The sequence below is a fragment of the Acinetobacter sp. 1124_18A genome, assembly GCF_052824995.1.
This window is the reverse complement of the sequence record NZ_VTDF01000002.1, coordinates 519041-575917: the sequence shown is the minus strand read 5'-3', so window position 1 is coordinate 575917 and position 56877 is coordinate 519041. Positions and strand designations below refer to the sequence as shown.

Genomic DNA, 56877 nt, shown 5'->3' with positions numbered 1-56877 from the left:
TAGTGGTTTTACTTTTTTAGGTGCTTTTGCATCAAGTCCACTTGAGTTTGGGGTGCTTCGATTCTTGGCGGGCCTAGGTATTGGTGGGGTAATGCCAAATTTAGTTGCACTCACATCAGAATATGCACCTAAACGTATACGCAGCACCTTAGTGGGTACCATGTTTAGTGGATATGCGATTGGGGGGATTCTTTCAGCATTAATTGGTAGTTATTTGGTTGAAAGTCAGGGTTGGCAAATCATGTTCTTGATTGCAGGTATCCCTTTATTTTTGTTGCCTGTTATATGGAAGTTTTTACCTGAGTCTTTAACCTTTTTAGTTAAAACTGGTAAAACTGAACAAGCACAGCGCATTATTCAAAAAATTTCACCTGAACAATCCATGAGTATCAATACGCAGTTAGTGCTTAATGACGATAATGTTCCAACAGGCAGCTCTGTAAAAGGATTATTTCAACAAGGCCGCGCATTTAATACACTCATGTTCTGGTTAGTGTTCTTTATGTGCTTACTTATGGTGTATGCCTTAAGCAGCTGGTTACCAAAACTCATGCTTGCGGCAGGCTATTCACTCGGAAAGAGTATTTTATTCTTGTTTGCCCTAAATGTTGGCGCAATGATCGGTTCAATTGGTGGTGGTATTCTTTCTGATAAATTCCATTTAAAACCTGTAATTATGGCAATGCTGCTAGCGGGTGTTGTGGCATTAGTCGGTTTAGGTTTTAACTCACCAGCCTATGTTTTATATGGTTTGGTGACTGTTGCAGGAGCCGCAACCATTGGTACCTCAATTCTCCTTTATAGCTACGTTGCTCAATATTATCCATTAAGTGTGCGTTCTACTGGAATTGGCTGTGCCTCTGGAGTTGGTCGAATTGGGGCAATTGTGGGACCAATCTTAACGGGCATGTTATTAGGCCTACAGTTACCACATAAAATGAATTTTGTAATGATCGCAATTCCTGCAATTCTTGCTTTTTTAGCAGTCATGATGCTGAGACGACCTGCAGTTGAAAAACAGCCGATTGCACCGAAACTTGCCGCTGAATTAGAAGGTAGTTAATCGATATTGATACAGGTAGGGGGGAAATTCCTACCTGTACCCACATTTATTTTTTGAGTAACTGGTTTAAATGAACCAGATTTGCCATTTGTTGATTACCGCGATCATTAGGATGTAAATGATCACCTGAGTCATAAATCGGGTTTAATCGATCGGGGTGTTTTGAATCTTTTAAACCTTGATCAAGATCAAGAACTCCATCAAATGTTTGACTGGTTCTTATCCAATCATTAATTTTTTTCCGTAATTGATCTTTGTTCGGTTGGTAGTAGTTATCTAAAGGGGTATTGGGTAAAGCACCCGAAAATGGAGGTAAGGTTGCCCCAATCACTTGAATGCCTTGTTTATGTGCTTCATCTACGACACGTTTATAACCTTGAGTTAATGCTTCAAAAGACGGTATTTCTTGTTTAGGAGCAAAAGCAGTGCCCGGCCATGAAATATCATTAATACCCACCAGAACAATTAACGTTTTCACCCCAGAATATTGAAATACTTCTTTTTTCAAGCGCTCTAAAGCACTGTCGCCCATACCGTCGTTAAGTAATCGATTTCCTGAAATTCCGCTATTAATCACCGCTACTTGATGTGGCGATAAACGCTTAGCTAAAAAGTCGGTCCATCTCGTGTTTGCATCTAGAGTTGCAGTTGCTCCATCAGTAATTGAGTCTCCAATAACCGCAACAACATGGGCTTTATGCTTTGGTTTTACCTCTATCGCAGAGAGTAATAATCTTGCAGTGGTAGTTTTAGCATCGGTAGGAGTATTTAAATTTGCTGTCTGGTTACCCGTAATCAGCCAACTGGTTTGTTTAGCATCCCAATGAAAAGTTTTAAATGTCGTTGGTTTTTGAATAAAACTATTTACCATTAACTGTGCATGATTAGGAACAGAGAGATGAATTGGGTCACTAATCAATTGTTTACCCGGTAAAATTTGTGCTTTGAGCTTACCCGAGAAGTAAACTGGATAAGCACTCTTTGATTTAAGACTTTGTCCATTGACTAAACCAACAGTAGTTTTATCAATATAAAGCGGATGTTCGCCATATTGATTGGTGAAAACGAGTCTAAATGCTTCACCACCTAAACTAATTTGACTAACTTGTCTGATCGTTTGATTGGATATTTGCTCGGGAATATGGGTTGGGAAAACAAAATCCTTATTCCAAACCTTTTGTGGACTGGCAGACCAACTGGTAATCCATTGGCTCTTTTGTACTTCTGCTTGCGCTACGGTAGACAATAAAACTAAAGAGAAAAGGGTAGATTTATAAAGTTTCATCTCATGAATCCTTAAAACGAATTAGAGTCATCTTGAAACAAATTAGTGGCTTGTTATAGCGGTCTAAGCGGAATAAGATTTGTGAATTAGATTCATAAATAGATTTTGTTATGTCATATTTTGATATTAATCGATCTGGCGAGCTGGCAATTTTTATTCGCGTGGTCGAATTAGGAAGTTTTTCAGCAGTAGCGAGAGCATGCGACATGACGCCGTCTGCTGTCAGTAAATTAATTGCTCGGCTCGAAAACGACTAGGAGTCCGGTTACTAAATCGTTCAACACGCCAGTTTCAGCTCACAAGTGAAGGCTGTCAGTTCTATGAGCAAGGTCTTCAAATACTCAGTGAGCTAGATGAGCTGGAACAATCTGTTACTGCAAATCACACACCTAAAGGCCGAATCAGAATACATACCAGTCTTTCATATTGGACCCATTTTTTGTTGCCGTGTATTTCTTTATTTAATCAGCGCTATCCACAAATTGAATTAGAAGCTCATTTAAGTGATGAAGTCATTAATTTAGTTGAGCAAAGAATTGATGTCGCAATTCGGACAGGACCTTTAAAAAGCTCAAATTTGGTGGCTCGCTCACTGGGGAATACTCATAAACATTATGTATGTTCACCTACATATATTACACAGTGTGGTTGTCCACAGCATCCAGATGAACTATCTGAACATCAGCTTTTAGACGTCAGCTATCAGCGCCAGAATAAGACATGGTTATTTAAAAAAGAGAATCAAGAAATCACACTCGTACCTACTCAGGTTTTAAGAGTAAATCATGGAGAAGCGATTTTGCAGTTAGCACTTTCCGATGTGGGTATTGCACAGCTCAATGAATTTCAAGTCCGAAAAGCGCTAGAACAAAAGCAGTTAATTAAAATTCTTGAAGACTGGAATGTTAATGCTTCTGAAGAATTTCATGCTGTCTGGATCGGGCATGATAAATACGTTCCTAAACGTGTAAGGGTCTTTCTAGATTTCTTGGTAGAGCATGCAAATATCAGTTAATTGGGTCTTTTCTTGCACTTAACTGACATTGGTGAATTGTTTCATTCATTGTTTCCACAAAGTTCATGTCCGCATCAATATTTTGTAAGCTTACTTTTTCTAGATCTTCTACAAATTGTGGCGAATAATGTTCTTCTAAAGCGTTATAAATACAATTGCATTGTGAGAGCGCATGGCCTGACCACACACAATGTGTATTGAATTCGTTTTTACTGATAGGTCTGCACCCTAATAAACTTATAGAAATTATTAATAGAGTGCACACTAAAACAATACGATATGAAAAAAACATCATTATTGCTCTTCGTTGGTTGTTGTTATCGTTAAGTTATGCTTATAGATGTGCTCATCTTTAACTGGCGTTAAATATTGAGATCTTTTCCCTAAAAAGATAAAAGTAGGGATAGGTAAAAAGGTGGGAAGAATTCTTTAAACGTGTTTTAAGCTGAACAATAAAAATAAAATGATATAAAATAATAGTCATTAGAGACTCCTTGATAAAAGAAGTTGTGCCCAATCACTGCTATTAATTATGGTGGTGAAACGAAAGAGGGTTAGCAGACTGATACCTAAGAAACCAGCACACCCGAAGGTGTCCCACTCCCGTTCCTCCGTCAAAGGCACGAGGGGCTCCACACCAAAAAACTTGTTTTTAGTGCACTTAGGTAGACGATCTGCTAAAACCGACTGACAAAATAGGTCAGCCGGAGCATCATAAGCTGAGCATTAAAGCGGGTCAATTGCAAAAATAAAAGATTGGTTTATATAAACAAATATTAATATTTTTAAATTTTCATTAATAAAATAACAAGTTATTTAGAATTTAAACAATTGAATAATTATTAAAGCTAATTTCTAGAATTGAGTTTTAATGTTTATATATCAAAGATTTATTAATTGTTTATTTATATATTGTTTGCAATCATTGGCTTAATAAGACACAAACTCATAAAGAATGAGCAATTTTAGTTTTATGAATATGGCAATCCTAAATAATTAGCTAATGCCAAAATTTAATTAAAATATCAATTGCAAGAATGGTATTTTTTAATCATTTATTTAATTTAGATTTTTACAAAAGCTTGCATAATCTACAAAAGTTAAGAGAACCACAGTGGTAGGCCAACAGAAGATAATGTTATTCATAAGCCGATATCTTAAAATTAATAAGGGTGACTTCAATGTTAAGAATTTTTTGTGCAGTTAGCATGGTCGTTGCAATTGCAATGGGTATGAGCGCTTGCCAAGATAGAAATTCAAGAGATGACGGAACTCATGGCGTTAATGACCCCACGACCCCTCACAAAATGGATAAAAAATCATAACTATTTTTTCTAAGAAAACTCATTTTTAGGTGAGTTTTCTTATCGTTATTTTCTATAAAATATGTAACATAATAAAAAAGATAATTATATGAAAATATAAAATTAATCAATAAATTAGTAAGTTATTATCTTTCTAAGAATTTGTTGTTACTGAAGTGTTTCTATAATGAGTTATAGTTTCAAAAAATTAATAAAATAAACACAATAAATTACTTATATTCATCCTAAATTCATTGTAGTCATGACAGTTTTATAAAGGTAAGGATATGCCCCAGTACTTAAGAATAGCTGAGAAAATATATCAAAATGTTAAAGAAAAAAAAGGCTTTACAGATGATCATATGGAAGATCTTAACAATTTGATGATTGAACTCAGACATGAGCTTAAGGGGACAAAGCTTAAGCTTTTATATAATTATATTGATTTTGCTGAATTACTGATTAAACCTCTACAGGAATCTAAAATTAAATTGGATTTAAGTATTATTCCGCAGAGTAAGAATACTCAAGAATTTGTATTGTGGCTTGCGAGTTTTATTGAGCGGATTACAACGGGCGGACAAGAAAAATTACCGCCAATCCGAGCTAAGGTTACTTTATCTTCATATGATTACGAAGAAAATTATCGTTCAGTGCCACATCCGGTAAATAACGGGGAAGAAATTATTGAATATTTTAAGAAAAAAGATAATTAAATAAGATGCTATAAAAAGAGCTTATTTCCAAGGGCCAATAGGAAATAAGCTCATATTTTTAAATTAATAAATAGAAGATACTACATTACAAATACTATCTATCGTTCCATGCGTCTTTAATTGCCTGTTTAGCATGTTCCCATTTTAAGCGGGATTCAGCTTTCAGCTCTTCCCATTTTTGTTGAAGGCTACCTTCGACATCTTCAAATTGAGCACCTTCTTTAGATTCGGTACGGGCACGATGACCTAATTCATAGGCTGTCGAGAAATCTCGATCATAATCTAGATCTGGAGTAGTAAGTTGAGCTTCTTGATAATAAGGACGAGTAACGTAACTTTCGCGCCAATAGGTATCAGAATAGTTATGGTCGCCAGCTGGCAGTCGTGCGTGATCGCTATTTTGATCTGTCATCAGTTTTTCCTCATCTATTATTAAATTTTATGCTTATATTGAATTTAGGAAGGTGAAGACACCTTCCTAAATAAAATGAATGACCGCATCAAATGACAATTAAATCGGCAATGAATTAACGTTGCTGATTATTGTTATTTGAGTTTTGTTGACTTGGGTCTTTTTGATTAGAGCCTTGTTGTGGGCGGCGGTTGTCATTTTGCTGTTGTTGCTGATTGTTTTGTTGCTGTTGATCTTTTTGCTGTTGATTGCCATTTGGCTGTTGCTGGTTATTACGGTTGTCATTTTGCTGCTGTTGCTGCTGATTATTAGGTTGATTGCTTTGATTATTAGTAGTGCTCATCTTTAATTACCTCATATCATTTATGATGTGTGTTTTATCTGAGAGCTTCAGATAGGTTTATTTAAACATGAAAATTTTAAATGTGTAGCTTGAGGGTGTTACCCTATATTTAACTGTAACTTTAGAAAATAACTAAAACCTTGATTTTTATATAATGAAGTTTTTATCAATAAACATAATTAATATGAAGATGGATAAAATTACATTTAAGTACATTGGTGTTAAAGAAACACTATGATCATTTCTAAATATGTATTTGTTATTTTTTATTGGTAAGGTTCTATTTTTTATTATCTAATATTATGAATTCTATATCTTGAGTAATGTAATAAACAAGTTGTCTAAGTTTAAAATAAGGAAAACCCTTAAATATACGATGAAAATTATAAAAATTATTTTTATAAAAAATAGAATAAAAGAAGGTACCTATTGTTTTTTCTTTTGTTTCTGACCCGCCTTTTTTTAATAATCCCGTACAAGCAACATAAAGATCTGCCTTTATAAGGTTTTTCCCTTTTTTGATCATCTCTACAGTGACTTGCATGGATTCAGGTGTATATTTTTCAATAAGTTCCGAAGGAATATGAAGGGTATTTTCTTTAACCCGTAAGTCATAGCTGACTAAGCTTCCAATAAAAATATCGCCAGAATAGGGGCTTAAAGAAAAGCGGTAAGCTAAATAGCCCGCAGAAGCACTTTCAAAAAATGCAATTTTAATTTTTTCTTCTGCTAATAATTTGCAACATGAGTTAAACATTTTTCTATCCTTAGCTATGTTTTTAAGTTATTTATAGAATTATTTTTAATTGCTTTATGTTAATTTTTTAATCTTTATGATTTTAAAGGTAACTATAATGTAATAAAAATTTAAATTTTATATTTTTTTATAAAAATAGGCAGTTAAGTTATTCTAAAGATGAGAATGTAATTTTGTGTTAGGTGTTACACATTTGAATTTGAAAAGATTTATACAGAAACAATTGTTTTTAATAACGCAATATAACAAAGATAAGCTGGGATAATATGGTGAGTAAAGTATGGTATTTTATATCTCACAAAAGGAGAATAGAAATGCCTGTTGTAGTGAAAGAAAGATTATTAGACCTATTACAAGATAATCAACAGAACTATTACGAATTATTTATTTTTTTCCTTGATCCTGATATTTCTAGTTTTGAGAAAGAAAAAAAAGCAAGAGATTTTCTTGCACATGAAATAGAAAAGGTAGATCAAAAGGAAATTGATTTCCCTTCAAATATAAATATGGTTAAAGCATGGTGTGAGAACAATAATAAAGAAAATTGTGAGGTATTTCAGTCTTATTTAAACCGCAGACAAAGCGGAGGTGAGAGAGAGTATTTCAAGAATGTTAGTCAAGCATTTGAATTTTTAATTAAAGTCTCTCCTACAAAAAAAGTAGATGGTGCATGGCTATATAGTTGTGTTCACTATTGGAACGACCCAGTTTTCCACGATCTTATTATTACGTATTTGGAAGAGCTGGGGTTAGGTGAACCGAAAGCAAACCACGTATGTATTTATGATGATTTACTACGTAGTTTGGGAATCGATAGTTTTGATCTGCTTTTAGAAGATGAATATTATCATCATGCCGTGGTTCAGTTGGCTCTTGGTTATGCTCCAGCTGAGTTCATTCCCGAGATTATTGGGTTTAATCTGGGCTATGAACAGCTGCCTCTTCACCTATTGATTAGCAATTATGAACTAGCTGAACTGGGCATCGATTCTAAGTATTTCAATCTGCACATCACCATTGACAACATTGATAATGGACATGCAAATAAAGCGATTAAAGTTATAGAAAATATTTATGATAAATATAGAGATAAAGAACTTTTTCTTACTAAATTAAAACGTGGTTTTGCGCTAAACAATCATGGCGTGGGCTCTTCGAAAATTATAAAAAATTTAAATGTTGAAGATTTTGTTCTTAAAATTTTAAAGAGGAAGGCGCTCGTAGGGCAGTTAATTCATAACGAAACCAGAGAGTTTGGGTGCAAAACGATTAATCAATGGTTATCTAACCCAGACGATGTTGAGGGGCTGGTATCGCATTTAATTGACCATAAATGGATTAAATTTAATAGCAATCCTGAACAAAGTATTTTTTGGAGATTAATTAATGATGAGAATGGAAAAATGTTTGGAGTGTTTACTCCTGTAGAGCGGCAGATCATTCATGATTGGATTGCAGGAGATGACCATTCTTCTAATTTCTTGACTTACAGCAAAGCACTCAACAGCAGCCAGCGTATTCAAGACTATTTATTTAGCTATATCTCTGATGGCGAACTTGATGCTTTGCAAGAACGTATAGGTCAGTCGCATGATCTTGCTATAAAAATATGCAAATTAACCCCATTTTTAGCACCCGACTCACACCATAAGAGTATTGGACTTTGGAGCACGCGCAAATATGTCGAGCTTCTTTTTCCATATTTAAGTTCCTTTAACAAAAATTAGTTCTTTAATTTTTCTACTTCACCCAAGGTTTAACTTTAAAACATAGGTAATGAACATGACTGATAACGTTAAATTAACAAATAAAACAAGTGAAATGGCTGGCGCTGATGAGGCAAACAAAGCCAATACCACTCAAAAAACTGAACAATTAGACACAGTAAGAGATGATGCTACAAATCAGGCTTTAACCACAAATCAGGGGGTTAAAATTGCTGATAACCAAAATAGTTTAAAAGCAGGAACGCGCGGATCAACATTATTAGAAGATTTTATCTTACGAGAAAAGATTACCCATTTTGACCATGAACGAATTCCAGAGCGTATTGTGCATGCTCGTGGCGTAGGAGCTCACGGTTATTTTCAAGCTTATAAAGGCAATGAACGTCTAACGAAAGCGGGTTTTTTAACGGATTCATCTATTCAAACTCCAATTTTTGTACGTTTCTCGACTGTACAAGGGCCGCGTGGTTCAGCTGATACTGTTCGTGATATTCGTGGATTTGCTATTAAATTTTATACCCAAGAAGGCAACTTCGATTTGGTCGGCAATAATGCTCCAGTTTTCTTTGTACAAGATGGTATTAAGTTCCCTGACTTTGTACATGCGGTAAAACCTGAACCAGATACTGAAATGCCTACTGGAGGGAGCGCCCATGATACATTTTGGGACTTTGTGTCTTTAGTACCAGAGTCAGCGCATGCTGTGATTTGGGCGATGTCTGATCGTGCTATTCCTCGTAATTTACGTTCAATTCAAGGCTTTGGTGTGCACACCTTCCGTTTAATTAATGCTGAAGGTAAAGCTCATTTTGTTAAGTTTCATTGGACTCCAAAACAAGGTTTAAGCGCTCTGGTTTGGGATGAGGCACAAAAACTTGCAGGTAAAGATCCTGATTTCCATCGTCGAGATCTTTACGAAGCCATTGAGCAAGGCGTATATCCTGAATGGGAATTAGGGGTGCAAATTGTCGCAGAAGAAGATGAAATGAAGTTCGATTTCGACTTACTTGACCCAACAAAAATTATTCCTGAAGAATTAGTTCCTGTCACACCTATTGGCCGTTTTGTTTTAAATCGAAATGTTGATAATTTCTTTGCTGAAACAGAGCAGGTTGCTTTCTGTCCAGGGCATATTGTCCCAGGCATTGATTTTACGAATGATCCTCTCTTACAGGCACGACTATTTTCATATACCGATACACAGTTAAGTCGTTTAGGCGGACCGAATTTCCATCAAATTCCGATTAATAAGCCTGTATGCCCATTCCATAATAATCAACGCGATGGCATTCATCAGCATACCATTCATAAAGGGCAAGCTTCTTATCAACCAAATTCAATTGATGGGAACTGGCCAGTTGAAACACCTCCAGCGGCAGAAAATGGTGGATTTGAAAGTTACTATGAACGAGTGAGTGGTCAAAAGATTCGTGAAAGAAGTGAATCTTTTTCAGATCATTTTTCTCAGCCGCGTCTTTATTACAAGAGCCTTGCACCTCATGAGCAGAAACATGTGGTCGATGCGTATACCTTTGAACTCAGTAAGGTAAAAAGAAAATATATTCGTGAACGTCAGGTCCAACAAATTTTGGCGAATATCGACCTTGATTTAGCACGTCAAGTGGGAGCAAATCTAGGAATAGAAGTACCTGATCTTAGCCTCGATTTTAAACCTCAAACCGTTGAAAAATCGGCTAAGTTATCCATGCTCGCTTTCCCGCCAGCCGATATTAAAGGCCGAAAAATAGCCGTACTCATCCATAATCTGGTGAAGTCTGATGCATTAGAAACCATTAAAAACTGGGCAATTAAGGAAGGGGCTATTGTGCATTTATTAGCACCGAGCCTAGCGCCAGTTAAAGATCATCAAGACAAAGTTATTGCGGCTGATGGCATGCAAATGGCAGAACCATCAATTGCTTATGATGCGGTGATTATTCCCGATGGTGATAATTTAAATACGGTGATACAAGATGGTGTAACTCGTCATTACATATTAGAAGCCTATAAACATTTAAAACCAGTCGTTTTTTTAGGTAATAAATCTGACCTACTTGACCCACTTAATTTGGTTGCAGATGAAGGTACTCTAATAGAAGATGAATTTAAGCATATTTCAGAGAAGCTTAAAAACTTGCTTAAAACTCATCGAGTTTGGTCGCGAGAGAAAATAGCTCAGCACGTTCCAGCTTAAAGTAAAAGCCCTGAAGGTTAAAACTTTCGGGGCTTTTTTATATCGTGGTCGCAGTCGTGACGATGATTATGATGACCGTGGACAAAACTCTCGAAATCAGAAACGCGATGCCTCTGGACGGTTTGCGTCTTAAGCATCGCGCTTTAAAAACAAAGGAGGTTTAGCCTCCTTTGTTTTAATATTTTATTGGGGGAGAGGTTGTAGCCCTTTTACAATATCAAGATATTCAGAACCGTTTAACCAAAAAGATTTTTTTAGAAATAGGGTGGTCATAATACTTTCTGCTGCTTCACTTTCCGGATTTTCACAGAAAATTCCATAGCTTTCGCCTAATACCGCATCATTTTCAATGAGGCGGATATAGTAAGCATGTTGCTCATTTGCATAACCTAAAACTGCATCACGTTGATTTTTCATTTCGCATGTCTCCATACCAAAAAACTGAATTTAACCAGAATGTTAAATGTTCAGAATCTCATTTGATAAAAATCATAAAACAGTCAGTAATCAGGACTATCCCATAATAGGTTTTGATTTTCTTCAAATTGCCATTTTGATTTAAACATCCCTGTTAAAAGCAAAATGGATTAAAATCTGATCATGGGATTTATTGTTATGCAAAAAAAATATTTCGTCAACTTGAAAATGTAACTTTTTCAAGTTACATTGTCTGTGTAGGATTTGAACGGTGAAATGGTGGCGAGATGTCAAAGAAAAACGAGTTTGAGCATGGCGGTGCCCGTGAAAATGCTGGTCGTAAAGCACAGTTCAATGAACCCACAAAAGTGATTCGTGTTCCAGAATCTCAAGTGAACTTTATCAAAAATTGGTTACTGAATAATGTCAAAACCGACAACCGGACAGATTTTAGCTCAAAATTGAAGGTTCAACAGGTCCATGCAAACAACGATAAAATTTACCATATTCCTTTAGCTACTGAACGTGTTGCTGCGGGTTTTCCTTCGCCAGCGCAAGATGATATTGAGCAAGCACTCGATTTAAATGAATATTTAATTAGAAATGAAAATGCCACGTTTATTGTCAAAGCCAATTCTTTGTCAATGCTAGACGCTGGAATTGATATTGATGATCCACTTATTGTGGACCGTAGTCTTCCCGCTAAATCTGGGGATATCGTAATTGCGCTTATTGACAATGATTTCACTGTTAAGCGCTTAATGATTGATAATAATTACCACCCACCTAAAATTTGGCTAAAAGCTGAAAACTCCGATTATCAAAATATTTATATTGAAGAAGGGCAAGAACTGGTTATTTGGGGAGTCGTGACTTATAACCTCAAACGAATGAGATAAGGCGTTGCTTTCATATTTTATGATTTTAGTTACTGACCTGAAATGGAGGCCAGTAACTTTTTGCTAAATGTCTTTTTAAATTTGCCCAATCAATAAACATGTTGCGATAACAACCATCAAACCACCTGAAAAACGACCGACTAATTGTGCTGCTTGTGGTCTGGTTTTCAAAATAGCTTCTGAACCATAACCCACCATTAAGTAAATAATCGCGCAGCTAATCATGTGGACAACACCAAAGGCAAGAATTTGTGTTGTCACAGACCATGAAGCAGTAGTGTCAATAAATTGAGGTAGCAGCGCTAAAAAGAGTAAAAAAACTTTCGGGTTTAATCCACTCACATAAACGCCTTTGGTTGCCCAGCTCAACCATGACCGAGCCTTTTCAGAACCAGACTCATTCGGAGTAGGAGGGGTAAGTAATAAGTTTATTCCCATCCATAACAAATAAGCAGAACCTGCAATTGTTAGGATCATGAGAGCAGTTGGATTATTTGCTACAAGCAGACCAACACCAGCCGCTACCAATAAAATCGTAATAAAGTGCCCCAATAGCATACCTGCAACGGCAGGTACGACGACTTTGCCTTTAATTCCTGCCGAGATGGCATAGGCCCAGTCTGCCCCTGGAGTAATAATAAAAAGAATGGAGACACTCCAAAATGCAATAAAAATGTTAAAAGCCATATGCTTATCTCGGCAAACTATTTTCCAAAGGTTTCGTTCGTGGTTTAGAAAAAATTCCTATTCATTCGAACTTGTTGAAAATAATATGCTCATGTATTTAGAATGTGCTTTTAAATGTTTGCTCATATCACACTCATTTGGGGTAAATTTTTCTAAATGGATCGCACAGATAAAAAGATTCTTGCTGAATTGCAGTTAAATGGCCGATTATCTATTACTGAATTGGCAGAAAAAGTAGGCTTAAGCATTTCACCATGTCATCGACGAGTGAAGGCTTTAGAGGAGTCAGGAGCCATCAAAGGCTATCGGGCAGAACTCGACCCGAATCTAGTAGGTTTTGAGTTTTCAGCGATTGTTTTTATTACGCTTAAAGAAGGTGATAAGCAGGCAGTTGAGAAGTTTGAAAATGCGGTGATTGATATTCCGCAAATCATTCAGGCCCAGCGCTTATTTGGTGAGCCAGATTATTTGCTGCATGTGGTAGCAAAAGATTTACCCGCTTTTCAACGGCTATATGATGAAAAGTTATCGGCTATTCCGAGTGTGCAACGACTCATCTCAACCATTGTAATGAAAGATGTCGTGCCTGAACGTTTATTCCCGATTGGCTAAAATCTTTAGGGATAAAAAAAGAAGCTTTAAAAAGCTTCTTTTTTAGTCTTAAGGATATTTAGGTATCAAGTGTTTTACACAAAGAGCAGATCGTACCGTTATGTTTATGAGAGAACATAATATCTGGACGCTCGTAACCTTCTTCACATACACGGCAGTGGTAAACTGTTGCAACTGGTGTACCTTCAGCGTCAAAACGGGGTTCTTTAATGCCGTCATCATGTGACTTGATGTAGTATTTTCCTTTGGTTAATAAGCCCATGATTGGTGTTAATACAAAGGCAAGTACAAGCGCGATAAGCGGTGAGTAAGGAGCCAAGAAGCTGCCAAGTAATCCGAAGAATGCGGCAATCGATAGTCCTGCTGATACAAGGAACGCAACCATACCGACAGGGTTTACGTTGTAGAGCATGTCGCGACGATATTCTGGTTCTTTTGGTGAAAGCTTTAAAACATATTTGTTGATTGAAATGTCTGTTGCAACGACCACAACCCATGCAATCGCAAAGTTTGAATAGAACCCTAAGATTTTACCCAGTACTGCAAACATGTTGCCTTCCATTAAGGCAAGGGCAATTGCCAAGTTCACCATCACAAAGACAATACGACCCGGATAATGCTTGCTAATACGAGTGTAGGCACTTGTCCAAGCAAGAGAACCAGAGTAAGCATTGGTCACGTTAATTTTAATTTGAGAAATGACCACCAAAATAACCGCAAGTGTTAGAGCAGCCCAGCCCGGAAGCATGTCATGAAACGCTGCATTAAATTGTTGAACAGGTTCAGTACTGTTTACACCCGGTAATTTTGTTAATAAGTAGAAACCTAAAAATGCTCCAATAATTTGTTTGATTGCCCCTAAAATTACCCAACCTGGACCTGCTGAAATTACGGCTGCCCACCATGCTTTACTATTTTCTTTTGTTTTAGCGGGCATGAAGCGCAAGTAGTCAATTTGCTCACCGATTTGCATAATCAAAGATAGACATATACCAGCACCCAACATGATGGCTGCCATATCTACAGTTGCAAAACCTTCTTTACCTGTAAAAGTAGCAAACTGGCTGACTAAGGTTGGTTCTTGATAAATCAGGTAGGCCACAGGACCAATCATCAGAATGAGCCAAAGCGGAGTTGTCCATACTTGTAATTTACTTAAGGCTTTCATGCCGTAAATAACAAGCGGAATCACCATAACGGTCGAGATGAGGTAGCCTGCCCAAAGCGGAATACCTAAACCGAGTAATAAGCCTTGCGCCATGATTGAACCTTCAAGGGCAAAGAAAATAAATGTGAAACTGGCGAAAATGATACTAGTGAGGACTGAGCCGATATAACCGAAACCTGCGCCACGGGTAATCAAGTCGAGGTCGATATTATAACGTGCCGCGTAGTAGGCAAGAGGAATACCAGTTAAGAAGATAATAATTGCTGCAAATAAAATGGAGAAAACCGCATTGGTTGTTCCATAAGACATACCAATACTGGCGCCAATAGAAAAGTCAGCAAGATAGGCAATACCACCAAGTGCAGTAATAGCAACAACTTTGGGGCTCCAGCGCCGAAAGCTATGTGGAGCATAACGTAAAGTATAATCTTCTAAGGTTTCATTCACTGCTTTTTGTGAATCTGTACCTTGCACAGTGTCCAGATTTGGATGTTCAGATACACTCATAACATCAATCTCCCAATCATTTTCGGTCAATCAACACAAATATTGATCATTGTTTTTTGATGAATTTGAGTGTGTGATTTTTGATGAAAATTGGAAATACGTTATTTTGCGTATATGTGCGTATTCGAGAAAATCGCCATGATAAATGACTTTTGGCATAAGGATTGCTGGGTTTAATGCAGCCACATGCCAAACATGAGTGTTATGCCAGATTCTTCACGCCCCCAACAAGCACCACAACGTGTGATCAAAACGCGCCGTGAATATAATATTTGGGTGGCAGATGAAAGTATCGAAGATTATGCGCTCCGTTATGCGCCCACATCAGTACGTAAATGGTCGCCTTGGACCGTTACTAATACCGCAATTTCGACAGTTAGCTTCTTGGCTATGGAAGCCATTGGAGCGACCATGCTTTGGCAGTACGGCTTTAGCAACGCGCTGTGGGCGGCAATAGTCGTATGTACCATCATATTCTTAACCAGTTGGCCGATTAGTTACTACGCTGCAAAATATAATGTAGATGTCGATCTGCTCACCCGTGGTGCAGGTTTTGGCTATATTGGCTCGACCATTACTTCACTGATTTATGCCAGCTTTACCTTTATTTTGCTTGCGTTTGAAGCTGCAATTATGGCGATGGCACTTGAGCTTGCCCTTGGCATTCCACAAGTTGTTGGTTACTTGATTTCTGCATTGGTGATTTTACCTTTAGTGGTCAAAGGTATTGGTTTTATTAACAAAGTTCAGGCAATCACTCAGCCAATTTGGCTCTTATTGCTGTTATTACCATGGTTTTTTGTACTTTGGAAACAACCACAAATTTTAAGTAGTAGCCTGCATTTTGTTGGTGCGGTTTCAAACTCAACCGATTTTAATCTGTATTACTTTGGTGCGGCGTGCACTCTTATTTTTTCATTTGTGATCCAAATTGGTGAGCAAGCCGACTATTTACGTTTTTTGCCGCAACAAGAAAAGAATAGAACGGCATGGCGTTTTGCTGTTTTCTTAGGTGGCCCATCTTGGATTATTTTTGGATTTCTCAAAGTTTTGATGGGCATGTTGCTGATGGTTTTAGCCTTTCAGCTGTTGATTCCTGTCTCTGAACTAGACAATCCGACGTATCTGTATTGGGTTGCCTATCAACAATTTATTCCAAATCCCCAGCTTGCTTTAATTCTCACGTTGGCACTGGTTTGCTTGGCACAGATTAAAATTAATATGACCAATGCCTACGCTGGTTCATTGGCATGGTCAAACTTTTTTGCCCGTTTAACTCATAGTCATCCAGGGCGAATTGTCTGGCTTCTTTTTAACGTTTTCATTGCCATTGTTTTGATGGAAATGGGTATTAGCCATGCGGTCGAGCGCATTTTGGGGCTATATAGCAATGTCGCTTTGGCATGGATTGGTGCCGTTGTTGCCGATTTAATTATCTGTAAGCCTTTAGGTCTAAGCCCGAAAGGAATTGAATTTCGCCGTGCTTACTTATATGACATCAACCCCGTAGGTGTAGGCGCGTTACTCATCGCTTCAGTGTTATCGATGCTTAGCTATTTGGGCTTTTTCGGATTAATAGTGAAAGGCTTGGCGAGTTTTATTGCTTTGGGGAGTGCGGTGTTATGTGTTCCTATCATTGCTTACTTAACCAAAGGCAAATATTACATTGCACGCCAACCTGAAAAAATTCAGGCGACTTCGATTGCTAACTGTGTCGTGTGTGAACGGGACTATGAACTTGCCGATATGGCGGGTTGCCCAGCCTATAACGGTACGATTTGCTCTCTATGCTGTTCACTTGAAGCACGCTGTCACGATTTGTGTAAACCCGATGCACGTTGGTCAATACAGCTTAAAAAAGCTATCTGGCATTATTTACCAGAACGTTGGGCCAGTCGTTTAAACAGTCGGGTCAGTTTATATTTATTACTGACTTTAGGACTTTCTATTGTTTTGGCGGTGAGTTTAAGTCTGGTTTATATCCAAGAAAAAGCATATCTGGAAACGATTAATGCTGAAGGAGTTCCTCAGCTATTTACGCTATTTGTCAAAATTTACACCATCTTGTTTTTATTAATGAGCGTTGCGGCATGGTGGTTAGTGCTAAACGATGAAAGCCGCCGTAATGCTGAAATTGAAACACATCAACAAACAGCGTTATTGATTGATGAAATTGCTGCGCATGAAGTCACTTCAAAAGACCTGCAAGATGCTAGAATTTCAGCAGAACGGGCAAATGATGCAAAAAGCCGTTATGTCATTGGAATTAGTCACGAACTACGAACACCTCTAAATAGTATTTTGGGTTATAGCCAATTGCTTCAAAAACAAGAGCAGCTTTCGGAACAGGGGAAAATGGCGCTTGGGGTAATTAGCCGTAGTGGGCAGCATTTAACTTCGCTGATTGACGGTTTACTGGATTTAGCACGAATTGAAACAGGCAAAATTTCTTTAAATGTGGTGGATGTTCACTTCCCAAATTTTATAGAACAGATTATTCAAATGTTTCAGCCGCAGTTTGAACAGAAGAATTTACAGTTTATTTATGAAATTGGAGATAACCTGCCGCACTATGTCCGCACCGACAAAAAGCGCTTAGAACAGGTACTGATTAATTTATTGGGCAATGCTTTAAAGTTTACGACGAGCGGCACAATAACTTTAAAAGTCGATTACCGCTTTCAAACGGCTTATTTTGAAATTAGAGATACAGGTTGTGGCATTGCAGAAGCGGATTTAGAGCGGATATTTAATCCGTTTGAACGAGGCAGTAATGTGGTTCAGGGTGGATTTACCGGCACAGGGCTCGGACTACCGATTGTAAAATTATTGGTCGATTTACTTGGTGGGCAGCTATCTGTGAGTAGCCAGCTCAATCAAGGTTCACAGTTTAAAATTAAGTTTTATTTGCCTTCAAAAGAGGTGGTTCATCCAATTTCTAATGTTTATTCCAACCAGATTACGGGCTATCAAGGTGAGCGAAAACGAATTTTAGTTGTTGATAATGAAGCTGTAGATCGAGGTTTAGTTGCTAATTTTCTAAAACCTTTGGGTTTCATTATTGAAGAAGCCGAGTCGGGCATTGATTGTTTAAGACGTGTTCCTATTTTTCAGCCTAACCTGATTTTAATGGATTTGAATATGCCCTTGATGGGCGGGTGGGAAACTGCGCGGTTATTACGTCAAAATAATATTACCAATGTGCCGATCTTAATTATTTCGGCGAATGCAGGCGAGCGTGAAGTCAATCCACAAGATGCAGTCTTAAGTGAAGACTTTATGCTAAAACCAATCGATCTCAATTTGTTGCTGAGTAAAATTGGAGATAAGTTAGGGCTGGTGTGGGCTGATTCTAGGTCAACATTAACCGAAGAAAATAATGAGGTTCAAGCACTTCATATAAAGACGTATAAGCAAGAAAAAGTCACTGTTTATACACCAACAAAACAACCAGAAAACAATGGCGCACAAGATTTAACTCAAGCCTTGCAGCAACTAGATGAATTGATTGGACAAGGCTATATTCGAGGTATTCAACATGCTTTAACACATTGTCGTCAAAATTTTCCGGAGCATGACGAGTTATGGGAACAGCTTGAACAGGCTATTCAAAAATTTGATTTAAAACAGGCCCAACGATTAATTCAGGATAAGCAATGAGTACGCAATATGTTTCTTTTCAGCAGGCTTCAACAACTGAGCAGGCTGTTATTCTGATTGTGGATGATGTGCCGGAAAATCTGGGCTTGTTACATGAAAGTCTGGATCAGGCAGGGTATCGTGTGCTTGTAACAACGGATGGGTTAAGTGCAATTGAAATCGCGCACCGATGCTTACCCGATATGATTTTGCTCGATGGCAATATGCCACATATGGATGGCTTTGAAAGTTGTATACAGCTTAAAGCAAGCCCAATTACTCAGTTTATTCCAGTCATTTTTATGACAGGCTTGTCGGAAACAGAACATATTGTGCGTGGTTTTCAGGTCGGTGGGGTGGACTACGTAACAAAGCCACTGAATATTGAAGAAGTACTGGCAAGAGTAAAAACGCATTTGGCACATGCCAAACTATTGCAGCAACAAAAACAGGTGATTGATGCAACAGAAACAGCAATTCTCGCGCTAGATATTCACGGCAAAATTGTTTGGAAAACTCAAAAAGCCAGTGATTTATTGAATCAATATTTACCTGAATTAGAAGGTTTTGAAGCAGGCTTAAAAGCTTGGTTTTCAGACTTGGAACATGAAAAAGACCCAAAAAAATTAATCAGCTGTTCTTATTCAACGCCATCTCAGCAATTACAGCTTTTATTGCTTACACCGTGGCAATCTGAAACAAGCGTAGCAAAAAATTATCTTATCCAGATCAAGACTTCTACGCCAGCTTTGGAAATGGCTGATATTTTGAAATATTGCCCGCAGTTGACTCAGCGTGAAGCAGAAGTCATGCACTGGTTATTGTTAGGGAAAACCAATAAAGATATTGCGGAAATTTTGGAGCTGAGCCCGCGGACGGTAAACAAACATTTAGAACATGTTTTTGAAAAACTTTGCGTTGAAAATCGAACTGCGGCTGTGGCGCATATTAATAGTCTGGTGCAAGAGTTTCATTAAATAAATAGAGGCCCGTGTTGAGCCTCTATCATGCCTCTTATTTCAAGTTTTGTTTAAAGAAACTGGTCAATTTATCAAATGGAATGAGATCGACACGATCGTATAAATCAACATGTCCCGCACCTTTAACATAGTAAAGTTCTTTAGGTTGGCCTGCGAGTTTATAAGCTTCTTCACTAAACTCTTTTGAATGAGCCTGATCACCTGTAATAAACAGCATTGGGCGTGGTGAGATGGTTTCAATATCGTTAAATGGATAGAAGTTTAAAAATTTGACATTACTTGTTAGTGTTGGGTGGGTTGTAAGGTCTTTTGATGAACTTTTCGGCGTATATTCTCCGCGTGGAGTGCGATAAAAGTCATAAAATTCACGTTGGATCGGATGTGTATCTGCCGTTAACTCATGCGTAGTCCCGCTGGTATATTTTGTTTCACCGCCTGTGAACTCGACATAACGTTGCACAGCCGCTTCAGCAATAATTTGCTTTCTTTGCTCTAAGGTTTGTGAGTGGCGTAAGCCATTACGGTTTGCAGCTCCCATATCATACATACTGACAGTGGCAATGGCCTTCATACGAGGGTCAATTTTTGCTGCGCTAATGACAAAACTTCCACTTCCGCAAATGCCGAGTACGCCAATACGTTCACGGTTAATAAAAGATTGCGTTCCTAAATAATCTACAGCCGCACTAAATGCTTCTGCGTAAATGTCAGGTGCAACTACATTTCTGGGTTGGCCCGCGCTTTCACCCCAAAATGATTGATCAATCGCCAATGTTACAAAACCTTGTTCAGCCAGTTTCTGTGCATAAAGCATAGAGCTTTGTTCTTTCACGGCTCCCATTGGGTGACCAATTACAATAGCGGGGGCTTTAGTCTTTTTATTCAGATTTTTGGGAATAACCAGATTGGCGACAATATCCATATTGTATTGATTTTTAAACGTGACTTTCTGAATAGTCACTTGCTGACTTTGATAAAAGTTATTTGCGCCGTTAGTCATGTCTGCTGCCATAGCTGAGGTTGAAGAGAATAAACCAATTGTTGCAGCGCAAATCGCAGCCGCAGTATGGGTTTTAAGCTTTTTAAAGAAGGGAGATGTAGTCATGGATACCTCAATTTAAATAATTTGAATGGGTGAATTTGCTTATGCTTATTTCATTTGGGAAATTGAAATTTTGATGGGTTGTTTTTGCTTGAACTCTTGGGGAATAGCATCAAGTTTCCCAAGCAAAATAAGACCATTTGCGTACCCAACAGTTGAGTCTTTATAGAAAAAAGCCAGATTACCCCAAGGGGCATAATAGGTAAGATCACCAGCTTGTCCTGCATAGCCATTGGGTGCATTCTGTGTAGTTAGCTTGGTGGGTAGGTCGGCTATTTTTTCAGTAGAGTCATAATCTTTAAGGGTTAATGTCAACGGAAGCTGCTTGGCAAAATCTTGAACAGTCGGTGTCATAGGTAATGTTGCAAATAGTGGTTGCTTTGATCCCTCAATATAAATACGGATTTTCATCATCGATAACCTTTGTTGATTGTTGCCCGTAGGCCTTGTTGCATAAGAGATAGATATGGCTGAAAACGAGAAAAAGATGCTGAGTAAAGCGAGAAAAAACTTCTGATTAGCCATATCGAAGAACCTCATTTCTTTAAGAGAACGCACTTAAATGCAGAGAAGTTATTCAATTTCTAGCGTAAAGGTATGAGCTAAATTTATTAATTTTTGATAATAATAAAATCAGGTACTTTTTATGCTTGAGCTCATCTAAATCTTGATGTTCACTGCTTGATATAGAGTTTAATGAATCTTCTTTATAATAAATAGCCTAAAAAACAAACATGGACTTATGAGCAATATTCATAAATAGTTTTATCATTTATAATTAAATTAAACCGTGAAAAGAGATAAAAGCAGATGATAAACAAAGAAAACTATAATGATCTTTATGCTTTTTTAATGGTGGCTCGAGAAGGGAGTTTTACGAAGGCCGCAGGAAAAATGGGAATTTCGCAGTCTGCGCTAAGCCATACCATTCGCGGTTTAGAAGAACGTTTAGGGATGCTACTTCTGACCCGAACCACACGAAGCGTTTCGCCGACAGCCGCGGGTGAAAGGTTAAAGCAAACCATTAGCGCCAGCTTTGACCAGATTGATAATGAATTATCGCTTTTAACATCATTTCGGGATCAACCCGCTGGTACGGTTCGTATTAATGCTAGTAGTCATGCGATACGGGAAGTTCTTATTCCAAAACTTGAAAAGATTGCTGGTGATTATCCTGATGTACAAGTTGAGCTAGCTGCCAATAGCGGTATGGTGGATATTGTTGCAGAGCGATTTGATGCAGGAGTTCGCTTTGGAAGTCGTGTAGCAGATGGCATGATTGCGGTACGTATTAGCGCAGATGTCAAAATGGCGGTGATTGCAACGCCACAATATTTTGAGAAATATGGAATTCCTGCAACCCCCAAAGATTTAATCAATCATCAATGTATTGGCTTTCGTTTAACCACCCAAGGCAGTGTGTATGCATGGGAGTTTTTGAAGGATGGACAAGAAACAAAAATCAAAATTCAGGGACAATGGATATTTAATGAAAGCTACGATATTGTCGAGGCGGTTAGAGCGGGATTTGGATTGGCTTACATTCCGAAAGAGCTGATCCAACAAGATCTCGATCAAGGCAAACTTGTTCAGGTATTGGAAGATTACAGTATCCAGTTTCCCGGATACCACCTGTACTATCCACATCGTAGACAGCTTTCGCCTGCATTAAGGTTGGTTATTGATGTGTTGCGTGAGTAGCACTTCGCCATGTAATAAAAGCAATGATAGCACCCAATAACAACACAATAGCGCTCATATAAAACGTAGCACTATAGCCATGCGAGTCATATAGCAAGCCCCCTAAAGTTGCACCTAAAGTAATTGCAAATTGGATAATCGCAACCATCAAACCGCCACCAACCTCAGTATCTTGATGCAACGTCTGTGCAAGCCATGTGTTCCATGCGACAGGTGCTGAAGTTCCAATAAAGCCCCATAAACCCATTAATATTGCAACCAACCACAAGTGCTGACCACCAAGCACGAAGGCATAAGCAGTGCTTGCCATCATTAAAGGAATAAGGATGAGGTAGCGATAGACATGTTGATGAAGAATAAAACTAATCACGAATGTGCCAGCTAAACCCGCGATACCTAATATGAGTAATAAAATGGATAACATGGCCGCATCGACATGACTGACGGTTTCTAGAAATGGGCGTAAGTAGGTAAATAGCGCAAATTGCCCCATAAATAACAATAAAATCCCTGTCATGCCATAAAACACAATTGGACGTTTCAGTAGTCCAAAGGGATTTTTTGACTTTTCAACAGACATCATTGCTGGAAGAGCGGGCATACTTTTAAATTGCCATACAAGCGCAATAATCGCGATAGGAACGATACAGAAAAAAGCACCGCGCCAGCCAATGATTGAACCTAGAAAACTTCCTAAAGGTGCGGCTATTGTGGTCGCTAGAGCATTGCCACCATTCAACAGACCGAGTGCTTTAGGTACTGACAGAGGTGGAACAAGTCTCATCACAATCGAAGTCGACATGGCCCAAAAACCACCAATCACTACACCTAAAATTGCACGACCCACCATGAATAAAGCAGCAGAGTGAGCAAATGTAATCAGCATGCCAGAAACGATCATGAGTAAGGTAAGTAACAGCATGATATGACGGCGATCCCATGTCTTAAATACACGGCTAATAGTTAAGCTGGTTACCACAGCAAAAATGCCTGAAATTGCGATCGCTTGACCGACTTGGCCTTCACTCATATTTAAATCTGAAGAGATTGATGTGAGTAAACTTACGGGCATGAATTCTGAGGCAATTAATACTGCACAGCAGAGCGACATTACAAATACAGCACCCCATGCTGGTGTGCTATTCTCATGTGTATCTTGCTCAATTTGATGAAAAGAAGACATAAAAGTTCCGACTTTAAAACCGTTAAATGTTCATAAAAGAAATGAACAAATCTGGTTGCAGAGCTTATCAGCAAGGGTTTGAAAGGATTAGGCCTAGAATTACGAATAGAATTATGAGTTTTATGCATGAATTGTCTTTAAAAAGCATACAGACTCGCTGCTAAAAACAGGCTATTTTTTTACACTTAGATTTGTTCTTATAGTTCAAGATATACAAAGTCATTTTTAAATAAATATGAGTCGTAAGAAGAGGAATTTATTGTGAATATTCAACAAAAAGATGATACAAAACACGGTAGCTTTAGTTTACTTGATGGTGAAACCGTTGCAGGTGAAATGACTTATACATGGGCAGGCGAAGGCATGCTGATTATTGATGCCACAGATGTGAATGAAAATTATCGGGGACAAGGTGTAGGTCGACAATTACTTGATGCTTTAGTTGCCTTTGTTCGTGAGAAAGATGTGAAAGTGATTCCGCTTTGCCCTTATGCAAAATCGGTATTTGATAAAGATCCAAGCATTGGTGATGTCCTTAGAAAATAAGCAATAGACTGAAAGTTGTTTCATAAAAATCGGGCGTTGGTGTCCGATTTTTTTATGGGTTTTTATTATATATGGACTGTGATGAACATGTTTTAAGCGGTTGTATTCAGCTGATTTGAATGCTTTCGATTGCCAAATCGAATTTATCAAACTTATAGAAAAGCTTATCTAATAAAAATAGTTTTAGACTAATTGGGAAAAAAATAAACTCGGTACACAAATATTTGATCGCTGATTAGAGCTAAATATTTATAACGTTTTAATATTATTTTTTGGAATTTTCCTTGAACTGGCAGTATATCCATAGTGTGTTGCCGCAATTTTTCTCTGCAACTTTGACCACGCTGAAAATTTCAATTATCAGCATTATTCTGGCCATTATTGTAGGGCTGATTTGCAGCATTTTAATCACATATCGCGTGCGGGTACTAAATAGAATTGCCCAGTTCTATATTGAGTTATCTCGAAATACCCCTTTATTAATTCAACTATTCTTTTTGTATTACGGTTTGCCCAAACTTGGTATCAAAATCGATGGTTTTGCTTGTGGTGTGATTGGACTGACATTTTTAGGCGGAAGCTATATGGCAGAAGCTTTTCGAGCGGGTCTACAGTCTGTTGCAAAAGGGCAGATTGACTCTGCAAAAAGTATCGGTCTGCAACCGACTCAAATTTTTAGATATGTTATTTTTCCTCAAGCGTTTGCTATTTCAATTCCAGCAATTGGAGCAAATTGTCTATTTTTAATTAAAGAAAGTTCAGTTGTAAGTGCGATTGCTGTCGTTGAGCTGCTTTTTGTCACCAAAGACTTAATTGGCATGGATTATAAAACAACAGAAGCTTTGTTTTTATTAATCATGGCTTATCTGATTATTTTATTGCCCGTGTCTATTTTAACCAGTTATCTGGAACACAGAAGTCGGGAGGTGAGCCATGGAACTTGATTATCTATTTCAGGCGAGTCATCTCGAACGATTAATGTGGGGACTTTGGGCAACCGCAAAAATTGCTTTTATTTCAGTATTTTTCTCTGCAATTTTAGGCACGGTTTTAGGCGTCATTATGACTTCTAAAAACATAGTCGTTAAAGCGCTGTGCCGCCTGTATTTAGAAGCGATCCGAATCATTCCAATTTTAGTTTTGCTGTTTGTCTTTTATTTCGGCTTTGCCACATGGTTTAACTGGCAGTTTTCTGCAATGTGGGTGTGCGTTGTTGTGTTTGTTTTGTGGGGCACGGCTGAAATGGGTGATTTGGTCCGTGCAGCCATAACCTCAATTGATCAACATCAACGCGATTCTGCCTATGCGCTCGGGCTGACTCATGTTCAAGCATTGGTCTACGTTATTTTTCCGCAAAGTCTAAAACGAGTAACACCAGGCGCGATTAATTTATTTACCCGAATGGTGAAAACCAGTTCTTTGGCAGTTCTGATTGGTGTGGTGGAGGTCATTAAGGTGGGCCAGCAAATTATCGAAAATTCACTGCTGACTGTGCCGAGCGCCTCGCTTTGGATTTATGGCTTTATTTTTATTTTATATTTTCTGATTTGCTATCCCTTATCTCGTTTGGCGGCACATTTAGAAAAGGTCTGGGAGTAATTATGCCTTTGTTATCGATACAACAATTACAGAAATCATTTGCACAAAGTCATATTTTACAGGGCATTGATCTAGATGTAGAACAAGGAGAGGTGGTTGTTATTTTAGGCCCATCGGGCTGCGGTAAAAGTACCTTACTGCGCTGTATTAATGGATTAGAACCAATTCAAGGTGGTGAGATTCGATTAACAGGTTCGGGTGTGTTGGGTAAAGATGTTGACTGGACTAATGCCCGTCAAAAAATTGGCATGGTTTTTCAGAACTATGAGCTATTTGGGCATATGAATGTCATTGACAATATTTTGCTCGGGCCACTCAAAGTGCAAAAACGCCGCCGTGATGAAGCTGAACAAGTTGCAGATGAGTTGTTAAAGCGAGTAGGACTCTTTGAACGAAAACTCGATTATCCGCGACAACTTTCCGGTGGACAAAAGCAGCGTATCGCCATTGTCCGTTCACTGGTCATGCAACCTAAAGTCATTTTGCTCGATGAAATTACCGCTGCGCTTGATCCGGAAATGGTCAGAGAAGTGCTTGATGTAGTTTTGAAACTAGCCAATGAGGGGATGACCATGTTGATTGTGACACATGAAATGTCATTTGCCCGAAAGGTTGCTGATCGAATTATTTTTATGGATAAGGGCAAAATTATTGAACAGGCGCCACCTGAAGAGTTTTTTGAACAGCCGAAAACAGAACGAGCTAAAACCTTTTTAAATATTTTGTCGTATTAAGTCTTTTATTATTTGAATCATGAGGAAGTGAATGTTTAAACGTAATTCAATAAAAATATTAAGCAGTATTGCTGTTGCTGGGGTGTTATTAACGGCATGTAGTAAAACGCCATCAACTGAGCAAGCAAGTAATACTCAAGAAGACCAGTCTTTAGAGCAAGTCAAAAAAAATGGGGTGTTGCGAATTGCTGTTTTTGCTGACGATCCGCCGTTTGGTTATGTAGATAGTGCTGGCAATAATCAGGGCTTTGATGTGGCCTTAGCAAAACGAGTCACTAAAGATTTGCTTGGCGATGAAAAGAAAGTTGAATTTATTGTGACTGAGGCTTCAAATCGGGTGGAGTTTTTAAAATCAAACCGTGCCGATGTTGTGTTTGCGACATTTACAGTAACGCCTGAACGTAAGGAAGTTGTAGATTTTGCCGAGCCTTATTTAAAAGGTGCTTTCGGGATCGTCTCTCCTAAAGCCAAGCCAATTACTGACATTGCTCAATTGGAAGGTAAAACGTTAATTGTAAATAAAGGCACCAGTTCAGATACCTATTTTACTAAGCACTATCCGAAAGTGAATTTACTGAAGTTTGAAAGAAATTCGGATGCGTTCAAAGCCTTGACCGACGGTCGTGGTGACGCAATTTCACAAGATAGTACGTATGCTTTGGCGTGGGCCGCGAAGAACCCAAGTTATGTGGCGGGTATCCAGTCTATTGGTGATCAAGAGTTTATTGCACCAGCAGTTAAAAAGGGCAATACCCAATTATTGAATTGGCTCAATACTGAAATTAAGCAGCTAAGAACAAGCGGTGAAATTAAGAAAATTTATGATGAAACCTTAAAACCAATTTATGGTGAATCGGTTAATCCTAATGTGTTTTTAGATGTAGGCCAATAATTTTCGATATCGCTGGAGCAGTGTCTAAAAGTAGGCACTGTGATTTTAAATAAGACTTTTACAAGAACGATAGGGTGAAATAATGACAACACTAACTTTACAAAATATAAAGCATGTCCTCGCTGCATCTTTGCTGAGTTTAGGTTTAGTTGCATGTGATAAAGGCACGCAATCTAATGAAAAAACAGCTGACACCACTCAAACTGTGTCGAGTATTGAGCAGATTAAAAAGAATGGTGTCGTGCGTATTGGTGTATTTAGCGATAAACCGCCGTTTGGATATTTAGATGCTCAAGGTAAAAATCAGGGCTTCGATGTAGAGATTGCCAAGCATGTTGCTAAAGACTTATTGGGTGATGAAAACAAGGTAGAGTTTGTTTTAACTGAAGCTGCAAATCGTGTCGAATATTTAAAAGCCAATAAAGTCGATATTATTTTTGCAAACTTTACGGTTACACCAGAACGTAAAGAAGTAGTCGATTTTGCTAAACCTTATTTAAAAGTTGCTTTGGGTGTGGTGTCTCCTAAAACTCATCCAATTACAGATATTGCTCAACTCAAAGATAAAACTTTGTTGGTGAATAAAGGTACTACGGCTGATTCATTCTTCACTAAGACTCATCCTGAAATCAAACTACAAAAATATGAGCAAAACACTGAAACCTTTGATGCTTTAAAAGACGGCCGTGGTGCTGCTTTAGCGCATGACAACTTGCTGGTTTTAGCTTGGGCTAAAGAAAATCCAAATTACACAGTTGGCATTACAAACTTAGGTGAGCAGGACTTAATCGCCCCAGCTGTGAAAAAGGGTGATAAAGAGCTATTGGACTGGTTGAATCAAGATTTAGAGAAATTGGCAAAAGAAGGCGTGATTCATCAGGCTTATGAAAAGACGTTGAAACCAGTGTATGGCGATACGATTAATCCAAAAGATTTATTGGTTGAATAATTCTAATAAAGAGGACTCTAGATAGGATTTGCTCGAGCTAAGATTCATCTACAGCCTGCCCATAATTTATAAAGATAATGTTTTTGCAATATTTTTTATAGATGTAAACAGGGGGGCAGGTTCTGTAGATGCGAAAGTTTTTTGGTTACTTTTTCCAAAAAAAGTAACAGAATTAGCTGATTGCTTTAGAGATAGAAAGGTAGGATTCTATCGTGTTAATTCCTCGATTCTATATTATTTGAACTTAAATAAAGTCGGCTCTGCTGCCAATTTATCTGCCAAATATTGAATAAACACACTTAATTTCGGTGGTACATGGCGTGTTGGCGGATAGAGTAACCACAGTCCACCGCTGTAATAGGTCTTAAAGTCCCAGTCGGGTAAAACTTGAACCAAAGTCTGTTGTTGTAAAGCATGGCGCGCAACAAAGTAGGGTAAGCTGGCTACTCCTAAATGCTGTAGGGCTGCGCTTAAACGAACACCTGTATGATTTGCAGCATAACGACCCCGCACAGTAACACTAATCGACTTATTCCCTTGTTGAAATTTCCATTTTGAATCACTGATTTGTTCACCCAAATAGATACATTCATGCTGTTTTAAGTCATGAGGATGGGTTGGTACGCCATGTTTTTCCAAATATTCAGGTGTAGCACAAATCAAGTGATCGATATCAATGAGTTTTCGTCCCATTAGGCCGCCAGAGGGTTGCTCGGTAATTCGAAGTGCTAAATCAACTTCATCATCAATTAAGTCAACGTAACGGTCTTCTAAAAGCATTTGAATATCAATTTTTGGATAACGTTCTAAAAACTCAGGTAAATGTGGATGAATCATAAAATGTCCAACGGCTTTTGGAACACTCAGACGAATGATTCCTTGCGGTTCGACATGAAATTGGCCTGAACTTTCCATCACTGCCTGCGCCGCATTGACCATATCTAAACAACGTTGATAGACCTGTTGACCACTTTCACTCAAGCGAAGCTTTCGTGTGGTTCGATAAAGTAAGCGGGTCCCTAAAGCACGTTCTAAGCGAGCAATTGCACGGCTTATCGCAGAGGGTGTAGTACCGAGTTGTCGAGCCGTTTCAGAAAAACTCCCTGACTCGACTACTTTAACGAAAGTCGCCATTTCATTTAACAGAACCAGACTTTGATTTGTGCTCATGAGGCAAAAGTTATTTGGATTTAGAGTGGATTATCGCGTTTAAGAAATCGCAATACAATCTTTTTCATCTTAACGTATATGTAGAAAAATATGACGCAAGCATTGTATTTAACAGGTGTTCTTGTCGCTGAGGTTGAAGTTCTAGCGTGTAATCCTTGTGAAGATGGGCGTTTTACCGTGCATTTATCGGCAACCCCATTTCATCCTCAAGGTGGCGGTCAACCGAGTGATACGGGCAAAATCGCAGAAGTTGATGTAGTGCATGTGGCGATTGAACAAGGGGAAATCATTCATTACTGCACACAACCTGTTGAGTTGGGAGTGGCTTTTGCACAAGTGGATGAAGCAGGACGTCGTTATCATAGCCGCTTACATTCAGCAGGGCATTTGCTTGGACATGTAATGCATCTATTTGGCTGGCAAGCTGTAAAAGCGCAGCACTGGCCACATGATGCACGAGTTCAGTTCATTGCTTTGGATACAGCTCAGCAGTTAGATGCTCAAATGCTTGAACAGTATTGTTTACAATATATTCAGGCTAATTTACCAGCCAATCTTCAGCAACATGCAGATGGTTTTCGCGAAATCGGTTTTGGTGAGTTTTCTGCATTTCCATGCGGTGGGACTCATGTTGCAACGTTGGGGGATATTGGTTTTATAGAAATTCAGTCCTATCAGATTAAAAAAGGAAAGCTCAGTGTCAGCTATAGCGTTGCCAAGGAGGCTGAATAAATGTGGCAATTGTATGGGCATGAGTTTTTAACGCTGGCACTCATTCACTTTTTGGCAGTGATTTTACCGGGACCAGATTTTGTGGTTACGGTAAGACAAAGTGTACGTTATGGCTACTTAATTGGATGTCTGACTGCGATTGGTATTGGTGTTGGAATTTCGGTTCATGTGTTTTATACCCTTGTTGGCATTGGCTTTTTGATTCAACAAAGCGAATGGCTCATGTCACTCATCAGAGCAGCGGGAGCAGCTTATTTGCTTTATTTAGGATGGCAGTGTTTACGTAGTCAGCCGAATACTAATATTGAGATTAATGACCAAGCAGACAGTGATACTCCGAGTTTATTTAAAGCCTTTACGATGGGTTTTTTAACTAATGCTCTTAACCCGAAGGCCACGATATTTTTTCTGGCAATTTTTACAACTATTGTGAGTGTAACAACTCCCATGAAAGTTCAGATCTTTTATGGCGTATGGATGTGTATGGTTAATGCGATCTGGTTTATGGTGGTGAGTGTAATGTTTGCTCATCCAATAGTACGTAAACGATTTTTGGAGTTTGGTGTTTATTTTGAGAGGGTGATGGGGCTGTTGTTAATTGGGATTGCATTGAGATTGATTTGGGGATTGTTTGTTTAATTATTGTGAGTGTTTAAGGATATTACAGAAGCACCATTTTAGATTGTATATATAGTTTTCACGACATTCATACCAGTATTTGCTCGTGCTAAATTTCATCCACAGCCTGCCCATAATTTATAAAGATAATGTATTTGCAATATTTTTTGAAAAATGAAAACAGAGAACAGGTTCTGTGGATGAGAAGGTTTTGGTTACTTTTTAAAAAAGTAACAGAATTAGCTACTTTCTTTGGAGGCAAAACGGTAAGACTCCGCCGTGATAATTACTTTAAATTGTCTAGAGTATTAATGACTCTTAGCCCGAGTCGAAGGTTAATCTAGGAATCGAAATTAAAATAACAAGACTCCGCTGTGATAGCTACTTTGACTTGTTCCTATATATGAAGTTGAGCTCAAGAAGTTTCAGTAAATAATTTATAAAAAGACCACTCGAAAGCAGTCTTTTTTCCAAAATAGATTTAAACAGTACGCTTGTTACGTGTTAACTGGTGTAAAACAGACACCAATAAATCAATTTCTTCAGTCGTATTATAAAAAGCTAAAGACGGGCGCACAGTTTGTTCCACACCAAAACGACGTAAAATTGGCTGTGCACAATGGTGACCAGAACGTACAGCAATGCCATGTTGGTTTAAAGCTTTACCGACCTGTTCAGTCGAATAGCCTTGTAAGGTAAAGGACATGACACTGGCTTTGTGATGCGCAGTTCCAATCAAACGTAAACCAGACACACTGCTAAGCGCATTTTGACCATATTCAAGCAAATCATGTTCATAGCGTGCAATGTTATGAATGCCTAAACTTTCTACATATTCAAGTGCCGCACCTAAACCGACTGCATCGGCAATGTTCCCAGTTCCAGCTTCAAACTTGTTTGGTGCAGGTTGGTAAACCACCTGTTCGAAGGTGACGTCCTGAATCATGTTGCCGCCACCTTCCCAAACCGGCATTGTTTCTAGCAGTTCTGGTTTCGCATAGACTGCACCAATGCCTGTTGGACCAAACACTTTATGCCCAGAGAACACAAAAAAGTCGGCATCGAGAGCTTGAACATCGGTTGGTATATGTGAAACAGATTGAGCGCCATCAACTAATACACGTACACCTTTGGCATGGGCAATTTTAATCACTTCAGCAACAGGGGTAACTGTTCCCAAAGCATTAGAAACTTGAGTAATAGACAGCAGTTTAGTGCGTTCATTAATCAGTTTTGGCAACTCTTCTAAAATAATTTGCCCCATGTCATCAACAGGAATGACTCGTAATTTCGCTCCTGTTTTTTTAGTAAGTTGATACCAAGGCACAATATTGGCATGGTGTTCTAAGTGGGAAACGATAATTTCATCACCTTCACCAATATTTTGCTCACCCCATGTTTTTGCAATCAGGTTAATGCCTTCGGTTGTTCCTCGAACAAAGATAATTTCTTTAGAAGAGGGTGCACCAATGAATCGGGCAACTACATTTCTTGCATGTTCATAGGCGTCGGTTGCACGAGCCGCTAACTCATGTGCAGCACGGTGAATATTTGAGTTTTCATGCTGATAAAAATAAGCAATCCGATCAATCACGCGCTGCGGTTTTTGTGTGGTCGCAGCATTATCCAACCAAACTAGAGGTCGACCGTTGACGCGTTCCTGTAAAATTGGGAAATCGCGACGTATAGCATGTACATCGAGTGGTTGAGCACTGCTTGCTACAAAAGTGGGTTGTGATGGTTGATAGTGACTATAACTTTGTCCACTTTGAGGCAAGTCTAAAAAATAAAATGCAGAGCTTGCTGAACTTTGGGGCGGTGTGTTCGTTGCAAAACGATCTTCTGTCAGCAATGATTTCAGCTGGTCACCATGTGGTAACTGAAAAGACTGCGCAACCGAATAATTGTCTTCCACACCTTTAACAGATGGTTCTGCTGTATTGGGAGCAGAAAAATCATTTAAAAAATAATAAGGTGATTCACCAGCACCCGTGGGTAAGTTTGGTTCAATGCGCGGCACATTTGGTTCACTATGAGCTGCTTGTGGCAAATGTGGTTCAAATGGTGGGCGTGGCAAATTAGCTCCACCAACCACAGGCGCAGACGCTACAATTCGGCGTTCAGGGTAGTCTGGAAAATTTGGAATATGCTCAGGATATTCTGGATTGAGACTTTTCTGAAAGGCGATATTGGGCGCACGACCACTGAGTGCAGAAAATGGTTCACCCGGTTGTGGTGGGTGCGGTGGCGCTCCGACAGGTAAGTCCAAGTTAAGGCCCGATGGAGAAGCTGCACTACTTGAGCTTGGTAATGCTGAAAAAAACTCATTAGCAAGTCGAGCAATGGTGGACTCATCAGGGAAGTTGGCTGGTGGGTTAACACCAGTCACTTCAGGCCCGGTTGGACTACCTTGCAGATTACTTGTAGTTAACTGGGTAGTCATGATATTTGTCCACCTCCACATCATCTAATACTGCCAACGCATCATCAGTGAGTACTGCAAGTGAGCAATATAACGATATTAGATACGACGCAATCGCATTACGGTTGATTCCCATAAAGCGTACTGAAAGCCCTGGTGACTGTTCACCTGCAAGACCCGGTTGGAATAAACCAACAATCCCTTGACGCTTTTCACCAACACGAAGCAGCAAGATTTTAGTTTTGCCATCTTCTACAGGAATTTTATTTGATGGAATGAGTGGAATACCGCGCCATGTAATGAACTGAGAACCAAATAAGCTAACCGTTGGAGGTGGCACACCACGGCGTGTACATTCACGTCCAAATGCTGCAATCGCATCAGGGTGTGCTAGGAAAAATCCCGGTTCTTTCCAGACTTTACGTAGCAAATCATCAAGATCATCTGGAGTAGGTGGGCCATTTAAAGTCGAAATACGTTGGTCATCTGTCACACTTGCCAGTAAACCGTATTCAGGGTTATTGATAAGCTCACTTTCTTGACGTTCTTTAATAGTTTCAATGGTTAAACGGAGCTGTTCTTTAATTTGGTCGTGTGGGCTGCTGTAAAGGTCAGCAACACGTGTATGTACATCTAAAACAGTAGATACACCATTTAAAAAGTATTCGCGTGGCTCTGGGTCATAATCGACAAAAGTTTGAGGTAAAGTTGCTTCATCACGTTGTGTGCAAGCTACTTGAATATCATCGGTATTATTTACACGGTTTAAGCGGTAGATACCTGCTTCAACAGGAAGCCATTGAAGTAAGTGAGTCAGCCATCTGGGAGTAATTGTAGAAAGTTGGGGAGCAGTTTTGGTTGCATTGGCCAGTTGACGGGCCGCATGGTCCCCAAGAGCAAGTTGGGCTTTGTCTGTATTTTTCGCCATGAATCATTTTTCCTTATTACAGTGGCTTGGTTATAAAATGTTAAAATTTTGAATTATCGTGTTAACCGATTAGATTTAAATATTCGATTTTAAAAATATGAATAAGGTATAAATAAATGAACACAGTTCACTTATTATTAATAAGCATATATGTATGAAAATTTCATATAAATAAGTAATAAACTGATTTATATATATACCAAATTCATATTTTTAATATATGGGTTAAAACTCTTATATATAAAATTGTGAATACGATTTATTTAAATTCTGGATTTTTTTGATAAGCCTCGAGTGGTGACTGTAAAATCTGGCTTCCTGCGGGAATACTATGTGTAAGCCAGACATTTCCCCCAATGATTGACCCTCGGCCAATCGTAATACGGCCTAAAATGGTGGCACCTGCATAGATCACCACGTCATCTTCAACAATTGGATGGCGTGTATAGTCTTTTTTCAAACGACCGTCATCATTGGTTTCAAATCGTTTTGCTCCAAGGGTCACGGCCTGATAAATACGGACACGTTCCCCAATAACGCTAGTTTCACCAATCACCACGCCTGTACCATGATCGATGAAGAATCCTTTACCGATTTTTGCACCGGGATGAATATCGATGCCCGTGGCAGAGTGTGCTAACTCGGAAATAATGCGAGACAATAAAGGCACTTGGGCATACAGTTGATGGGCAATTCGATGATGAATAATCGCAAATATGCCCGGATAGCAAAGTAATACTTCATCCACACTATGCGCCGCCGGATCGCCTTCATAAGCGGCACGCACATCACCGTCTAAAAGACGTCGTATAGAGGGCAAGGTGTTGGCAAAATCCTGCACAATATGTTGAGCAAGTTCCTCTGGCTGTTGGACTGTGTTCGAATGACTCAAATGACGTTTTGCTTCATAATTTAAAGCCAGTTGTACTTGAGCATGTAAGGCTGTGAGTACCCTATTTAAAGTATAGGCAATATAAGAATCTTCAGTTTCTTGACGTAAGTCGGCAGGGCCTAAACGCATTGGAAATATAATTCCGCACAGGTCATCTAAAATAGCTTTTAAAGCTTCTTTAGATGGAAGTTCGCGGCCCCCAAATTCTTTGGTCCTGTGCTGTTGCTGACGCCAGTCATGCCTTGCTTGTTGTAAACTTTGTACAACAGCATTAATGTTCCATTGAGTCACAAGCTTTCCTTGATTCACTGAAAATTGATTAGAGTATTAGTCTTGTTGCCAAGGAAGTTGATGAATGCGCCAGCCGTTTTTTTGATTACGCTGTTGTTGATCATCTAAGTCGCCTTCAAAGCCTTCAAGAACGTTATAAATGTGCTCAAAACCAACATTAAATGCGGCCTCGGCAGCTTGTGCTGAACGGTTGCCACTACGGCATAGCAAAAGAATGGTTTTGTCTTTGCCAACTTTTGATTCGAGTTCTTTTAAAAAGCGTGGATTACGGTTAAACGATGTGCCTGTTGCCCAAGCGACATGAACACTTTCAGGAACATAACCCACAAATTTACGTTCTTCATTGGTACGCACATCAACTAAAACAGCTTCTCCTTGTTGTACGAGCTGCCATGCATCAGTCGGAGATAAACTGCCACTAAAATTCAGTTCATGGTCCTGTGCGTATTGCTTTGCTTTAGAAAGAATATCTTCATTTGACAAGGATGGATTTGAACCAGTTGAGATAAAGCTTTGAGGAGCTTCTGTATTTAATTTAGCATTCATTGAATATATCCTTATCTTCGATTCAGATTGTTATAGTTCAATTTACGCGGTTTTAAATATAAGCAGAAATAACGAATATCTATTTATATATCTATTTTTAATAAAATGGATTTGAATGTTTTTTTATAGAGTGTTATCCATTAATCTTATTAAGTTGGATAAAAATAAGATAAGTATAAAATTAATTTTTAAAATATTAAAATAGTTAAATGTAGCTGCAGAATCTTTATTTTTTTACTGTTTTGATGGAAGAAAATGATGCATAGGATGATTATTGTCTCTGAAAATAAACACTGAGCGCTTGCTTCATAACTTGTATACTGAATATTCTCTAGAACATATAAAATTTTGGTGAATATGTGATTGAACTACCCAATGCAAATGATTGGATTGTCAGAAATTCTGACCCAAATAGTCTAGAGCGAATTGAAGCATTTTTTACCGATCATGCTTACGAGTCACATCGCCATGATACTTTTGCAATTGGGCGGACTTTAACTGGTGTTCAAAGTTTTCATTATCGGGGAGAGATGAAACATAGCCAGCCGGGAATGACGATGGTTTTACATCCTGATGAAAAACATGATGGAGAGTCAGGTACGCGAGACGGTTTTAGATATCGGATGGTTTACGTAGAACCTGCAACCCTACAGGAAATTATGAAGGGCAAACCTTTACCATTTTTTGAAAATGGCTTGAGTCAGGACCCTCGCTTATTTAAGGCAACCGATGTGTTATTGCAAGGAATAGATCAACATATCGACTCTTTAGAAAACCAAGATGCTTTATATGATTTGGCCAATGCACTTTACGAAATTTCTGGTAACCATCCACGAACTTCTCATAGTTATGACTATGTTGCCGCCGAGCGTGCCAGAGAATTCATACATGCCTCTTTATATGAAAATATCTCTTTAGATGATATTGAAAAAAATGTTGGTCGTGACCGTTGGAGCCTTTCGCGAGATTTTCGACTCTTGTTTGGTACAAGTCCACATCGATATATGACCATGCGTAGGTTAGAGGTTGTGAAGTCCTATCTGAGGTATGGCGAGTCATTGACTCAAGCTTCATTGATTGCCGGATTTTTTGATCAAAGCCACATGTCACGCCATTTTCTAAAAGCTTTTGGTTTAACCCCAGCCAGATGGCGGATGATTAATAAATTAGCTTGCTAAATCAAATGATTCAAAAGTCAGCCTATTTTAGACTGACATAGTTTGCATCTTAAACTAGATTCATGCCTTTCAAAAAATCATAAAGCATAAATATGCCAGAAACGATTAGCATCATTGCCATGGCTTTATTCAGGCGATTAAACCAAATTTTATTTTTAATTTTTTTACCTAATATTGCACCAGCCCACGAATAAAGGAAGGGTGCGCCAGCTGCACCAATTGAAATGAGCAAAGAAACCAAAAATATGTGAATGCCAGTAATGTGCGCTGTTGGGTACATAATTGTTGTAACAGGCAAAATCACTAAAATCCCTTTTGGATTTAAAGCTTGTATCCAAAAACCATTCCAGAACGACAGTGCTTGAACTTCAGCTGTCTCATAACTGATTTCGATATCTGCCTTTAACATCTGAAATGCAAGATAAAACGTATAACACGCGCCAAGCAAAGCAATATAGTGCAGGGCATTTTGTGGAATAATCGCCGCACCTGCATATCCAAAAATCATGAATAGCATCAACATGGCACAGCCGACACCTATAAAAAAATAAATCGTTTTTTTGAACTGTCCTGTAAGGCCCGAATTTAAACCTATGAAATTTACTGGGCCGGGGCTATACATCACACTTAAGGTATAAAGAAAGATTTCCATAACGCATCTACTGAATCAAAAACAACCCAGCATACTGACTCGTAAATTTAGGGTCTTGTACGTTTGTGATGACCCTTGCACAAACGTACAAGACGAGAAAAAACAAGATTAGGCATGATGACTGACTTGAGATACATGATTCGGGAAAGAGGTTTATGTTTGACACAAAAATTGCGTTGATTGTCCGTAACGATCTTGCAACTTGGCAAAGGCTAAATGTGGTTGCATTTTTGGCAACGGGAATTGCCTCGGCTGTACCTGAAATGTTGGGTAAACCTTATATCGATGCAAATGGTTATGAATATGGCAACATGCTAGGGCAGCCGATGTTAGTTTTTGAGGGAGATTTATCAGGGCTACAAAAAGCACATCGCAAAGCAATTGAACAAGATTTAACGATAATTCCCTATGTACATGCCATGTTTTCTACAGGCAATGATGAGGATAATCGGGCTGTATTTCTGGCCGATGATGGGAATCAATTAAATTTGGTCGGAGTAGCGTTAAGAGGACCTAAAAAGGCAGTTGATAAGGCAATTAAAGGACTTTCTTTACATCAATAGATTAAATAATTTTTAATATTGAAGATTAATAAAACCCACTTTTTGAGCAAAAGTGGGTTTTATTTAAAAATGATGATTAAACTTTATCTTGAGTCTTGGTCTCAAAATCGCTGGCATCATGGCGTTCATGCAACTGTGTAGCTAAATCACCAAAAGTACGGTTGACCATACGACCACGTTGAACCGCAGGGCGCGCTAAAATCGTATCTGCCCAACGCCGAACATTTTTATATTGGTCAACACCTAAAAACTCTGCGCCGTTATACACCCAGTTTTTAACAAGACCACCATACCAAGGGAATGCTGCAATATCAGCGATGCTATATTCAGAACCAGCCAAATATTCGTTTTTTGCTAAGTGTTGATCCAACACATCAAGCAAACGTTTAGTTTCCATGGCAAATCGGTTAATCGCATATTCAACTTTAACGGGTGCATAAGCATAAAAATGTCCAAAACCGCCACCTAGGTAAGGCGCGCTACCCATTTGCCAAAATAACCAATTGAGACATTCAGTACGTGCAGCAATATCAGTCGGAATGAAAGCTTTAAACTTTTCAGCCAAATAAAGCAAAATTGAGCCAGATTCAAACACTCTTAATGGCGGGTTCTGGCTATGGTCAACCAGTGCTGGAATTTTAGAGTTTGGATTAGCTTCTACAAAACCACTGCCAAATTGCTGTCCTTCACCAATTTTGATGAGCCAAGCATCATATTCAGCATCTTGATGACCCAATGCTAAAAGCTCTTCTAGCAAAATAGTGACTTTTTGGCCATTAGGTGTTGCTAAAGAGTAGAGCTGGAGCGGATGTTTCCCTACTGGAAGTGTATGCTCGTAACGAGCACCTGAAGTAGGTTGGTTTAAATCGGCTTTCTCTCCAGTCCATTGCCAAACTTGTGGAGGGATATAGTTTGAATCACTCATTTTTTATCTCGTGTTTGGTGTAAATATAAGGATTTATTTATGTCGCAAGGTAAGCCATTTTTGTACGCTTGGTCGTTGCCATTGCTGTAATGCATAGTTCTTTAAGCGTTCTGGTACAGCATCACCATTTTGAATAAGACGTTGCAACATTAGGGCAAGTTCAGCATCCACAATGCTCCATGAACCAAAAAGAAATTCGGCATCAGACGCTAGAAGTTTTTCTGCAACAAAGAAAAGTTTCTCCGCCGCTTTTTGACCTTCTTCTGAAAGTGGAGTGGACTTGGGCTGAATAAAAATAACATCGGTTGGGCGTTCAGTTCTTAGTGCCACTAAGTCGGATCTGAGCCATGCCTGAATTTGTCTTGCTCTTGCACGTGCTTGAATATCTTTTGGATAAATAGATGTGTTTGGATAAAGCTCTTCAAGATATTCCAAAATGGCAGAAGATTCTGATAAAGCAAAATCATTATGCTCAAGTACAGGCACTTTGGCTGTTAATGACTTTTCTACGTACGATTTTTCAAACTGGCCTTGCTGGCCTAAGTTGATGGTCGCCATTTCAAATGGAATTTGTTTTTCATGTAGCCCTACAAAAACTGTAAACGCGTAGGGGCTTAGAAATTGTGAATCTGTGTATAGCTTAAAATGTTCATTATTCATTGTTATTGTCCATGTCATAAAACAGAGTGAACTAGTCTAAGTGAGCTGATCCAAGATTGGGTAGCTTTTTTGTGGAAAAGCTTTATCGGTTTTTGAATTAAGCGACTTCAGTGCTTAACGTTAGGGCTTAATGTGCTGAAAATGTTGGTGGATAATGCTAAGCCAAGCTTGTACTGCTGGTGAAACAGGAAGATTCTTTTTCCAAGCCATCACTAAGTGCCATTGAATATTTGGTTTTTCGAGTGGCACCGCTGCAAATAAAGTTGGGTCAAGCATGTCGGTATAATATTGTGGCAAGAGAGCAATGCCCATGCGTTGTAATACCATATCTGCCAAAAGGTGCCATTGACTGGTACGGCAAGCAATGGTTGGGTAAAAACCATGCTGCTTACAGGCATCGAGAATAATACTGTTTAAAGAGAAATTTTCAGGAAACATTAAAAACGATTGATGTTGTAGTTCTTCTAGGTTTATTTTTTTGCGAGTCGCCCAAGTTGCATCTCGACGTAAAAGTACCATTAAAGGATAGTTACATAATTCAATGCTATTAAAGATTTGCTCATTAAAGGGTTGCAATAAAACACCCACGTCTAGTTCATTGTTAAGCAAAGCTTGCTCAATACCGCGTGAACCAACCTCCATAAAAGCCAATTCAATATCTGGCCATTGCTGATGATAATCAAACAAGGCAGTGGTTAAGAGCTGTGAACCTAAAGGTGGAACGCCAAGTTTTAAAGTTCCTGTTTTTAATTGTTGGTAGTTTTCAATTTCAAGAAAGATGTTCTGTTCTGCCTGAAGAAGCTCGATCGCATGTTGATAAATGCGCTCTCCAATTTCGGTTAACTCGATTTGTCTTTTACGGCCGTGATCGGGTTTAACCAAAAGCTGTACCTGAAGTTGCTCTTCAAGCTGCTGTAATATTTTACTAATGGTGGGCTGAGTCAGATATAACTCTTCAGCAGTACGGGTAAAACTTTTAGTTTTTACTAGTGTAACGAAGCACTGTAGTGATTTTAGAGAAAGCATAATAAAGAATAGATTATTCCATTTTGGAATGATATTAACATGAATAATTCATATTTAGCAGGTTCAACCAAGTTAGCATAATGGTGTAGTTAACCATTTAATTTCGCAAAATGAGTACTGAATCTGCTTCTGGAACACCCACACAACCTTCACTTTTAGTTTTGGTTAAACAAATTCTAATTTTGGCTGGATTTTGGTGGGTCGGATATCTCTTAAATCAAAAACTTGGCGTACCTGTCTCGGCAGGCATTTTAGGTATGTTTTTATTGCTTTTATGCCTGTTCTTTAAAATTATCAAAATGGATCAGGTAGCAATGGGAGCAACCGTTGTTTTAGGTGAACTGTTGCTGTTTTTCGTGCCCGTTGTGGTCGCTGTAGTGCAGTATAAAACCTTGTTTATGACCGAAGGATGGCAAATTGTCTTGAGCATTGCGGTTGGGACCATTTCGGTCATGCTCAGTACATGTCTGACGATTCACTATTACAATCGTTTGAAAGCTTATTTACAGGCTCGAAAACGTCTTCAACATAAGCATATCTAAAGAGCAAACGACATGAATATCTGGTCAATTCTTTGTCTGATCTGGACTTTGGTCGCCTATGTTGTGGCAAAGAAAATCTATCAGAAAAATCCGAAACTTTGGTTATCACCCGCAATTAGTGTGCCTGTACTCACCATCATTTTGATGACGATTTTTGGAATTTCATATCAAACTTATGCTGAAGATACGCAGTGGATTGTTAATTTATTAGGGCCTGCAACGGTTGCATTTGCTGTACCGATTTATCGTTATCGGGAAACGATTCGTAAAAACCTTGGGGTGCTATCGATTGCAATTATTGTGGGTATGAGTGTGGGCGTAATGTCTGCCTATGAAATGGCGCAGTGGTTCCACTTTAGCCCAGAAGTGACTAACAGTTTAATGGCACGTTCTATTTCAACTCCATTTGCCATGATTTTGGCGGAAGATATTCACGGTTCGGCAGCTTTGGTTTCACTATTTACAGTCATTACTGGTTTAGTCGGTATGATTTGTGGCGATGCGATTTTAGCGATGACTAAAATCCGTTCTAATGTGGCAAATGGGGCAGCCTTCGGCAATGCAGCCCACGGTTTTGGTACAGTTAGAGCACAGCAGCGTAATAGTGAAGAAGGTGTGATTGCCAGTTTAACCATGGTTATTGCAGGTATTTTAATGGTACTCATTGGGCCATTTGCCATTCATCTATGGTTGCTGTTGTAGGTTTTATCTAAGTTGGCTTGTCATGTTGCTGAATAATTTTTGATAACTTTTTTATGGCTTGTTGCAGAAGCTCTGGTTCAAAGTCGCTTAACCCAATAATTAACCCCGAACGTTGCTGTTCCTTTGAAAATGTCGGTGAAATGGCTTTAATCGCAATGCCGGCATTAATTGCCGAACTTGCAACTTCAATGTCATTAATATGAGGGGCAAGCCATAACACCATGTGCATGCCTTGATCACCAGGCTGTAACCAAGCAAGTTCCTGAGGGATGTGTTTTTCAATCATGCCAATAATGTGTTCTCGTACTTCTGCATAAACATTGCGGATGCGTCGAATATGCCGCTCTAAATAACCTTCTTGAATAAAAGCTGCTAAAACGTGTTGGTCAGCAGCAGGTGGGTGTCTATCAATTAACACTCTGAGTCCACAAAACGGTGCTACCAGTTCCTTAGGTAACACTGCATAACCAAGTCTGAGTGATGGAAATAGGACTTTACTGAAAGTACCAAGATAAATCACTTGATCGGGTGCCATACCTTGTAAAGATGGAAAGGGTTGACCGTTATAACGAAGTTCACTGTCATAGTCATCTTCAATGATCCATGCATTTTCCCGTTTTGCCCAAGCCAATAAAGCTGTACGTCTTGCTAGGCTCATTGGCATCCCAAGCGGATATTGATGAGAAGGTGTGACAAACGCTGCGCGGGCATGTTTAGAAAGTTTAATTCCAGTTTCAACATCAATGCCTTCTTCATCGACAGGAACTCGTACCATGCCGATGTTTTGTACAGAATGCTCAAAAATGGCTGTGGTCCCACGATAAGCCGGATCTTCAATCCAGACCTCATCTTTCGATTCAAATAAAATCTGACTACATATATAGAGCGCTTGTTGAATGCCGGGTGTAATCACGATTTGGTCAGGTTCACAGTGGACAGAACGTGATCGGCGGACGTAGTCGGCTATAGCAATTCTTAGTGATAACACGCCTTGAGGTTCGCCATATCCTGAAGGGGCACCTGCACCTCGTGATCTAAATTTATTGCCGAACTTGCGCCAAATATCGCTCGGTTGGGTACGTCCAACGGGGACAGATACAGCAAATGGAACATGCGGGAGTGGTTTAAATTCTTTGAGTACCTCAGCATAAGAAAGTGCTGATTTGGTCAAAGGGATTGAGCTAGGTATGGTTTCCTTTTGAGAATGTTGCGGCGTAGTTTTTTTAGTTAAAGCATGAGACACATAGGTGCCCGTTCGTGCTTGAGAGTCAAAAACACCTTCAGCTAAAAGCTGATCATAAGCTTCAATAATGGTTCCGCGAGCGACCCCAAGTGTTTGAGCCAGTTCACGTGAAGAAGGCAACGGATCGCCGGGCTGTAAATCACCACTTTGTACAGCTTCACGCAAAGCTTGGGTCAATTGAGCACTAATCTTTCCTTGGCTTTTATCAATCTTTGCAATCGACGGAAGTTCAACAACTTTTGCCATTCTTGCCATAATTCTGGTCTACTTAAAAAAATACAAAGTGGTTCTTTTTAATAAACCACATAAACTAGAAAATTTACAACACAAAATATAAATAACCCTGATATTTACAGTGAGGTTTCTAGCCATGTATATCCCCGATGATTATGCAGAAAACCGTTTGGATGTGTTGCATTCTCTTATTACAGAACATCCGTTTGGTGTGCTTTTTACTCATGGAAGTCATGGTTTAGATGCAAATCATCTTCCATTTGAATTACAGGCAAATGAAGGGGAATTTGGCATACTACTTGCGCATGTGTCTAGAGTTAATCCTGTCTGGCAGGACATTAAAAATGGAGATGAGGTGTTGGTCGTATTTCAAGCGGGCGATGCTTATATTTCACCAAACTGGTACCCATCCAAACATGAAGAGCACAGACAAGTACCGACATGGAACTATAGGGTTGTGCATGCTTATGGCAAAGTAACCATTCGAGATGATGAACGTTACGTCCGTGGTGTTGTGGCTCGTTTAACCCGTACCCACGAAGCATCTCAACCTGAACCATGGAAAATGTCCGATGCACCAAAGGACTATCTTGAACCGATGTTAAAAGCCATTGTAGGTATTGAGATTGAAATTACCAAGTTGCGAGGAAAATCAAAACTTGGGCAAAACAAAGAACGTCGAGACATATTAGGCGCGGCAGATGGCCTATCGAAATCTGGTCATCAAACCATAGCGGACGCTATGTATAGTGTGGCTGAGTTAAATAAATAATTTTGAAAATATAAAACTTTAATATCAACTGAGGAGACAAAAATGTCTTGGACTACACCTGTTGAGCTGGTTGGCGAACACGTTATTTTAAAGCCGCTAGATTTAACTCAAGCTGAATCACTCGCAGAAGCAGTTTGTGATGGGGAACTCTATAATCTTTGGTATACCCGTGTGCCAAGACCTGAACAAATGGCTGCTGAAATTGAAAGACGTCTTGGTTTGCAAAGTTCTGGTTCTATGTTGCCATTTTATATTGAAGACCGAAAAACAGGGCAAGCGTTGGGTATGACAACTTTAATGCATATTGAAGAAGCCCATCGCCGTGTAGAAATTGGTTCGACGTGGTACCGAAAGTCTGCACAGCGTTCGCCAGTCAATACTGAGTGTAAAAAGCTATTGTTCGCTCATGCATTTGAGTCTTTAGACTGTATTGCGGTTGAGTTACGCACATCTTCTTTAAACGTTCAAAGCCAAGCCGCAATTGTACGTTTAGGCGCAAAGCTCGATGGGGTACTCAGAAGCCATCAAATCGTGAAAGATGATATTTTACGGGACACTCACGTTTACAGCATTTTAAAACATGAGTGGCCTGCGGTTCGCCAAAATTTGGAATGGATGTTAAATAAACCGCGATAAGAATGATTTAAACAAGCTGCTTTCCCCTTTTTTGGCTTAACCAGAAAAGGGAAACTGCGGTAACCACTAACCATGGTATTAAAGCGATATTCATTGTTTCCCACCCAAATAAATCGAGTAAAGCACCGGCGCTAAAAGAACAAATTAAGCCGACAACAAAAACAGTCATGTCATTAATGGCTTGAGCCTTGGCTTTTTCAGCTGCTGTATACGTTCCGGTAAGCAAAGACGTGCTACCAATAAATAAAAAGTTCCATCCCACACCTAATAAAATGAGTGAGATTGCAAACGATGCAAACTGAATACCCGAGAGGGAAAAAGCAATGTAACTAGCAAATAATACAAGACCAGTAAACATGATTTTAAGCACTCCGAATCGAGCGATTAAATGTCCAGTAAAGAATGAGGGTAGGAACATACCAAGCACATGAAGTTGAATGACAGTTGTAATCGTTCCAAGTTCATGGTGTGAATGTCGCATGGCAATAGGTGTGGCTGTCATACCTAAAATCATAATGCCATAACCAGTTACTGCACCAAATAGAGCAACTAAATAGGTGGGTTGAAAGACAATTTGTTGCCATGGGCGACCAGCAGTAAAGTCCGACTTTTGCTCAACTGTATCGGCAATATGTAGGCTAGATAAAATGCCCATTGCCACAAGTGAGATGATGCTAATAATTAAGAATGAACCGATATATTCTAAATGTTGGAATAATGGGCCACCAAAACGGGCCAAAGTTGGGCCGATCAGTGCGGCAACAATTCCACCTGCCATAACCCAAGAAATGGCACGTGATCGGAATGCATCATCTGCTACTTCACTGGCAGCAAAACGATAAAATTGGGCAAAGGATTGGTAGGCTCCGACACATAATGTGCCCAAAGCCAAAAGCGTTAGTGAGCTATAAAAAATACCTATAGAGGCAATAATTCCACCAAGTACACCCAAAAAAGCACCAAACAGAAAACCGTTACGTCGCCCTACACGTGCCATGAGCATTGATGCAGGGAACATCATTAAAGCTGTGCCCAAAAACATAGATGCGATTGGCAAGGTTGCAAGTGTTGGAGTATTTGCAATATTCGCTCCAGCCAAACCGCCAATGGTCATAACCATGACTGATATGGTTTGGAAAAGCGATTGGGAGCTCGCCAAAATTAATACTTGGCGGTGCATGGTGTTGTGAAGCATAAAGGGCCTTTAATTATATTTGGTCATCAATGAGTGTGAATGTTCTGTTTATATATAGAGCGAAGTATCAACCCCCAAACTTGAAAATGTATATATATTTTTGGCGGTAGGGATATCTATATTGTTTTGTCATAAACTATTTTTTATCAAGTAATTGCAACTGAATAATCAGACTTAATATTCTATCATCTGATAGTTTGATACAGAACAGTTGGAGCTCCAGTTTTTTTAAATAAAACCGTTCATAAAGGGTGTTTGGTAAGTTTATTCTCTTAGGTTCATTTTTAGCCACCTTAAAATAAATCATTAACCTGAGGTTAACGACCGCTGATGTAGGTTGATTGATCAAAATTCCATAAAGCGTTTTTATAGATACAGAACAAAACTGGGATCTATAGGTAAGCACATGGAAGGATCAGTTCAGAATAAAGAACGGTTATGGACAAAGCGGCGTCATGCTAAACAGCTAAAATTGGAGATGGCAAGCCAATATACCGATGGAGTGGTAATTCCCACCCAAGACATTATTAAAGTCTTAGAAACATTGATTACGCCGGGTGACAGGGTTGTACTCGAAGGAAATAACCAAAAGCAGGCAGATTTCTTATCGCGCTCTTTGGCACAAACCAATCCAGATATTTTGCACGATTTACATATGATCATGCCAAGCGTTGGGCGCTCGGAACATCTTGATCTGTTTGAAAAAGGCATTGCTCGTAAGCTCGATTTCTCTTTTGCTGGCCCGCAAAGTTTGCGTATTAGTCAGTTAATTGAAGATGGCTTGCTAGAGATTGGCGCGATCCATACCTATATCGAATTATATTCACGTTTGGTGGTCGACCTTATTCCAAATGTGGTGCTCTCAGCTGGTTTTATGGCAGACCGTCAAGGCAATATCTATACAGGTCCTAGTACTGAAGATTCTCCGGCACTGATTGAACCTGCGGCTTTTAGTGACGGTATTGTGATTGTTCAGGTGAATGAACTAGTCGATGACGTAAGCGATTTACCCCGTGTCGATATTCCTGCTTCTTGGGTGGATTATGTGGTGGTCGCAGATCAGCCATTTTATATCGAACCGTTATTTACCCGTGACCCGAAACACATTAAGCCTGTGCATATACTCATGGCGATGATGGCAATTCGCGGAATTTATGAAAAGCATAATGTGCAATCGTTAAATCATGGCATTGGTTTTAACACTGCGGCAATTGAACTGATTTTACCGACCTATGGCGAGTCTTTAGGTTTAAAAGGAAAAATTTGCCGAAACTGGACACTTAATCCGCATCCAACCTTAATTCCAGCGATTGAAACAGGTTGGGTTGAAAGCGTGCATTGTTTTGGTACTGAACTCGGTATGGAAAAATATGTTGCAGCTCGTCCTGACGTTTTCTTTACAGGTCGTGATGGTGCTTTACGTTCTAACCGCATGATGTGTCAGCTTGCAGGTCAGTACGCCGTTGATTTGTTTATTGGTGCAACATTACAAGTTGATGGAATGGGACATTCTTCAACTGTTACCAAAGGTCGTTTAGCTGGTTTCGGTGGTGCACCAAACATGGGACATGATCCACGCGGACGTCGTCACGATACGCCAGCATGGTTAGATGTGCGTTTGCAAGGTGCCAATGAAACAGAAACCTATTTGGCACGTGGTAAAAAACTCGTTGTGCAAATGGTGGAAACTTTCCAAGAGGGCGGTAAGCCGACTTTTGTAGAACGCCTTGATGCGATTGATGTGGCTAAAACGGCTGGTTTACCTTTAGCACCGATCATGATTTATGGCGATGACGTGACCCATTTACTCACCGAAGAAGGCATTGCTTATCTATATAAAGCAAGCAGCCAAGAAGAGCGCCAAGCAATGATTGCTGCGGTGGCAGGTGTGACCAGTATTGGTTTAACTCAAGACCCAAAAACAACAGCACGTTTAAGAAGCGAAGGTCTGGTGGTATTCCCTGAAGATTTAGGTATTCGCCGCACCGATGCAACACGTGAGCTTTTAGCTGCAAAAAATATTGCTGACTTGGTGACATGGTCAGATGGTTTATACCAACCCCCTGCAAAATTTAGGAGTTGGTAATGATGTCACAAGTTCAATATCAAATACTTAGCGATAGTCAGCTTTTGGCAAGTTTAGCGGTTGAGGCTTTGATTGATGAAGTTAATCTGACGCCTAAACCAGCTTTGGTTGATCGCCGTGGCAGTGGTGCACATGATGACCTGACTTTGGAGTTAATGGAGCGCTCTGCAAAAAGTTTACGCCCGATGTTTGAAGAAATGGCTCAAGCTGCAAAGCATCATGGTGAGGTTTGTTTAGCCTTGCGCGAAGACATTGGTGAAATTGGTCGCCAAGGTGAAAACACCATGATGTTGGTAACAGATGGTGTCAACACACACCGCGGTGCAATTTGGGCCTTGGGTTTAATGGTAACTGCAGCAGCATTAGCGCGCACGAATCAACAGTACTTATCGGCTGTTGAACTATGCCAGTTAGCAGGCCAGATTGCTCAGCTTGAAGATCGTTTTATTCCAGAGCAGGCCTTGAGTCATGGTCAGCAGGTACAAAAGAAATTAGGCATCTTAGGTGCCAAAGAACAGGCTCAACAAGGTTTTCCAACCATCGTAAATTTTGGCTTAAAGCAGCTTTACCAAAGTCGTAGTAAACCCATGAAAGAGGAGTTCGCTCGCTTAGATGCCTTACTTGCCATGATGACCGATCTGACCGATACCTGTGTGCTTTATCGCTCTGGAACATCTGGTTTAAAGCGTATGCAACAAGGTGCTCAGCAAGTACTGGATCTGGGCGGTAGCTCAAGCTTAGAAGGTCGACGTGCTTTGCATCTTTTAGAGATTGACCTGCTTCGAATGAAAGCTTCCGCAGGTGGTGCCGCAGATTTGTTGGCAGCCACTTTGTTTATAGATCGTGTTGAGCAGTCATCTTTAAAAAATAAAGAGGGATTTTGATTATGGAAACACTTCATTTTGAATTTGTGGCAACAGAGCCACCTCTAAAAAAAGCGTTGGTAGGATGTGTTGGCTCGGGTGATTTAGAAATTTTGATGGAACCCGGTGAAAAGGGAAAGACCTCTATTCAGGTAGTGACTTCGGTAGATGGCAGTGCAGCACGTTGGCACAATCTTTTTGAACGGATTTTTACTGCGCAAATACCGCCAGCGGTCAATATTGATATTCATGACTTTGGTGCAACTCCCGGTGTCGTTCGCTTACGTTTGGAACAAGCATTGGAGGAGATTGCTCATGACTGATATTCAGAGTTTGTTAAATAAACAAGATTTTATTGAACTCAGCGCCAGAGAGCGTGCCAAAGCATTATTAGATGAATGGACTTTTCGAGAGCTACTCGACCCATTTGCACGTGTTATGTCGCCTTGGCTCGTTAAGCAAAATATTGTCCCGCAAGCAGATGATGGTGTGGTGATTGCGAAAGGATCTATTCAAGAACGCCCAGTGGTTTTAATTTCAATTGAAGGTTTATTTCAAGGCGGAAGTTTAGGTGAGGTAGGTGGTGCCAAAATTGCAGGTGCCTTAGAACTTGCGGTTGAAGACAATCTGAAAGGTATTCCAACTGCGGCAATTTTACTATTAGAAACGGGCGGTGTTCGCTTACAAGAAGCAAATCTGGGCTTGGCAGCCATTGCTGAGATTCAGGCTGCAATTGTGAACTTACGTCAGTATCAACCTGTGATTGCCGTAGTTGCTGGCAGTGTAGGGTGCTTCGGCGGTATGTCAATTGCAGCTGGACTATGTAGCTATATTGTAATGACAAAAGAAGGACGTTTAGGCTTAAATGGCCCGCAAGTGATTGAACAAGAAGCTGGTGTACAAGAATATAACGCCAAAGATCGTCCATTTATATGGAGTATTACTGGTGGGAACCAACGGTTTGCTAGTGGCTTGGCAGATGCTTTTGTTGACGATGATCGCCACAAAATTCGTCAGCAAGTCATCGATTATTTAACCCAAGGCTTGCCTCATCAGCATCGTAGTTCAAATTACTCATTCTATTTAGCGAAGCTACAACAAGTTGATACTGCTGAGCAGATTACTCCAGCACAGGTTCAGGCTTTGTATCAAGGAGAGCAAGTATGAATATCGCCGTTGATACATTAAAAGCATCTACACGTGGTGCACATTGGTTTAAAGCATTTACACAGGGTTTTAAGACCGTTGAAGGTTTTCCAGCTTCAGTTTGGGTGGCTGATGGTCAAATTGATCAGCAAGCGGTACGTGTTATTGCTGTTGTTCAAGACAGTAATAATCTGTTCCCTCGGGCAAGACAAGGTGAAGTTGGACTGCTGGAAGGCTGGAATTTAGCAAAAGCAGTCGATGACGTGATTCAAGCCGATGCACAGACTGAAAATAAACGCGGCATTTTATGCTTGGTTGATGTCCCAAGTCAGGCCTATGGGCGCCGTGAAGAATTATTAGGTATTCATCAAGCTTTAGCAGGTGCAGTAGATAGTTATGCCAGAGCCAGATTGGCAGGCCATCCCGTTGTGAGTTTATTGGTAGGTAAGTCGATGTCGGGTGCTTTCTTGGCGCATGGATACCAAGCCAATCGTATTATTGCCTTAAAAGATTCAGGTGTTATGGTGCATGCGATGGGTAAGGAATCTGCTGCACGTGTAACCCAACGGTCGGTTGATGAGTTAGAGCAATTGGCTTCCAGCATTCCTCCAATGGCTTATGACATTGAAAGTTATGCAACGCTTGGTTTGTTATCTGAACTGTTATCTGTTGAAAACCCTGAACAACCGACAACTGATGATCTTTTGTTAGCGAAACAGGTGGTTGCTCAAGCATTTAAAGAAATTAATGCTGATCAATCTAGAGGATTAGAACAGAGACTTCACGGCCAAAACCGTCAAATGTCTAAAAAAGTCCGTGAATTATTGCGCGAGCAATGGTCATGAAACTTAAGCTTGAAGCCCATGATTTACTGTGGGGCATGACGGTCGATTACTTGGCTGATGATGCTCCACCTTGGGTGAGAGAGTCGCTACATCGTGGAGACCCTGTTGTAGTTCGACGGGCAATTACTCCTGTAGATCAAGTGGCTGTGGGTGTAAGAGGACAATTTCGTCATCAACGATATGCAGCTCAAATGCCACGATCTGCAATTAGCAAACAGCTTAAGCCAGAAGCACTCACTCGCGTAGATACGCAGCAGTTTGAGCACTTGGCAGGATGTTTACAGAGCATTTCTAGCATTATGAAAAACTTTTCAGGTTGTTGGGGATATACGGGAAGTTTCGGGTTTGAACTGGCAACGGGCATTGAAACGGTAAGTCAGCAAAGTGACATAGATTTATTGATTCGAGCTGAACAACCTTTTGCCAAAAAACAGGCGATTGAGCTACTCGAAACTTTTCAGCAAGCAGGACTGAATGTGGATATACAGCTACAACTTCCACAAGGTGGTTTAGCGTTAAAAGAATGGGCTGGGAACAGTGGAAAAGTTCTATTGAAACGTCCTGATGGTGCTGTTTTAGTAGAAAACCCATGGAATTAGGGAATAGATATCATGGCTTCGATTTGGGTATATCCGGGACAAGGTGTGCAACGAGGCAACATGTTGCACGACTTACCTCAAACCGCTGTGGTTAAAGAATACCTTGAGCGTGCATCGGATGCACTCAAAGAAGATGTCTTGATGTTGGATAGTCCGGCTGCATTGCAATCGACACGTTCAGTACAGCTTTGTTTACTTATTTCAGGTGTGGTGAGTTCAGCACTATTAACTGCTGAAAACTTAACACCAGATTATGTTGCGGGCTTATCGATTGGTGCATGGTCGGCTGCGGTTGTAGCGGGAGTTTTAGCCTTTGAGGACGCCGTTCGTTTAGTTGCCTATCGAGGTGAACTCATGCAAAACGCCTATCCAACTGGATATGGTATGACTGCCCTGATTGGTACAGACCGTACAGCTGTTGAAACATGGGTCAAACAGATTTATGAAATAACGCCAGAGGTGTTTGTCGCAAATATTAATGCACATAACCAGATCGTTATTTCAGGAAGCTTTGAAGCCATGAACCAAGTTGCTGTTTTGGCAAAGCAACAAGGCGTGGTGGCAAAAAAATTAGATGTATCGGTGCCATCGCACTGTGAATTATTAAGTCAGCAAGCAACGCAACTTGCAGCGTCTATGGAGGGACTTACTTTAAAGCAGCCTAAAATACGTTATTTAAGTGGTACAACGGCTCGTACGCTTAGCAGGCCAGAACAGATTGGTGATGACTTGGCTTTTAATATGAGTCGAACTGTAGATTGGGAAAGTACCATCCAAGCTGCATGGGAGCGAGGTGTGAGGTTACAGGTTGAGGCTTTGCCAGGAACGGTGCTCACTACACTTGCACGTCGAACATTTAAGGAAGGAACCGTGTTGTCACTTCAAGGGACACGCATAGACAGCATTCAGATGGCAATGCAAAAAGAACAGGCCAATTGTTTTTCTGTTTGAATCTGATTTTACAAAAGTATAAATGATCCAAGGATATGAGGGATTGTCATGATTATATATGGAGTTGGTTTACTCGCACTTTGCACCTTGGTGGGTGTTATTGTTGGCGATCTACTGGGTATTTTATTGGGCGTAAAGTCTAATGTTGGTGGCGTGGGTATCGCCATGATTTTACTCATTTGCATACGGTTATGGATGGAAAAACGTGGCGTAATGACAGTTGAAACCGAAAAAGGCGTTTCATTCTGGGGCACCATGTATATTCCTGTTGTTGTTGCTATGGCAGCACAACAAAATGTGGTTACAGCATTATCTAGTGGGCATATGGCACTCTTTGCGGCGGTTGTTTCAGTAGTTGTTTGTACATTTACCATTGCAGGTTTAAGTCGTTATAACAAAGCAAGCCCTTTACCTAAGGAAGAAGACACCACATTAAACAGCATTGGAGGCAAAGTTCATGGTTGAATTATTATTAAAGGACTTAACCCATTTAGGTTTAATTACAGCTTTTGCCTTAATTGCTTTAATTATGTGGTTGTCGACCAAGCTATCTAAATATTTAACCAAGGGACGAGTGCATGCTTCAGCCATTGCAATTGTGATTGGTTTAATCTTGGCATGGTTTGGCGGAAAAATGACAGGCGGCGAAAAAGGTATTACCGATCTTGCGCTCTTTACGGGTGTCGGGCTTATGGGCGGTGCAATGCTTCGTGACTTTACCATTGTCGCAACGGCATTTGAGGTGCAAGCCACTGAAGCGAAAAAAGCTGGATTTATTGGCGCATTCTCTTTATTTCTCGGAACCATTTTGCCGTTTATTGTTGGTTGTATGTTTGCATGGATTTTTGGCTATCGCGATGCAGTAAGTATTACCACAATTGGTGCAGGTGCAGTGACTTATATTGTGGGACCAGTGACAGGCGCTGCCATTGGAGCAAGTTCTGAGGTCATGGCACTCTCAATTGCAACAGGTCTGGTAAAAGCAATTTGTGTGATGGTTTCAACACCGCTGACCGCAAAATTTATGGGATTAGATAATCCACGTTCTGCCATGATTTTTGGTGGTTTAGCTGGAACGGTCAGTGGTGTGTCAGCTGGTTTAGCAGCGACAGATCGCCGTTTAGTGCCTTACGGTGCGCTCACGGCAACGTTCCATACAGGTCTTGGCTGCTTAATGGGGCCGACTGTTTTGTTCTTTGCGGTTAAAGCTTTGGTAGGCTGATAGATATTTAATTCTTAAACAAAAGGGCTGTTGTTATCTAAAACAACGGCCCTTATTTTTATCTTTTAAAATTAGACGCAAACATGCGACATTCAGCAATCAGAGCAAGTAAGTTAGGGTCGCGTTCTTTACTTTTTAGAAAGACCAAGCCAATTTCCTGTTGCATGTGATATTGCTGTTTAAGTGGAATAAGTTTAACTGAACTTTCATAAACAGCCGAAATACGGCCGGGCAATAGGGCAAAACCGACGCCAGAGCTGACCATACTAATTAAGGTGAAAATATCATTCACTTGCAAAGCAACTTTAGGTGAAAAGCCAGCTTTTTTAAAAATGATGTCGCTGTCATTATGAGTGGCAAAGCCCTTAGTTAAAGTTAAAAAAGTCTCTTCTTTCAAAAGGCTTAAATCAATATCTTTAAACTCTGTATATTTAGAATCTTTATTGACTGCTAGAAAAATATCGTCTGAAAACATCGGTAAAATTTCAAAGTCATCGTCTTGAGTCGTTTCATTTAACGCCACGATAATGGCATCAAGTTCCGTTGCCTTAAGTTTTTTTACCAAATCCTGATTTGAGCTGAGTAAAAGTTGGATATCAAGCTCACTACGTCTGAGTTTAAGACCGCTAATCACATTTGGAAGTGTCTTTACAGTTAAAGAATAAAGCGAACCTAAATGTAAGACCTTGGCTGCAAAACCAGCGGCTTCTCTAGTTTTATTTACGGTAATAAAAATGTCTTGTACGATTTTTTGCGCCCGTTCTTCAAACACATAAGCACTTTTTAAAGGAATCAGGTTACGGCCTTCATTTTTAAAAAGAGGACAACGTAAAGCGCTTTCTAAAGAGTGAAGCGCTTTGTGAACACTGACATTACTCAGCTCCATTTCTGTCGCTGTTTTAGACAAATTTCCACAGCGCATAAAAGCTAAAAAAATCTGTATTTTTTTAAGGGTAAGTTCTTCATCAATTTCCATATAAATACCTTGAACCTGCTTCCCTTAAAACTATAGATTTGAACGATCAAGTTACCACAAAATAAAAACGATAAAATTGTGCTTAGGTCGAAGGGTTGATTGATGAACCTGCTTTATCTTATTGCTGAATGGTTTTAATGATTTGATCTAATGCATCTTGAATTTTAGAGTTCCATTCAAAAGAGCAGTTGATTCGTAAATAATGCTGCTGCGAGGGTAAAACACTAAATAATTGGCTTGGAGCTACACCAATATTCTGTTGGATCAATTCTTCATAAACTCGCATACTGTCTAGCGTGCTAGGGAGTTTAACCCAAAGAAAATAACCACTTGGGTAGTAGTACAATTCGTATGAAGCAGGCAGGTTTTGTTTTAAATAATGATAAAACTGTTTTTTATAACGTTCGAGTGAAAGTCGTAGAGTACGCAAGTGCTTTTCATAATGATGATGAGACAAAAACTCAACCAATGCATTTTGAATGAGTGCATTCACTGAAATGGTACTCATGAGCTGCAAGTGCTGAATATGGTCTGAAAATTTACCCGCATAGACCCAACCGACCCGAAAACCTGCTCCTAATGTTTTAGAAAAAGACGAGCAGTGAAGCACCAGATTTTGCTGGTCAAAATACTTCATTGAAAGTGGTTTTTGGCCACCATAAAAAAGCTCTTCATAGACATCGTCTTCAATCAAATAAATTTGGTTTTCGTGGAGCAACTTGGCAATTTTATATTTAATGTCATCACTGACGGTAAAACCAATTGGGTTATGGCTATTTAGCATAAGCCAGCATACTTTAATCGGATAATTATTAATGACCTGTTCAAAAGCCTCTAGATCAAAACCATGTTGAGGGTGTTCAGGAATCGTAATCACTTTTAGACCTAAACGTTCTGCTGCCTGCCAAGCGCCATAAAATACGTTTTGCTGTAATAAAATATAATCGCCCGGCTGAGCAACTGCTTGCAAAGAAAGATTAAGCGCATCTAATCCGCCAGATGTAATGACAATGTCATCTGGGTCGGTCTGTATACCTTGCATACAGTAGCGCTGAGCAATTAGTTTTCTTAATGCTAAATTACCCGGAGGTAGGCTTGTGGTCTGGTCATAACTGTTTTTTTGACGCGCAAGCTGTCCCATAATCTGAATTAACTTTGGCGCATATAAAAGCTGACTATCTGGAAAGGCCGAGCCAAAAGGTACGACAGATTCATGTTGAATCGATTTAAGATATTTAAAAACTAAAGAATTAATTTCAATTTTAGAGTTAAGTGAAACAACTGAATACTGCTCTAAAGGTTTAAGAGCAATTTGCTCAGCAACGAAATAACCTGATTTTTCTTTTGAATAGATAAGGCCTTGCGATTCAAGTTCTTGGTAGGCATTCATGACGGTCATTAAGCTAAAACCAGAACGTTGTACTTGATCTCTTAATGATGGTAATTTTTCATGCGCATTTAAAGTGCCACTTTCAATAAGTTGGCGAATACTATGGGCAAGTTGTTCAGATTTATACATGTATGGGCTGCCCAAAATGACAAAATAAAAGATGCACTTACTCATAATAAATGCCGTTTGCAGAATCTACAAACGGCATTTGTTTAGAAAGTTGGAATTACTTTAAATAAGGGGCGGCATAAATCAATATGACTTTAAACAAACCCGCAATAACACCTAAAGCTAAAAAGCCAGCAAGCCATAGCAGAATAAACCATTGGGTTTGATTGAGTTTGACTGATAACTTTTTCATAAAACCCCCATAAATTTAGTGATAGCCTTCATCACCTACACGAACTTTGTCTCTGAATACCCAGTAAGACACAATGGTGT

At 39.5% G+C, this 56877-nt stretch carries 59 protein-coding genes and 1 pseudogene (2 of these 60 only partly in view); 33 read left to right on the top strand and 27 right to left on the bottom strand.

Annotated elements, in window-relative coordinates:
* Window positions 1–1063, top strand: the 3' portion of a protein-coding gene (locus FY048_RS07215) for an aromatic acid/H+ symport family MFS transporter (protein ID WP_446090669.1). The gene continues 293 nt to the left of window position 1, outside the view; 1063 of the gene's 1356 nt are visible here — the last part of the coding sequence; its start codon lies beyond the left edge, outside the window; it ends in the stop codon at window positions 1061–1063.
* Between the two features lie 46 nt (window positions 1064–1109).
* Here the strand turns inward: FY048_RS07215 and FY048_RS07210 are convergent, their stop codons facing one another.
* Complete coding sequence (locus FY048_RS07210; RefSeq protein ID WP_446090668.1) at window positions 1110–2348, bottom strand: SGNH/GDSL hydrolase family protein; 1239 nt, start codon at window positions 2346–2348, stop codon at window positions 1110–1112.
* 110 nt (window positions 2349–2458) lie between these two features.
* Here FY048_RS07210 and FY048_RS07205 point away from each other — a divergent pair.
* Window positions 2459–3363, top strand: a pseudogene (locus tag FY048_RS07205) (LysR family transcriptional regulator).
* Here the strand turns inward: FY048_RS07205 and FY048_RS07200 are convergent.
* Complete coding sequence (locus FY048_RS07200; protein WP_427962041.1) at window positions 3356–3658, bottom strand: hypothetical protein; 303 nt, start codon at window positions 3656–3658, stop codon at window positions 3356–3358. The pseudogene FY048_RS07205 and the gene FY048_RS07200 sit on opposite strands and share 8 nt — an antisense overlap.
* A 1296-nt stretch (window positions 3659–4954) precedes the next feature.
* On the opposite strand from FY048_RS07200, the gene FY048_RS07195 reads away from it, so the two are divergent.
* Entirely contained in the window at window positions 4955–5383 is a 429-nt protein-coding gene (locus FY048_RS07195; RefSeq protein ID WP_198496030.1) for a hypothetical protein, read from the top strand.
* 94 nt (window positions 5384–5477) lie between these two features.
* Here FY048_RS07195 and FY048_RS07190 read toward each other — a convergent pair whose 3' ends face one another.
* The 3 genes from FY048_RS07190 to FY048_RS07180 all read right to left on the bottom strand — a co-directional run bounded on the left by FY048_RS07190 (window position 5478) and on the right by FY048_RS07180 (window position 6895).
* Window positions 5478–5795 carry a hypothetical protein gene (locus tag FY048_RS07190; protein WP_045436253.1) on the bottom strand — a complete coding sequence of 106 codons (318 nt, stop codon included), beginning with the start codon at window positions 5793–5795 and terminating at the stop codon, window positions 5478–5480.
* Window positions 5796–5910: 115 nt separating this feature from the next.
* Complete coding sequence (locus FY048_RS07185) at window positions 5911–6138, bottom strand: hypothetical protein (RefSeq protein WP_446090667.1); 228 nt, start codon at window positions 6136–6138, stop codon at window positions 5911–5913.
* A gap of 280 nt (window positions 6139–6418) precedes the next feature.
* A complete protein-coding gene (locus tag FY048_RS07180; RefSeq protein ID WP_446090666.1) occupies window positions 6419–6895 on the bottom strand; it encodes a CinA family protein in 477 nt (158 codons plus the stop codon).
* A 314-nt stretch (window positions 6896–7209) separates the two neighbouring features.
* On the opposite strand from FY048_RS07180, the gene FY048_RS07175 reads away from it, so the two are divergent.
* Entirely contained in the window at window positions 7210–8622 is a 1413-nt protein-coding gene (locus FY048_RS07175) for an iron-containing redox enzyme family protein (RefSeq protein WP_446090665.1), read from the top strand.
* A 49-nt stretch (window positions 8623–8671) separates the two neighbouring features.
* Entirely contained in the window at window positions 8672–10816 is a 2145-nt protein-coding gene (katE, locus tag FY048_RS07170) for a catalase HPII (RefSeq protein ID WP_446090664.1), read from the top strand.
* 183 nt (window positions 10817–10999) lie between these two features.
* Here the strand turns inward: katE and FY048_RS07165 are convergent, their stop codons facing one another.
* Window positions 11000–11233 carry a hypothetical protein gene (locus FY048_RS07165; RefSeq protein WP_003651181.1) on the bottom strand — a complete coding sequence of 78 codons (234 nt, stop codon included), beginning with the start codon at window positions 11231–11233 and terminating at the stop codon, window positions 11000–11002.
* Between the two features lie 287 nt (window positions 11234–11520).
* Here FY048_RS07165 and FY048_RS07160 point away from each other — a divergent pair, with 287 nt between their 5' ends.
* The gene (locus tag FY048_RS07160; RefSeq protein WP_005041445.1) at window positions 11521–12132 is read left to right on the top strand and encodes a LexA family protein; all 612 of its coding nucleotides are present in this window, start codon (window positions 11521–11523) and stop codon (window positions 12130–12132) included.
* Window positions 12133–12207: 75 nt separating this feature from the next.
* Here FY048_RS07160 and FY048_RS07155 read toward each other — a convergent pair whose 3' ends face one another.
* Entirely contained in the window at window positions 12208–12819 is a 612-nt protein-coding gene (locus tag FY048_RS07155) for a LysE family translocator (protein ID WP_446090663.1), read from the bottom strand.
* Between the two features lie 156 nt (window positions 12820–12975).
* Between FY048_RS07155 and FY048_RS07150 the strand changes: the two genes are divergently transcribed.
* A complete protein-coding gene (locus FY048_RS07150) occupies window positions 12976–13431 on the top strand; it encodes an Lrp/AsnC family transcriptional regulator (RefSeq protein ID WP_000376211.1) in 456 nt (151 codons plus the stop codon).
* Between the two features lie 58 nt (window positions 13432–13489).
* Here the strand turns inward: FY048_RS07150 and FY048_RS07145 are convergent, their stop codons facing one another.
* Complete coding sequence (locus tag FY048_RS07145; RefSeq protein WP_004642440.1) at window positions 13490–15106, bottom strand: purine-cytosine permease family protein; 1617 nt, start codon at window positions 15104–15106, stop codon at window positions 13490–13492.
* Window positions 15107–15301: 195 nt separating this feature from the next.
* Here FY048_RS07145 and FY048_RS07140 point away from each other — a divergent pair, with 195 nt between their 5' ends.
* On the top strand, window positions 15302–18766 hold the full coding sequence (locus FY048_RS07140; RefSeq protein ID WP_446090733.1) for a hybrid sensor histidine kinase/response regulator: 3465 nt from the start codon (window positions 15302–15304) through the stop codon (window positions 18764–18766).
* Window positions 18763–19722, top strand: a complete 960-nt coding sequence (locus FY048_RS07135) for a response regulator (protein ID WP_446090662.1) — start codon at window positions 18763–18765, stop codon at window positions 19720–19722. The genes FY048_RS07140 and FY048_RS07135 overlap by 4 nt, the downstream gene beginning before the upstream one ends.
* Before the next feature lie 37 nt (window positions 19723–19759).
* Here FY048_RS07135 and FY048_RS07130 read toward each other — a convergent pair whose 3' ends face one another.
* On the bottom strand, window positions 19760–20830 hold the full coding sequence (locus FY048_RS07130; protein ID WP_446090661.1) for an alpha/beta hydrolase: 1071 nt from the start codon (window positions 20828–20830) through the stop codon (window positions 19760–19762).
* A 45-nt stretch (window positions 20831–20875) separates the two neighbouring features.
* Complete coding sequence (locus FY048_RS07125; RefSeq protein ID WP_446090660.1) at window positions 20876–21352, bottom strand: cyclophilin-like fold protein; 477 nt, start codon at window positions 21350–21352, stop codon at window positions 20876–20878.
* Window positions 21353–21637: 285 nt separating this feature from the next.
* On the opposite strand from FY048_RS07125, the gene FY048_RS07120 reads away from it, so the two are divergent.
* Entirely contained in the window at window positions 21638–22528 is an 891-nt protein-coding gene (locus FY048_RS07120; protein WP_446090659.1) for a LysR family transcriptional regulator, read from the top strand.
* On the opposite strand, the gene FY048_RS07115 is transcribed toward FY048_RS07120, so the two are convergent.
* A complete protein-coding gene (locus tag FY048_RS07115) occupies window positions 22506–23711 on the bottom strand; it encodes an MFS transporter (protein WP_446090658.1) in 1206 nt (401 codons plus the stop codon). The genes FY048_RS07120 and FY048_RS07115 overlap by 23 nt on opposite strands.
* A 261-nt stretch (window positions 23712–23972) precedes the next feature.
* On the opposite strand from FY048_RS07115, the gene FY048_RS07110 reads away from it, so the two are divergent.
* Complete coding sequence (locus tag FY048_RS07110) at window positions 23973–24257, top strand: GNAT family N-acetyltransferase (RefSeq protein WP_004642449.1); 285 nt, start codon at window positions 23973–23975, stop codon at window positions 24255–24257.
* Window positions 24258–24363: 106 nt separating this feature from the next.
* Here the strand turns inward: FY048_RS07110 and FY048_RS07105 are convergent, their stop codons facing one another.
* Window positions 24364–24477, bottom strand: a complete 114-nt coding sequence (locus FY048_RS07105) for a hypothetical protein (RefSeq protein ID WP_446090657.1) — start codon at window positions 24475–24477, stop codon at window positions 24364–24366.
* A 64-nt stretch (window positions 24478–24541) separates the two neighbouring features.
* Between FY048_RS07105 and FY048_RS07100 the strand changes: the two genes are divergently transcribed.
* The 5 genes from FY048_RS07100 to FY048_RS07080 all read left to right on the top strand — a co-directional run bounded on the left by FY048_RS07100 (window position 24542) and on the right by FY048_RS07080 (window position 28431).
* Window positions 24542–25201 (top strand): amino acid ABC transporter permease, encoded by a 660-nt coding sequence (locus FY048_RS07100; RefSeq protein ID WP_446090656.1) that lies wholly within the window; start codon window positions 24542–24544, stop codon window positions 25199–25201.
* Window positions 25191–25856, top strand: coding sequence for an amino acid ABC transporter permease (locus FY048_RS07095; protein ID WP_216968882.1), 666 nt, complete (start codon window positions 25191–25193; stop codon window positions 25854–25856). The genes FY048_RS07100 and FY048_RS07095 overlap by 11 nt, the downstream gene beginning before the upstream one ends.
* 2 nt (window positions 25857–25858) lie before the next feature.
* On the top strand, window positions 25859–26590 hold the full coding sequence (locus FY048_RS07090) for an amino acid ABC transporter ATP-binding protein (RefSeq protein WP_004642454.1): 732 nt from the start codon (window positions 25859–25861) through the stop codon (window positions 26588–26590).
* A gap of 31 nt (window positions 26591–26621) precedes the next feature.
* A complete protein-coding gene (locus FY048_RS07085) occupies window positions 26622–27482 on the top strand; it encodes a transporter substrate-binding domain-containing protein (RefSeq protein WP_446090655.1) in 861 nt (286 codons plus the stop codon).
* A gap of 82 nt (window positions 27483–27564) precedes the next feature.
* Window positions 27565–28431 (top strand): transporter substrate-binding domain-containing protein, encoded by an 867-nt coding sequence (locus tag FY048_RS07080; protein WP_209830566.1) that lies wholly within the window; start codon window positions 27565–27567, stop codon window positions 28429–28431.
* A gap of 234 nt (window positions 28432–28665) precedes the next feature.
* On the opposite strand, the gene FY048_RS07075 is transcribed toward FY048_RS07080, so the two are convergent.
* The gene (locus FY048_RS07075) at window positions 28666–29601 is read right to left on the bottom strand and encodes a LysR family transcriptional regulator (RefSeq protein ID WP_446090654.1); all 936 of its coding nucleotides are present in this window, start codon (window positions 29599–29601) and stop codon (window positions 28666–28668) included.
* A gap of 90 nt (window positions 29602–29691) precedes the next feature.
* On the opposite strand from FY048_RS07075, the gene FY048_RS07070 reads away from it, so the two are divergent.
* Window positions 29692–30333, top strand: a complete 642-nt coding sequence (locus tag FY048_RS07070; protein WP_446090653.1) for an alanyl-tRNA editing protein — start codon at window positions 29692–29694, stop codon at window positions 30331–30333.
* The gene (locus FY048_RS07065) at window positions 30334–30972 is read left to right on the top strand and encodes a LysE family translocator (protein WP_446090652.1); all 639 of its coding nucleotides are present in this window, start codon (window positions 30334–30336) and stop codon (window positions 30970–30972) included.
* 460 nt (window positions 30973–31432) lie between these two features.
* Here the strand turns inward: FY048_RS07065 and FY048_RS07060 are convergent, their stop codons facing one another.
* The 4 genes from FY048_RS07060 to FY048_RS07045 form a co-directional block, all read right to left on the bottom strand.
* Window positions 31433–33394 carry a family 2A encapsulin nanocompartment cargo protein cysteine desulfurase gene (locus FY048_RS07060; protein ID WP_446090651.1) on the bottom strand — a complete coding sequence of 654 codons (1962 nt, stop codon included), beginning with the start codon at window positions 33392–33394 and terminating at the stop codon, window positions 31433–31435.
* On the bottom strand, window positions 33369–34301 hold the full coding sequence (locus FY048_RS07055) for a family 2A encapsulin nanocompartment shell protein (RefSeq protein WP_001107602.1): 933 nt from the start codon (window positions 34299–34301) through the stop codon (window positions 33369–33371). The genes FY048_RS07060 and FY048_RS07055 overlap by 26 nt, the downstream gene beginning before the upstream one ends.
* A 259-nt stretch (window positions 34302–34560) precedes the next feature.
* Window positions 34561–35502 (bottom strand): serine O-acetyltransferase EpsC, encoded by a 942-nt coding sequence (gene epsC, locus FY048_RS07050; protein WP_446090650.1) that lies wholly within the window; start codon window positions 35500–35502, stop codon window positions 34561–34563.
* A gap of 18 nt (window positions 35503–35520) precedes the next feature.
* Window positions 35521–36030 carry a rhodanese-like domain-containing protein gene (locus FY048_RS07045; protein WP_446090649.1) on the bottom strand — a complete coding sequence of 170 codons (510 nt, stop codon included), beginning with the start codon at window positions 36028–36030 and terminating at the stop codon, window positions 35521–35523.
* A gap of 359 nt (window positions 36031–36389) precedes the next feature.
* On the opposite strand from FY048_RS07045, the gene FY048_RS07040 reads away from it, so the two are divergent.
* Window positions 36390–37208 carry an AraC family transcriptional regulator gene (locus FY048_RS07040; protein WP_446090648.1) on the top strand — a complete coding sequence of 273 codons (819 nt, stop codon included), beginning with the start codon at window positions 36390–36392 and terminating at the stop codon, window positions 37206–37208.
* Between the two features lie 49 nt (window positions 37209–37257).
* Here FY048_RS07040 and FY048_RS07035 read toward each other — a convergent pair whose 3' ends face one another.
* On the bottom strand, window positions 37258–37860 hold the full coding sequence (locus FY048_RS07035) for a LysE family translocator (RefSeq protein WP_446090647.1): 603 nt from the start codon (window positions 37858–37860) through the stop codon (window positions 37258–37260).
* A gap of 155 nt (window positions 37861–38015) precedes the next feature.
* Here FY048_RS07035 and FY048_RS07030 point away from each other — a divergent pair, with 155 nt between their 5' ends.
* Window positions 38016–38423 (top strand): DUF2000 family protein, encoded by a 408-nt coding sequence (locus FY048_RS07030; RefSeq protein WP_446090646.1) that lies wholly within the window; start codon window positions 38016–38018, stop codon window positions 38421–38423.
* A gap of 76 nt (window positions 38424–38499) precedes the next feature.
* Here the strand turns inward: FY048_RS07030 and yghU are convergent, their stop codons facing one another.
* From yghU to FY048_RS07015, 3 genes are all read right to left on the bottom strand, one after another.
* On the bottom strand, window positions 38500–39348 hold the full coding sequence (gene yghU, locus FY048_RS07025; RefSeq protein WP_446090645.1) for a glutathione-dependent disulfide-bond oxidoreductase: 849 nt from the start codon (window positions 39346–39348) through the stop codon (window positions 38500–38502).
* Window positions 39349–39381: 33 nt separating this feature from the next.
* Window positions 39382–40008, bottom strand: a complete 627-nt coding sequence (yfcF, locus tag FY048_RS07020; protein ID WP_446090644.1) for a glutathione transferase — start codon at window positions 40006–40008, stop codon at window positions 39382–39384.
* A 120-nt stretch (window positions 40009–40128) separates the two neighbouring features.
* The gene (locus FY048_RS07015; RefSeq protein WP_446090643.1) at window positions 40129–41034 is read right to left on the bottom strand and encodes a LysR family transcriptional regulator; all 906 of its coding nucleotides are present in this window, start codon (window positions 41032–41034) and stop codon (window positions 40129–40131) included.
* A 110-nt stretch (window positions 41035–41144) separates the two neighbouring features.
* On the opposite strand from FY048_RS07015, the gene FY048_RS07010 reads away from it, so the two are divergent.
* Window positions 41145–41576, top strand: coding sequence for a CidA/LrgA family protein (locus FY048_RS07010; protein ID WP_446090642.1), 432 nt, complete (start codon window positions 41145–41147; stop codon window positions 41574–41576).
* A 12-nt stretch (window positions 41577–41588) separates the two neighbouring features.
* Window positions 41589–42278, top strand: coding sequence for an LrgB family protein (locus tag FY048_RS07005; RefSeq protein ID WP_446090641.1), 690 nt, complete (start codon window positions 41589–41591; stop codon window positions 42276–42278).
* A gap of 7 nt (window positions 42279–42285) precedes the next feature.
* Here the strand turns inward: FY048_RS07005 and pdxR are convergent, their stop codons facing one another.
* On the bottom strand, window positions 42286–43776 hold the full coding sequence (gene pdxR / locus FY048_RS07000) for a MocR-like pyridoxine biosynthesis transcription factor PdxR (protein ID WP_446090640.1): 1491 nt from the start codon (window positions 43774–43776) through the stop codon (window positions 42286–42288).
* A 115-nt stretch (window positions 43777–43891) separates the two neighbouring features.
* Here pdxR and FY048_RS06995 point away from each other — a divergent pair, with 115 nt between their 5' ends.
* Window positions 43892–44527: an FMN-binding negative transcriptional regulator gene (locus FY048_RS06995; protein ID WP_446090639.1), complete on the top strand. Its 636-nt coding sequence runs from the start codon at window positions 43892–43894 to the stop codon at window positions 44525–44527.
* Window positions 44528–44569: 42 nt separating this feature from the next.
* Window positions 44570–45163 (top strand): GNAT family N-acetyltransferase, encoded by a 594-nt coding sequence (locus FY048_RS06990; RefSeq protein ID WP_446090638.1) that lies wholly within the window; start codon window positions 44570–44572, stop codon window positions 45161–45163.
* A gap of 7 nt (window positions 45164–45170) precedes the next feature.
* Here FY048_RS06990 and FY048_RS06985 read toward each other — a convergent pair whose 3' ends face one another.
* On the bottom strand, window positions 45171–46358 hold the full coding sequence (locus FY048_RS06985) for an MFS transporter (protein WP_446090637.1): 1188 nt from the start codon (window positions 46356–46358) through the stop codon (window positions 45171–45173).
* Window positions 46359–46764: 406 nt separating this feature from the next.
* Here FY048_RS06985 and mdcA point away from each other — a divergent pair, with 406 nt between their 5' ends.
* Genes mdcA through madM form a run of 9 tightly spaced genes read left to right on the top strand, consistent with a single transcriptional unit; the run spans window position 46765 to window position 54070 of the window.
* Complete coding sequence (gene mdcA, locus FY048_RS06980; protein ID WP_446090636.1) at window positions 46765–48444, top strand: malonate decarboxylase subunit alpha; 1680 nt, start codon at window positions 46765–46767, stop codon at window positions 48442–48444.
* Window positions 48444–49328, top strand: a complete 885-nt coding sequence (locus tag FY048_RS06975; protein ID WP_446090635.1) for a triphosphoribosyl-dephospho-CoA synthase — start codon at window positions 48444–48446, stop codon at window positions 49326–49328. The genes mdcA and FY048_RS06975 overlap by 1 nt, the downstream gene beginning before the upstream one ends.
* A gap of 2 nt (window positions 49329–49330) precedes the next feature.
* The gene (locus FY048_RS06970; protein WP_446090634.1) at window positions 49331–49630 is read left to right on the top strand and encodes a malonate decarboxylase subunit delta; all 300 of its coding nucleotides are present in this window, start codon (window positions 49331–49333) and stop codon (window positions 49628–49630) included.
* Window positions 49623–50474 carry a biotin-independent malonate decarboxylase subunit beta gene (locus tag FY048_RS06965; protein WP_446090633.1) on the top strand — a complete coding sequence of 284 codons (852 nt, stop codon included), beginning with the start codon at window positions 49623–49625 and terminating at the stop codon, window positions 50472–50474. The genes FY048_RS06970 and FY048_RS06965 overlap by 8 nt, the downstream gene beginning before the upstream one ends.
* The gene (mdcE, locus tag FY048_RS06960; RefSeq protein ID WP_446090632.1) at window positions 50471–51298 is read left to right on the top strand and encodes a biotin-independent malonate decarboxylase subunit gamma; all 828 of its coding nucleotides are present in this window, start codon (window positions 50471–50473) and stop codon (window positions 51296–51298) included. Before FY048_RS06965 ends, mdcE begins: the two co-directional genes overlap by 4 nt.
* Window positions 51289–51897: a malonate decarboxylase holo-ACP synthase gene (locus FY048_RS06955; protein ID WP_446090631.1), complete on the top strand. Its 609-nt coding sequence runs from the start codon at window positions 51289–51291 to the stop codon at window positions 51895–51897. The genes mdcE and FY048_RS06955 overlap by 10 nt, the downstream gene beginning before the upstream one ends.
* A gap of 12 nt (window positions 51898–51909) precedes the next feature.
* Window positions 51910–52848 (top strand): malonate decarboxylase subunit epsilon, encoded by a 939-nt coding sequence (gene mdcH, locus FY048_RS06950; RefSeq protein ID WP_446090630.1) that lies wholly within the window; start codon window positions 51910–51912, stop codon window positions 52846–52848.
* Between the two features lie 48 nt (window positions 52849–52896).
* A complete protein-coding gene (madL, locus tag FY048_RS06945; protein WP_016138482.1) occupies window positions 52897–53313 on the top strand; it encodes a malonate transporter subunit MadL in 417 nt (138 codons plus the stop codon).
* The gene (madM, locus tag FY048_RS06940; RefSeq protein ID WP_005132241.1) at window positions 53306–54070 is read left to right on the top strand and encodes a malonate transporter subunit MadM; all 765 of its coding nucleotides are present in this window, start codon (window positions 53306–53308) and stop codon (window positions 54068–54070) included. Before madL ends, madM begins: the two co-directional genes overlap by 8 nt.
* Window positions 54071–54128: 58 nt before the next feature.
* Here the strand turns inward: madM and FY048_RS06935 are convergent, their stop codons facing one another.
* The 4 genes from FY048_RS06935 to cydB form a co-directional block, all read right to left on the bottom strand.
* Window positions 54129–55046 (bottom strand): LysR family transcriptional regulator, encoded by a 918-nt coding sequence (locus tag FY048_RS06935; protein ID WP_446090629.1) that lies wholly within the window; start codon window positions 55044–55046, stop codon window positions 54129–54131.
* A gap of 118 nt (window positions 55047–55164) precedes the next feature.
* Window positions 55165–56565, bottom strand: coding sequence for an aminotransferase-like domain-containing protein (locus FY048_RS06930; protein ID WP_446090628.1), 1401 nt, complete (start codon window positions 56563–56565; stop codon window positions 55165–55167).
* A 97-nt stretch (window positions 56566–56662) separates the two neighbouring features.
* Window positions 56663–56797: a hypothetical protein gene (locus FY048_RS06925; RefSeq protein WP_080645724.1), complete on the bottom strand. Its 135-nt coding sequence runs from the start codon at window positions 56795–56797 to the stop codon at window positions 56663–56665.
* A 15-nt stretch (window positions 56798–56812) separates the two neighbouring features.
* A protein-coding gene (gene cydB / locus FY048_RS06920) for a cytochrome d ubiquinol oxidase subunit II (protein WP_309455528.1) crosses the window boundary here: on the bottom strand, window positions 56813–56877 show its 3' end. Its footprint extends 943 nt past the window's final position; only the last 65 of its 1008 coding nucleotides appear in the window; its start codon lies beyond the right edge, outside the window — the gene reads right to left on this strand; the stop codon is at window positions 56813–56815.

Bases quoted from the DNA above. Each gene is read 5' to 3' on its own strand.
- FY048_RS07210 (WP_446090668.1), bottom strand. From the start codon at position 2,348: ATGAAACTTTATAAATCTACCCTTTTCTCTTTAGTTTTATTGTCTACC.
- FY048_RS07200 (WP_427962041.1), bottom strand. From the start codon at position 3,658: ATGATGTTTTTTTCATATCGTATTGTTTTAGTGTGCACTCTATTAATA.
- FY048_RS07195 (WP_198496030.1), top strand. From the start codon at position 4,955: ATGCCCCAGTACTTAAGAATAGCTGAGAAAATATATCAAAATGTTAAA.
- FY048_RS07190 (WP_045436253.1), bottom strand. From the start codon at position 5,795: ATGACAGATCAAAATAGCGATCACGCACGACTGCCAGCTGGCGACCAT.
- FY048_RS07185 (WP_446090667.1), bottom strand. From the start codon at position 6,138: ATGAGCACTACTAATAATCAAAGCAATCAACCTAATAATCAGCAGCAA.
- FY048_RS07180 (WP_446090666.1), bottom strand. From the start codon at position 6,895: ATGTTTAACTCATGTTGCAAATTATTAGCAGAAGAAAAAATTAAAATT.
- FY048_RS07175 (WP_446090665.1), top strand. From the start codon at position 7,210: ATGCCTGTTGTAGTGAAAGAAAGATTATTAGACCTATTACAAGATAAT.
- katE (WP_446090664.1), top strand. From the start codon at position 8,672: ATGAACATGACTGATAACGTTAAATTAACAAATAAAACAAGTGAAATG.
- FY048_RS07165 (WP_003651181.1), bottom strand. From the start codon at position 11,233: ATGAAAAATCAACGTGATGCAGTTTTAGGTTATGCAAATGAGCAACAT.
- FY048_RS07160 (WP_005041445.1), top strand. From the start codon at position 11,521: ATGTCAAAGAAAAACGAGTTTGAGCATGGCGGTGCCCGTGAAAATGCT.
- FY048_RS07155 (WP_446090663.1), bottom strand. From the start codon at position 12,819: ATGGCTTTTAACATTTTTATTGCATTTTGGAGTGTCTCCATTCTTTTT.
- FY048_RS07150 (WP_000376211.1), top strand. From the start codon at position 12,976: ATGGATCGCACAGATAAAAAGATTCTTGCTGAATTGCAGTTAAATGGC.
- FY048_RS07145 (WP_004642440.1), bottom strand. From the start codon at position 15,106: ATGAGTGTATCTGAACATCCAAATCTGGACACTGTGCAAGGTACAGAT.
- FY048_RS07140 (WP_446090733.1), top strand. From the start codon at position 15,302: ATGAGTGTTATGCCAGATTCTTCACGCCCCCAACAAGCACCACAACGT.
- FY048_RS07135 (WP_446090662.1), top strand. From the start codon at position 18,763: ATGAGTACGCAATATGTTTCTTTTCAGCAGGCTTCAACAACTGAGCAG.
- FY048_RS07130 (WP_446090661.1), bottom strand. From the start codon at position 20,830: ATGACTACATCTCCCTTCTTTAAAAAGCTTAAAACCCATACTGCGGCT.
- FY048_RS07125 (WP_446090660.1), bottom strand. From the start codon at position 21,352: ATGGCTAATCAGAAGTTTTTTCTCGCTTTACTCAGCATCTTTTTCTCG.
- FY048_RS07120 (WP_446090659.1), top strand. From the start codon at position 21,638: ATGATAAACAAAGAAAACTATAATGATCTTTATGCTTTTTTAATGGTG.
- FY048_RS07115 (WP_446090658.1), bottom strand. From the start codon at position 23,711: ATGTCTTCTTTTCATCAAATTGAGCAAGATACACATGAGAATAGCACA.
- FY048_RS07095 (WP_216968882.1), top strand. From the start codon at position 25,191: ATGGAACTTGATTATCTATTTCAGGCGAGTCATCTCGAACGATTAATG.
- FY048_RS07090 (WP_004642454.1), top strand. From the start codon at position 25,859: ATGCCTTTGTTATCGATACAACAATTACAGAAATCATTTGCACAAAGT.
- FY048_RS07085 (WP_446090655.1), top strand. From the start codon at position 26,622: ATGTTTAAACGTAATTCAATAAAAATATTAAGCAGTATTGCTGTTGCT.
- FY048_RS07080 (WP_209830566.1), top strand. From the start codon at position 27,565: ATGACAACACTAACTTTACAAAATATAAAGCATGTCCTCGCTGCATCT.
- FY048_RS07075 (WP_446090654.1), bottom strand. From the start codon at position 29,601: ATGAGCACAAATCAAAGTCTGGTTCTGTTAAATGAAATGGCGACTTTC.
- FY048_RS07070 (WP_446090653.1), top strand. From the start codon at position 29,692: ATGACGCAAGCATTGTATTTAACAGGTGTTCTTGTCGCTGAGGTTGAA.
- FY048_RS07065 (WP_446090652.1), top strand. From the start codon at position 30,334: ATGTGGCAATTGTATGGGCATGAGTTTTTAACGCTGGCACTCATTCAC.
- FY048_RS07060 (WP_446090651.1), bottom strand. From the start codon at position 33,394: ATGACTACCCAGTTAACTACAAGTAATCTGCAAGGTAGTCCAACCGGG.
- FY048_RS07055 (WP_001107602.1), bottom strand. From the start codon at position 34,301: ATGGCGAAAAATACAGACAAAGCCCAACTTGCTCTTGGGGACCATGCG.
- FY048_RS07045 (WP_446090649.1), bottom strand. From the start codon at position 36,030: ATGAATGCTAAATTAAATACAGAAGCTCCTCAAAGCTTTATCTCAACT.
- FY048_RS07035 (WP_446090647.1), bottom strand. From the start codon at position 37,860: ATGGAAATCTTTCTTTATACCTTAAGTGTGATGTATAGCCCCGGCCCA.
- FY048_RS07030 (WP_446090646.1), top strand. From the start codon at position 38,016: ATGTTTGACACAAAAATTGCGTTGATTGTCCGTAACGATCTTGCAACT.
- yghU (WP_446090645.1), bottom strand. From the start codon at position 39,348: ATGAGTGATTCAAACTATATCCCTCCACAAGTTTGGCAATGGACTGGA.
- yfcF (WP_446090644.1), bottom strand. From the start codon at position 40,008: ATGAATAATGAACATTTTAAGCTATACACAGATTCACAATTTCTAAGC.
- FY048_RS07015 (WP_446090643.1), bottom strand. From the start codon at position 41,034: ATGCTTTCTCTAAAATCACTACAGTGCTTCGTTACACTAGTAAAAACT.
- FY048_RS07010 (WP_446090642.1), top strand. From the start codon at position 41,145: ATGAGTACTGAATCTGCTTCTGGAACACCCACACAACCTTCACTTTTA.
- FY048_RS07005 (WP_446090641.1), top strand. From the start codon at position 41,589: ATGAATATCTGGTCAATTCTTTGTCTGATCTGGACTTTGGTCGCCTAT.
- pdxR (WP_446090640.1), bottom strand. From the start codon at position 43,776: ATGGCAAGAATGGCAAAAGTTGTTGAACTTCCGTCGATTGCAAAGATT.
- FY048_RS06995 (WP_446090639.1), top strand. From the start codon at position 43,892: ATGTATATCCCCGATGATTATGCAGAAAACCGTTTGGATGTGTTGCAT.
- FY048_RS06990 (WP_446090638.1), top strand. From the start codon at position 44,570: ATGTCTTGGACTACACCTGTTGAGCTGGTTGGCGAACACGTTATTTTA.
- FY048_RS06985 (WP_446090637.1), bottom strand. From the start codon at position 46,358: ATGCTTCACAACACCATGCACCGCCAAGTATTAATTTTGGCGAGCTCC.
- mdcA (WP_446090636.1), top strand. From the start codon at position 46,765: ATGGAAGGATCAGTTCAGAATAAAGAACGGTTATGGACAAAGCGGCGT.
- FY048_RS06975 (WP_446090635.1), top strand. From the start codon at position 48,444: ATGATGTCACAAGTTCAATATCAAATACTTAGCGATAGTCAGCTTTTG.
- FY048_RS06970 (WP_446090634.1), top strand. From the start codon at position 49,331: ATGGAAACACTTCATTTTGAATTTGTGGCAACAGAGCCACCTCTAAAA.
- FY048_RS06965 (WP_446090633.1), top strand. From the start codon at position 49,623: ATGACTGATATTCAGAGTTTGTTAAATAAACAAGATTTTATTGAACTC.
- mdcE (WP_446090632.1), top strand. From the start codon at position 50,471: ATGAATATCGCCGTTGATACATTAAAAGCATCTACACGTGGTGCACAT.
- FY048_RS06955 (WP_446090631.1), top strand. From the start codon at position 51,289: ATGGTCATGAAACTTAAGCTTGAAGCCCATGATTTACTGTGGGGCATG.
- mdcH (WP_446090630.1), top strand. From the start codon at position 51,910: ATGGCTTCGATTTGGGTATATCCGGGACAAGGTGTGCAACGAGGCAAC.
- madL (WP_016138482.1), top strand. From the start codon at position 52,897: ATGATTATATATGGAGTTGGTTTACTCGCACTTTGCACCTTGGTGGGT.
- madM (WP_005132241.1), top strand. From the start codon at position 53,306: ATGGTTGAATTATTATTAAAGGACTTAACCCATTTAGGTTTAATTACA.
- FY048_RS06935 (WP_446090629.1), bottom strand. From the start codon at position 55,046: ATGGAAATTGATGAAGAACTTACCCTTAAAAAAATACAGATTTTTTTA.
- FY048_RS06930 (WP_446090628.1), bottom strand. From the start codon at position 56,565: ATGTATAAATCTGAACAACTTGCCCATAGTATTCGCCAACTTATTGAA.
- FY048_RS06925 (WP_080645724.1), bottom strand. From the start codon at position 56,797: ATGAAAAAGTTATCAGTCAAACTCAATCAAACCCAATGGTTTATTCTG.